This window comes from Nocardia sp. NPDC050175 (assembly GCF_044459885.1).
Classification (GTDB): domain Bacteria; phylum Actinomycetota; class Actinomycetes; order Mycobacteriales; family Mycobacteriaceae; genus Nocardia.
In genome coordinates, this window is record NZ_JBITJI010000002.1 from 811399 (window position 1) to 869069 (window position 57671).

The 57671-nt window shown below is 67.7% G+C and carries 31 protein-coding genes (2 of these 31 only partly in view); 26 read left to right on the forward strand and 5 right to left on the reverse strand.

Annotated elements, in window-relative coordinates:
- The 20 genes from ACIBK2_RS09225 to ACIBK2_RS09320 form a co-directional block, all read left to right on the forward strand.
- Positions 1–5205, forward strand: the 3' portion of a protein-coding gene (locus tag ACIBK2_RS09225; protein WP_396965291.1) for a hypothetical protein. It extends 4197 nt beyond the left edge of the window; 5205 of the gene's 9402 nt are visible here — the last part of the coding sequence; its start codon lies beyond the left edge, outside the window; the stop codon is at positions 5203–5205.
- A gap of 121 nt (positions 5206–5326) precedes the next feature.
- Positions 5327–6292 (forward strand): alpha/beta hydrolase, encoded by a 966-nt coding sequence (locus ACIBK2_RS09230; RefSeq protein ID WP_396965293.1) that lies wholly within the window; start codon positions 5327–5329, stop codon positions 6290–6292.
- Between the two features lie 110 nt (positions 6293–6402).
- Entirely contained in the window at positions 6403–6885 is a 483-nt protein-coding gene (locus ACIBK2_RS09235; RefSeq protein WP_396965295.1) for a DUF6301 family protein, read from the forward strand.
- Entirely contained in the window at positions 6882–7331 is a 450-nt protein-coding gene (locus tag ACIBK2_RS09240; protein WP_396965297.1) for a TY-Chap domain-containing protein, read from the forward strand. Before ACIBK2_RS09235 ends, ACIBK2_RS09240 begins: the two co-directional genes overlap by 4 nt.
- A 127-nt stretch (positions 7332–7458) precedes the next feature.
- Positions 7459–9099 (forward strand): hypothetical protein, encoded by a 1641-nt coding sequence (locus ACIBK2_RS09245; protein WP_396965299.1) that lies wholly within the window; start codon positions 7459–7461, stop codon positions 9097–9099.
- A 177-nt stretch (positions 9100–9276) separates the two neighbouring features.
- On the forward strand, positions 9277–9609 hold the full coding sequence (locus ACIBK2_RS09250) for a hypothetical protein (RefSeq protein ID WP_396965301.1): 333 nt from the start codon (positions 9277–9279) through the stop codon (positions 9607–9609).
- 16 nt (positions 9610–9625) lie between these two features.
- Complete coding sequence (locus ACIBK2_RS09255) at positions 9626–10144, forward strand: YbaB/EbfC family nucleoid-associated protein (protein WP_396965303.1); 519 nt, start codon at positions 9626–9628, stop codon at positions 10142–10144.
- Between the two features lie 5 nt (positions 10145–10149).
- The gene (locus ACIBK2_RS09260) at positions 10150–29103 is read left to right on the forward strand and encodes a hypothetical protein (RefSeq protein WP_396965305.1); all 18954 of its coding nucleotides are present in this window, start codon (positions 10150–10152) and stop codon (positions 29101–29103) included.
- A gap of 18 nt (positions 29104–29121) precedes the next feature.
- Positions 29122–29388, forward strand: a complete 267-nt coding sequence (locus ACIBK2_RS09265; protein WP_396965307.1) for a hypothetical protein — start codon at positions 29122–29124, stop codon at positions 29386–29388.
- Between the two features lie 321 nt (positions 29389–29709).
- A complete protein-coding gene (locus ACIBK2_RS09270; RefSeq protein ID WP_396965309.1) occupies positions 29710–31500 on the forward strand; it encodes a hypothetical protein in 1791 nt (596 codons plus the stop codon).
- Complete coding sequence (locus tag ACIBK2_RS09275) at positions 31497–32282, forward strand: ESX secretion-associated protein EspG (protein ID WP_396965311.1); 786 nt, start codon at positions 31497–31499, stop codon at positions 32280–32282. Before ACIBK2_RS09270 ends, ACIBK2_RS09275 begins: the two co-directional genes overlap by 4 nt.
- Positions 32283–32349: 67 nt before the next feature.
- A complete protein-coding gene (locus ACIBK2_RS09280; RefSeq protein WP_396965313.1) occupies positions 32350–32706 on the forward strand; it encodes a hypothetical protein in 357 nt (118 codons plus the stop codon).
- A gap of 26 nt (positions 32707–32732) precedes the next feature.
- A complete protein-coding gene (locus ACIBK2_RS09285; protein WP_396965315.1) occupies positions 32733–33035 on the forward strand; it encodes a YbaB/EbfC family nucleoid-associated protein in 303 nt (100 codons plus the stop codon).
- A 92-nt stretch (positions 33036–33127) separates the two neighbouring features.
- Positions 33128–33445, forward strand: a complete 318-nt coding sequence (locus ACIBK2_RS09290) for a type VII secretion target (RefSeq protein ID WP_396965317.1) — start codon at positions 33128–33130, stop codon at positions 33443–33445.
- Positions 33442–34830 (forward strand): hypothetical protein, encoded by a 1389-nt coding sequence (locus ACIBK2_RS09295; RefSeq protein WP_396965319.1) that lies wholly within the window; start codon positions 33442–33444, stop codon positions 34828–34830. The genes ACIBK2_RS09290 and ACIBK2_RS09295 overlap by 4 nt, the downstream gene beginning before the upstream one ends.
- A gap of 16 nt (positions 34831–34846) precedes the next feature.
- On the forward strand, positions 34847–35182 hold the full coding sequence (locus tag ACIBK2_RS09300; protein WP_396965321.1) for a PE domain-containing protein: 336 nt from the start codon (positions 34847–34849) through the stop codon (positions 35180–35182).
- A gap of 47 nt (positions 35183–35229) precedes the next feature.
- Positions 35230–36216 carry a PPE domain-containing protein gene (locus ACIBK2_RS09305; RefSeq protein WP_396965323.1) on the forward strand — a complete coding sequence of 329 codons (987 nt, stop codon included), beginning with the start codon at positions 35230–35232 and terminating at the stop codon, positions 36214–36216.
- Complete coding sequence (locus ACIBK2_RS09310; protein WP_396965325.1) at positions 36213–37004, forward strand: ESX secretion-associated protein EspG; 792 nt, start codon at positions 36213–36215, stop codon at positions 37002–37004. The genes ACIBK2_RS09305 and ACIBK2_RS09310 overlap by 4 nt, the downstream gene beginning before the upstream one ends.
- An 86-nt stretch (positions 37005–37090) precedes the next feature.
- Entirely contained in the window at positions 37091–37393 is a 303-nt protein-coding gene (locus tag ACIBK2_RS09315; RefSeq protein ID WP_396965327.1) for a WXG100 family type VII secretion target, read from the forward strand.
- A 50-nt stretch (positions 37394–37443) separates the two neighbouring features.
- Positions 37444–37737, forward strand: coding sequence for a WXG100 family type VII secretion target (locus ACIBK2_RS09320; RefSeq protein ID WP_396965329.1), 294 nt, complete (start codon positions 37444–37446; stop codon positions 37735–37737).
- Positions 37738–37840: 103 nt separating this feature from the next.
- On the opposite strand, the gene eccE is transcribed toward ACIBK2_RS09320, so the two are convergent.
- Complete coding sequence (gene eccE, locus ACIBK2_RS09325) at positions 37841–39637, reverse strand: type VII secretion protein EccE (protein WP_396965331.1); 1797 nt, start codon at positions 39635–39637, stop codon at positions 37841–37843.
- A 125-nt stretch (positions 39638–39762) separates the two neighbouring features.
- Here eccE and eccB point away from each other — a divergent pair, with 125 nt between their 5' ends.
- Positions 39763–41280 carry a type VII secretion protein EccB gene (gene eccB / locus ACIBK2_RS09330; protein ID WP_396965333.1) on the forward strand — a complete coding sequence of 506 codons (1518 nt, stop codon included), beginning with the start codon at positions 39763–39765 and terminating at the stop codon, positions 41278–41280.
- A gap of 73 nt (positions 41281–41353) precedes the next feature.
- Here the strand turns inward: eccB and eccA are convergent, their stop codons facing one another.
- A complete protein-coding gene (gene eccA, locus ACIBK2_RS09335) occupies positions 41354–43186 on the reverse strand; it encodes a type VII secretion AAA-ATPase EccA (RefSeq protein WP_396965335.1) in 1833 nt (610 codons plus the stop codon).
- 287 nt (positions 43187–43473) lie between these two features.
- On the opposite strand from eccA, the gene eccD reads away from it, so the two are divergent.
- The 3 genes from eccD to eccCa are packed head-to-tail and all read left to right on the forward strand — an operon-like array spanning position 43474 to position 50451.
- A complete protein-coding gene (gene eccD, locus ACIBK2_RS09340; RefSeq protein ID WP_396965337.1) occupies positions 43474–44904 on the forward strand; it encodes a type VII secretion integral membrane protein EccD in 1431 nt (476 codons plus the stop codon).
- Between the two features lie 12 nt (positions 44905–44916).
- Positions 44917–46326 carry a type VII secretion-associated serine protease mycosin gene (gene mycP, locus ACIBK2_RS09345; protein WP_396965339.1) on the forward strand — a complete coding sequence of 470 codons (1410 nt, stop codon included), beginning with the start codon at positions 44917–44919 and terminating at the stop codon, positions 46324–46326.
- A 48-nt stretch (positions 46327–46374) separates the two neighbouring features.
- Entirely contained in the window at positions 46375–50451 is a 4077-nt protein-coding gene (gene eccCa, locus ACIBK2_RS09350; RefSeq protein WP_396965341.1) for a type VII secretion protein EccCa, read from the forward strand.
- Between the two features lie 3 nt (positions 50452–50454).
- On the opposite strand, the gene ACIBK2_RS09355 is transcribed toward eccCa, so the two are convergent.
- The gene (locus tag ACIBK2_RS09355; protein WP_396965343.1) at positions 50455–51063 is read right to left on the reverse strand and encodes a GNAT family N-acetyltransferase; all 609 of its coding nucleotides are present in this window, start codon (positions 51061–51063) and stop codon (positions 50455–50457) included.
- Complete coding sequence (locus tag ACIBK2_RS09360) at positions 51060–51869, reverse strand: GntR family transcriptional regulator (RefSeq protein ID WP_357386293.1); 810 nt, start codon at positions 51867–51869, stop codon at positions 51060–51062. Before ACIBK2_RS09360 ends, ACIBK2_RS09355 begins: the two co-directional genes overlap by 4 nt.
- 170 nt (positions 51870–52039) lie before the next feature.
- On the opposite strand from ACIBK2_RS09360, the gene ACIBK2_RS09365 reads away from it, so the two are divergent.
- The gene (locus ACIBK2_RS09365; protein ID WP_379286808.1) at positions 52040–52540 is read left to right on the forward strand and encodes a DUF4254 domain-containing protein; all 501 of its coding nucleotides are present in this window, start codon (positions 52040–52042) and stop codon (positions 52538–52540) included.
- Positions 52541–53818: 1278 nt separating this feature from the next.
- Here ACIBK2_RS09365 and ACIBK2_RS09370 read toward each other — a convergent pair.
- A complete protein-coding gene (locus ACIBK2_RS09370) occupies positions 53819–57124 on the reverse strand; it encodes an AAA family ATPase (protein WP_396965346.1) in 3306 nt (1101 codons plus the stop codon).
- A 546-nt stretch (positions 57125–57670) separates the two neighbouring features.
- On the opposite strand from ACIBK2_RS09370, the gene infA reads away from it, so the two are divergent.
- A protein-coding gene (gene infA, locus ACIBK2_RS09375) for a translation initiation factor IF-1 (RefSeq protein ID WP_003418601.1) crosses the window boundary here: on the forward strand, position 57671 shows a 1-nt sliver of it. 221 nt of this gene lie beyond the right edge of the window; just 1 of its 222 coding nucleotides falls inside the window; the start codon is cut by the window's right edge — 1 of its three bases falls inside, at position 57671; its stop codon lies off the right edge, out of view.

Below are 57671 nucleotides of genomic sequence, written 5' to 3' on the forward strand. Positions count from 1 at the left end.
GATGTAGCAGGCCAGGATTCACGCCCCGCGCTCGATGAGGGCGAGCAGCGGAATCGGCCGCCCGGTGAAATCGAAGGGCCCGACGCGCGCAGACGCGAGGAGGCCGAGGACTTCTTACTCGACGAGGACGAGTTCGACGACGACGATTACGACCGTCGTCCCGCCCGACGCGGCGAGCCCGACCCGGCCGGAGTACCCATCCCGTACTCCGACGAGGTCAGCTTCTTCGACGAAAACCCGATGGGCCGCTTCCTCAAAGAGATCAACGCGGCCTTCGAGGGCGAACCGGGTGTGCAGCAGTACACGCCGGTCGGCAATGGCGCGGACCCGCTCAAGGAGTGGGGTGATATCGGGCCGGACGACAACGAGCTCGGTCGCGACCAGGGACCGCGCGCGTACTTCGAGCACGCGCTGCGCCGCGACCAGCTGCGTGACGAATTGTCCACCTGGGCACAGATGTTCGGGCTCGACATCGACACGGTGACCACGCAGCGCATCGATGAACTGCGGGCCGCGAATCAGGCGCGCGCCGACCGGGTCGCCGAATTCGCCGATGCCGCCGAGATCCGCGTGCATCCCGAATCCGACGATCAGCCGCCGATCGGCGAACCGTTCGGCGACCAGGTCATCCGGATCCCGGTCGGCGAGGACGTGCCGGACCGGCTCGTGGTCATCGATGGGCCGCAGGACCGCGCCGCCGCACTCGCCCGGGTGCTGGCCGACAATCCAGACCTCGCGCGAGCGGTGAACCGAGGCGAGGTCGAGGTCGACTACCACAAGGCGCGCACCGATCGGAACGGCAATATCCATCTCGAACCGGTCGAGACGCCCGACGTCTATCACCACCGCGAGACGATCGACGGCCGCGATCTGGCGGTAACGCTGTTGCGCGACAGCGACGGTCAGTGGCGGCCGGTGGTGCTCGACAACGCCGACGCGCCGCACACCGGGCCATCGGCGGCGGATGCGCCGGAAGCGCCGCCGCGACCACGCGCCGAAGTCCTCACGGACCTGGTGGATTTGGCACGGACACTGGGGTTGCAGCCGGAGGCGCTGCACCCGGACCGGCTGGCGCAGACGATCGCGGATATGAAGCTGGACAACGCCGTTCGGGCCGGACAGATCGAGGCACTCGCCGACTTCGCCCGCTCGATGAACGATATCGAGTCGTTCAACGACATCGGTGACGCACGCAGCCAACTGGCCACTCGCCTCGGCATTCCCGAGGCGGAACTGACCCCGCAGCGCATTGCCGAGGCACTGACCGACAGCTCGTTCCGAAATGCCTTGCGGGCGCAGCAGGTCGGCGACATCGTCGCGTACGCCAAGCAACTGCGCGATCTCGACCCCGACGCCTTCGCCGCCGCGCGTGATCAGCTGGCGAAGCGGCTCGGGGTCGAGCCGTCGGAGCTGTTCCCGCCGAAGTACCACAAGAACGACGCGGGCAGGCTGGTGCACGGGCTCGACTCGAAGAGCCTGGATCCCAAGAAGTTGCGTAAGTTGCTCGCGCAGATGGAACGCGGCGGCAAGCAGGACCTGGTGAAGAGCGCGCTCACCGAGTACGCGGACGCGTTGATCAAGATCGATCCGTATTCCGATGTGCCGCGCGGTGATCTGTCCGCCGACCCGCGGGTGACGGGCGAGCCGCCGATCCATGATCCCGAGGCGATCCACGCGCTGCGCGAGATCATCGCTGACGCACTGCGTTCCGGAGATGCGCTCGATTTCGGGCAGACCCTCGCGGACCACCCCGGCCGACCCGAGGGCGACGGCACCTGGGATCGCGACAGCGACGCCGGGACCGGCAGGCCGGACCCCAACCGGGACTGGGCCCGGCTGGTCGGCGTCGATCTCGCGGGAGCCGACGACGCGACCTTCCGCAAGGTGTACGAGGCCTACCGCGACGGCAAGATCGAAAAGCACGAGGGGCTGACTCCCAAGGAACTGGCGGCGGAAATCGCGAAGATGCGCGACGAGGTTCGCCAGCGGGCAGCGCAGATCCGCGACCTCGCCGACCTGGCCGAGGAGTTCTATCGGGCGCCGGAGCAGTTGCCTGCGGGCGAGCAGTCCGGACATCCCGGCGACGGTCCCACTCCGCCTAGGCTGGATGGGCCTGACGAGAACGGTCCGGCCCCCACCTCGGCCACCGACCCGCCGCCTCGGCTGCCCGGATCCGACGGTGCCGCCGAGCGCCCGGCCATCGAGGCCAACGGTGAGCAGCCGCAAGAATCTACCGATTCGTCGAATCACTCCGATACGGATGCCACTGTGCGGCAGCCGGATTCGGAACAGACACCGCATGAGGCGAGCGACCGGGCGAAGACTGCCGAGGAGCCGCCGAGCGCCGAACCGGAACTGCGCGACGATCGGTCGGGTGCGGACCCGCGCACGCGGATCGACGAGGCGCTGGCGCGCGAGTTGGCCGCCCTCGATGAGTCGTATCAGCGTCATTCGGCTGAGGCCGATGCCGATTTGCAGCGGGTGCTCGATCATCTGGAGCAGGTCGGCCGTGATCTGGCTGGGCCGCTCGAGACGCATGATGGTGTGCCGGAGTCGGATTCGGTGGCGCCGAGCACCCGGATCGACGAAGCGCTGGCGCGTGAGCTGGCCAAGGTGGACGAGGCTTACCGGCGTCACGCGGATGAAGCCGATGCCGAGCTGCGGCGGGTGCTCGATCATCTGGAGCAAGTCAGTCGTGAGTTGGCTGGGCAGCGTGACGGGCATGAGGTTGTGCCGGAGTCGGATTCGGTGGATCCGCGCTCGCGGATCGATGAGGCGCTGGCGCGTGAGCTGGCCGCCTTCGATGAGTCGTATCAACGTCATTCGGCTGAGGCCGACGCCGATTTGCAGCGGGTGCTCGATCATCTCGAGCAAGTCGGCCATGAGCTGGCTGGACAGCTCGACAGGCATGGGGTGGTGCCAGAGGCGGATTCGCCGGATCCGCGTTCCCGAATCGATGAAGCGCTAGCCCGTGAACTGGCGAAGCTGGACGAGGCATACCGGCGTCACGCCGAGTCGGCCGACGCCGAACTGCGCCGGGTACTCGACCACCTCGAACAGATCCGCAGCGACCTCGAGGCACAGCTCGAACACCAGCGACTGATGGCGGACCTGGACAACGCCCACCGCGAAATAACCGCCAAGTTCGACGAACTCGACCGCCGCTACTCCACTGGCCCGGACGAAGACCCGCCCACCACCACCGTGCTCCCACAAGGTCCGCCGTACGACCCGCCAGGGTCAACGAACCACGATCCGTCAGCACACCCCGATCCTGCCGAAGCCGAGGAACGGTCAGCCGGTACTGAGCAGCCGTCGAACCACGAGCCCGCTACGGACCCCGAACAGTCGACGCGCAGGTCTAGCGCTGAACCACTGACGAACGGAGAAGCCTCGACGGCTTCGGAACAATCACGGCCGCGCCAGCCGGGTTCAGCCGACGAGTCCGCACCGAGTCCGGACAACGCCGATGACGGCTCACACACCAGTCGAGAGCCCGGCGATGAGTCGGAATCCGAGACTGGGCTTGAACAGCCGCCGCGCAAACCCGAGTCACCAGACGAGTCCGAGCCGAGCCAGGAGGCCGGTGATGATGGCTCGCAGATCAGTCAAGAGCATGGCGATGACTCGGAATCCGAGACTGGGTCTGAACAGTTACCGCGCAGATCTGAGTCGCCAGACGAGTCCGCACCGAGCCAGGAGGCCGGTGATGGTGGCGCGCGTACGAGCCGAGAGCATGGCGGTGAGCGGGAATCCGAGGCTGGGTCTGAGCAGTCGCCGCGTAAGCCTGTGTCGCCGGATGAGTCCGCGCCGCGGCAGGAGGCCGGTGATGATGGCTCACACATCAGTCGAGAGCATGGCGGTGAGTCGGAATCCGAGGCTGGGTCTGAGCAGCCGCCGCGCAAGCCTGAGACACCGGAAGAGTCCGCGCCGCGGCAGGAACCTGGTAGCTCGCGCACGGGTCGAGGGGACGGCGGCGATCCGCCGGAAGCTGGTTCAGGCCAACGGCATTCGCGACCTCCTCAATTGCCTGGGCGGGCACTGAGGTCGCATATTCCGCATCCGCCGCGGAATTACGAGTTCGAATTCCCCAACCCGGTGGACATCACGCCGAAACCATGGCCGGTACCGGACCCGCAGCCGCCGACGGTTCCGCCGGAGCCTCCGAAGGTTCCTCCGCAGCCGCAGCCGCAGCCGCAGCCGCAGCCGCAGCCGCAGCCGCAGCCGCAGCCGCAGCCGCAGCCGCAGCCGCAGCCGCAGCCCCCGCGCCCACCGGTGTCGCCGCCGGTTCCGGTGCCGCCGAATCCGCCTTTGCCACCGCAGCCCCCGCGCCCACCGGTGCCTCCGTTCCCGCCGACTCCACCGTTCCCGCCGACTCCACCGGTGCCGCCGACTCCACCGGTGCCGCCGTTCCCGCCGAATCCTCCTGTCCCACCGCAATTGCCAGAACCGCCGCAGTTGCCGGAACCGCCGCAATTGCCAGAACCGCCGGAGCTGCCGGTCCCACCGAACTTGCCCGTGCCACCGGAACTGCCGGTGCCGCCGAACTTGCCGGTCCCGCCGCCCCTTCCGCATCCTCCGATTCCATCCCCGGGCGGACCTGTTCCCCCGGGGGTTCCCGGAATACCTGGGCTACCCGGACCATCGAATCCACTACCGGGCGGACCGATTCCGTCGGGCGATCCGGCCGGGTCACCCCTGCCTCCGTGGTCTCCCATGCCTCCACCACCCATGGGCGGCGCGCCCAAGCCGGGCGGCAACGGCGGCCGCAACGGCGGAAACGGTCACAGCCGACGGTCGTTCACCCGCGAAACCGGCAGCGACACAACAATTGTCGTGCGCCCATACGTCGGCTACGGCGTGTTCGCCGAGTTCGATCCGATGACCGGCGCGCTCCAAGCGACGCAGGCAGGCATGCATCAACTCGGCGGCGTCTACGCCGATCTCGGCGATGTCCCGGTGGTTCTCTACCGCCACAACGGCAGACTGGGTTTGCGCGCCCGCGACCATGACATCGATCTCGACGGCCCGGTCGCGGTCGACTGGTACCCCTACGATCAACGCGACACCAGATTCGTGGTCAGCGTCGCTGGCGTCCCAGCCTTCGACGTGATCTACCGTTCCCTGCCCACCGAAATGGATCTCGGCCTACTGGTCCGCGACGTCCTCGCCGATCCGTCCCGCCGCGCCGCCATCTTCGCCTGACCGAGCCAGGAAGCATCGGGTCCTGTGCCAAATAACAGCAGGTAGACAATACTTTTGTGCACTGTGCCAGGTCGATCCGCCCGTTATTGCCAGGCCGGGTTCAGTTCGGTTCAATCGGTAGATGATCAATGGTGATCCGCTGTCCCGGGCAAGTCGTGGCGTAATTTTCGCGCTGCATTCCACCCTGCGCCCACTCGGCGCACGGCTGCCCGCCAATCGGTTCGGGGTCGCCGGCGCGCGGCTCGGATTGGCCGTCGCCTGCCGGATCTGGTTCGACCGCACGCTGCCGACCACGCCGGTCGATGCCGCCGGGCCGCGTGGCCGAACCATGGGGGAGTGGGTCGGCGCGGTACCGCGACCGGGCCAGTCGCTCATCTATTACCTGCACGGCAGCGGCTACGTCGGCTGCAGCCCGGCCACCCACCGAGGCCTGGTGTCCGAACTCGCGCGGCGACTGGACCGCTCCGCATTCACCCTGCGCTACCGACGCGCCCCGGAACACCGTTTCCCCGCGGCACACGACGACGTGCTGAACGGCTACCTCTGGCTGCTCGAACAGGGCCATGCCGCGCAAGACATTGTGCTGATGGGTGATTCGGCAGGCGGCCACATGGCACTCGGGCTCTGCGTGCAGTTGCGCGAACTCGGCCTGCCCCAACCCAAGGCAGTCGTCGGCTTCTCGGCCCTGGTCGATTCGACCTGGACGTTGGCCGACGCCCGCCGCGCGGAGGTGGACGAGGCCTTCATGTCCTTCGGCCTGGCCACCCGAATGACCGGCCTCTACACCGGCACAACCCATTTCGACGACCCACGCCTGAACGTGGCCGCCCACGTCGGCCCCGATCTGCCGCCGATACTGTTGCAGGCGGGCGGCAGCGAAATGCTCAGCGCCGACGCCGAACACTACGGTGCCGCGCAACGGGCCGCGGGCGGCGAGTGCGAGGTACAGCTGTGGCCAGGCATGTTCCACGTATTCCAGGTGGGTCACCGACTCCTGCCCGAGGCCCGCGCCGCCCTCGACGGTGTCGAGCGGTTCGTCGCCGAGGTCGAGCGCGCGCAGATCGCCAGGGGTCCGCTGTCGGCATAGCGCGCACCGCCGTCGATTCGCCAGGGCGGTCTGTTGTGCATGGTTACCCGTTGTGGCACAGTCGATCGCGCGGAAAAGACGAGGTCCGACGGTAGAGCTAGGGTGATTGCATGACGGAATGGCATGCGTTGACCGACGTGGAAATCGTCGAGCTGGTCAGTCGGCTGCGGTCACTCGACTGGTCATGGCGGCTCGACGACGCGGAGCGGTTGGCGTCGGCGATGGGCTGGACCGTGGTGACGGCGCGGGGCAACTGGGTCATGCTCGACTCCGGGTTCGGGGCGGGCAGCGCCAAGCTGACCGGCCGCGACGGCCAGGTCGGCGAGATCGAGGTCCAGGTCGCCTCCGATGACGAGGCCGAACCCGGGCAGACGCGTGATGCGTTCGCGGGCATGGTCGCCGCGCTGAGCGGTGCGTTCGGCGAGCCGACCGCCCGGATCCCCGGTGCGGTACCCGAGATCCGCTGGGCGGGTGCCGAAACAACGCTCGTGCTGCGCGACCCGGGCACCACGCTGGAACTGTTTCTGATGGCCAACTCCTGGCTCGCCGACCATGACGAGACCGTCGACCTGGAGGAACAGGGGCTGCTGTGACGGGATGGGCGGAGTTTGCCGACGGGCTGGCCGAGCAACTGGCGCGGCTGCCGTCCGGCGCGGTTGTGGTCATCGGCGAGGCCCCGACCTCGTCGGACAAGAGCAGGATCGCGCAGTTCCGGCAGTTCGACGACAGTGTCTGGGCTCAGCTGTCCGGCGACCGCTGGCTCGATCCCACGGTGCAAGCGGGCGAGGCGGGGCGGCATCTGATTCGCGAAGCGGGCTGGCGGGAACCCGACGACGACCACATCGAGAATTGGTGGGTCGAGCTGCCGTGGCCGGTAGCTTCGGCGGCCTATCGAAGGGTGGCGGAGATGGTGGTGACCGGGCTGCGGGACGCCTTCCGGATCGCCGGCCCCACGGCGCTGGTCTATCAAGCGTGGAACGAAAAATCGGCGAACAGCGCGATCGAATTGCCGCTGCTCGGACTGCCCGTCGAGGCTTGACGCAGGCCGCCGCCCCGCCGCGCACCAGCACCTCGCCGCTCGGCGATCTGTGCCAGGATTGGCGGGGGCGGCTACCTCTTCGGCACGGCCGCCGTTTCGGTGCGCAGATTGAGGAGATTTCCGCGACGTGACCAGTCCAGACGACCAGGCTCCGGACCAAAGGCCGCGCGACGAGTCGGCTCCGGAACCCCTGCGATCCGGCGAGACAACCGCTGCCCAAACGGCTTTCATGCGGCGGTTCCTGGCATCGCCCGGCGCACAAGACGGTATCGCCGAGCCAGTTGATCACGAACCCGGTGCCGTCGACGACCAGGAACCCGACGTCGGCTTCACCCTCGCCGGCGCGCCGTCCACCCCGCCGCCGGTCGAGGATCCGGCCGAGCTCGCCACCGCGATCAGCCATCAGATCGTCAGGCAGTTGGCGGCCGACGGCCCGGCAGGCTGGCAGCGATTGGAGGCGGTCTTCGCGGTGACCGTCGCGGCCGAGGTGTCGCTCGCCGTTTTCACCGACGACGAGGACCGCATGGCGCGGGCATACCCGACGGAGGAAGTGCTGGCGTTGGTCCGTCAGCACCGGCACGTGTCGGCGCAACTCAGCGACGGGCCGTGGTGGCGCTACCTGATGACGTTGACCAGCAGCGGTCAGGTCGAGGTCGATTACGACTACGGCGAGGAGCCGTTCCCGGACGAGCAACTCTTCGCACCGGAGATCTATCGCGCCGACCTCGAGATGTACCCGCGGGACAACCTGCCGGTGTGGCTGGCGGCCTACATCGGCCACGCCGATCGGCAGTCGCGGACGCCGCAGGAGGCCGCGGTCCAGGCGCGGGCCGATCGGGACGCGGGCAGGCGGGGGGTGCTGGCGGCCACCGACTTTCCCGCGTTCCCGCTGCTGGCGGCCCGCTGGGCGGTGATCGCGGCGGGGTTCGTCGCGGCCGGATCGCCGCTGGGACCGCGAGTTCTGCCCGCCCTCAGCTGGTTCGAAGGTTCCAGGCGCAGCGGCTCCACGCTGTACTCGGTGCCGGGTGGCCGGGCCGTGTTGTCCGGCGGGGTATGGAACGCACCGGAATTGGACGCGGTCTACAACCGCGGCGTGCCGATGCCCGACTTCTACGCGGGCGCGCCGGAGTGGGTGGCCAATCCGGTGCTGAATTCGCGTGCGGCCAGTGGCCTGCTGTCATTCTGCTACTGGTGGGAGGGCGGCAACTGGTATCGCGGTAACTCACCGATCGCCGACGAACTGAGCGACGCGGTGCCGGGCATGTGGTCGCCGGATTCCGTGGTCGATATCGTGTCCGGCCTGATCGCGGATGCGCCGAGCCCGCGCCAGCGCCAGGCCGTCGCGAATCTGGTGTCCGCAGCGGAAATCGGTGTGGTCACCCGGTCCACCCTCGTCGATGTGTTCGGCGAAGACGGCTCCTTCGATATCGACGGCGCCCTCTACCAGCTCACCATGGCCGGTGTGACGATGACGGTGCCGGAGCCGATGCCGCAGGAGGACGCGATCGCCAGGGTGCGGCAATTCATCCTGGACAGCGAGATGGACACCTCCCGGTATCCGGTGGACGGCCTGCGTGCGGATCGGATCAGCATCGGGTGGATGGTCTACGTGCCGACCGCGCCGGGGGAGATCGCGATCGGCCGGGCGCTGTTCTACATCGCGGACGATGGTGTGCTGGAACAGTCGTCGTCCTCGGTGGCGCCGTCGCTCTACATCGCCGAGTTCGAGCAGCGCTTCCAGCGGCGACATGGCCAGGTAGACGCTTGATTGCGGGCCCGATGCCCCCAGGACTGGGGTGTTCCATTGGAGTGGTCCACCACTAGCGTTGGTGTTACGGTTTATTGACTGACGGCGGAGATCGGGTGAACTGATCATGAACTCCGCCAATGATTTCAGGTTCGAGCCGGGGGTTGGCTGCCCTCGCACTGCGGGAAAGGGTGCATTGTGGCGGACGAGAAATTCGAGTTCCACCCGGATGAATTCCGTACTGCCGCGGGCAAGACCGCCCATGTCGGTGACCGGATCACCGACGTGGTAAACAACTTGAAGACGACGATTGCCGGTCGCGGTGCCCCATGGGGCGACGACAAGATGGGCAAACAGTTCTCGGACGGCCCCGGCGGCAACGACGGTTACCAGTCGTCGAAGAAGAACCTCGTCGACGGCACCACCGGTATGGCAGTCAGCTTCAATGACGTGGCCGCCAACCAGCGCAAGGTTGCCGACCAGTTGCAGCACGACCTCGACGAGCGCAATGGCGAAAGCTTCACCAAGTGAGTAAGGGTCGGTAGCCGTGGCACACGATTTTTCTCGGGGAGACGTCGCCGACCTGATGGAAGAGGTGCAATCGCAACTCCATTCCATCGCGCGATTGCAGCAACAACGCGTTGCGCTGGTCGGCAAGGCGACGGTGCGCGGTGGCCGGGTGACCGTCGTGGTCAATGCGGACGGAGCCGTTATCGAGACCAAGTTCGGTCGCGGCATCGAGGATTTGGAATACGCGGAATTGGCGCGGGCCGTCACCCAGGCGGCGCAAGAGGCCATCGCGGATGTGCGCCGCCAATCGCAGGAACTGCTCGCGCCTTTCCAGCAGGAGCGGGCGCGCCTGCCGAAACTGTCGGATCTGGTCGAGGGCATGCCGGACCTGAGCGGCCAAATGCCCGCGCAGACGTACGCGCCGATGAGTAAACCCGATTCGCTGGAGCGGGCTATCACTGCCGGAACCGACAGCGCCGCCATGACATTCGACAATGTCGAGTCGCTCGACACTGTGAAGTCCCGGGAGCGTGGGGTCACCGATTCCGGTTGGTGATCTAGATGGACTTGTGGGACGGGCTCCTCGAGACCCTCGGGTGGGTCGCCGGTAGCGACTGGCCCGAGGGCTCGGAAACCGGCATGCGGGATCTGGCCGGTGATTGGCGCAAGGCCGCCGAAGAGCTGCGCGGCATCATGGCCGACATCAACACGGCGAAGTCCGCCGCGCTCAAGGCATACCCGTCCGGTGCGGCGCGCGATGAGATCGCGGGCGCCTTCGACAAGATGCGCGATGGCACCGGTGCCAGCGGGGACGAGGCGAACAACAACCTCCAGAAGCTCGCGGAGTTCTTCGACAAGATCGGTGAATCCGCGGATGGCGTCGGTACCGAAATCGAGTACGCCAAGTGGATGATGTGGTCCTCACTGGGCCTGCTGGCGATCGAACTCGCTGCGGCGTGGCTGTTTCCGCCCACCGCACCCGCCGTGGAACTGACCGCCATCGCCGCGACCCGGGTGACGATCCGGATGATCGCCCGGCAAGGGCTGATGGCTGTCCTCAAGCACGTCCTCAAGCTGGCCATCACCAAGGGCGTCAAGTTCCTCTTCAAGCACGTCGCGCTCGACCTGGCGCTCGGCACCATCCAGGACTTGGGCATCCAGTGGATCCAGAAGGAACAGGGCCACCGCAAGGACATCGACTGGAACCAGGTCGGGATGACCGCGCTGTCCTCGGGGGCGGGCGCACTCGGCGGCGCTGGGGCGGGCCATGGGCTCGGACACCTTTTGAAGGGTGCCCATTTGGGCCCCGGCATGAAGGGCGCGATCACCGGCCTCGGCGCGGGCTTCGCCGGGTCGATCGCCGGGTACGCACCGCAATTCGCGATGGATCTCGCGCACGGCGGCTGGGATCAAGTGGCCAAGAACTTCGACCCGCGCATGATTACCGCCGGCCTGTCGAACGGCGCGATGTCGGGCGGGAACAAGGCGCGGGCCACCAAGTTCCACTTCGACCGGATGGGCGCGCCGATCGGTGTCGGGCCGACGAACGGGGCTCGGATCGGCGGCCTCGGCCCCGAAGGCCTTGGTACGCATAGCAACGGCGGCCCGGACATGCGTCCGGCCGGCACCAATGGTGCGAGCACGACGCACGACGGTGGGGTCGGCCAGGGCGAACACGGCGGCACGGGTGGTGACCGGACCGGCGGAGACAACGTCGGCGGTGGGACCAACAATCGCAGCAATAGTTCGGGTGACGGGTCGTCCACGCGGACCGACGACACCTCGCAGGGTGGCGACTCGTCCCGCACGGGCGACTCGGAGCGGACCTACAGCACCGACAGCGACCGGCCGCAGGACGGTGGTTCGGAAAGCCGTGGTGCCGATGGTGGTCAGCAGCAGGGTGGTTCGGAAAGTCGTGGCACCGATGGTGGTCAGCAGCAGGGTGGTTCGGAGAGCCGCGGGACCGACGGCGGCCAACAGCACAACGGCGCATCCGAAAGCCGTGGCAGTTCGCCCGAGCAGCACGCGGGAGCCGAACCGAGCGGTAGCGGCGCGGATCACAGCCGGGCGGGTATTGCCGACGGTGGCACCACGCACGATGGCGACGCGGGCACCGGTGCCGATCGGTCGGTGACACCGCAGCATGCCGGTGCGGATCCGGGAAGTGCTGCGGCAACACATCATTCGGGTGATGCGGGGCGCGTCGGTGACGGTGCGACGGCGCGGCCCGGCGCTGATGGCGCGACAGCCCGGCCCGGCGGTGACGGTGCGGCACCACGGCACAGCGGTGACGGTGCGGCGCCTCGGCAGGCAGGCGATGCGGCGGCGCGGCCCGGTGGTGCGGAGCCGACGCGTGGCGGCGAGACCCGCCCGCAGTCGGGCTCCGAACCACGCGCAGGCGACTCGCGAGCCGGATCGCCGGACGCCAAGCCGAGCGCCGATCGTCCTCGGGGCGAATCGCGCGCGGGCGTCTCGGATTCGAATCCCGCTCGGGCAGGGAAGGATTCGACTCCCGGTGTCCGCGCGGAGTCGAGCGGCTCCGAGGCGCCCCGTGCGCCGGAACGTACGGCAGGCGCGGCGGACGAGCATGCACAGGTACACCCTGATTCGGAAGAAAACGCACGGCCGCACCAGGATTCGGATGAGAATGCACGGCCGCACCAGGACGCCGACGGCTCGGAAGCCAGAAGCAAGCCGGAAGCCGGTGTGCCACAACAGGATAGGCCGCACGCCGGTGGCGAGCCACACGCCAGGGACGAAGCGGGCCGCCCGCGCGCGAACGACTCTCGGCCGGTCGGCGACGCCCCGGACCGGGCGGGCGACGCCGATCCCGCGCGGCGCAGCGACCACGGTGACGACTCCCAGAGCCGTCAGCATCATGACGATGTAGGGATCGTCCCGGTCGTGGATGCGGGCGCGGGCGCCCATCCGCGGCAGTCGGGAGCCGACGGCACACCGCGTCAGCACGGCGCCGACGGCGACGCCGCGACGCCGCGACAGGACGGCGACGCCGACAGCAAGCGACCGCTCGAGCCCGACGATCCGAATCGCGGCAAGTGTGGCGAGCTCTCACTGCGGGAACTCCGCGACCAGTTCGGCGATTCGATCCGGCTGCCGGAGCGGACAATTGGTGCCGACGGCATGACCTCGCGGGAACTGGTCGGTGCCGCGGGCGGGCAGTTGCGCGAGTTCGCGGGCGGCCACGAGGCGATCGAGCGGCGGCTGCTCGAGATGGGCGACGGTGCCAGGGCGCTGGTTGTCGACACCTACAAGGGACCGCGCGACGAGCACGGCGTCGGCGCGCACGCGTACCTGATGGTGAACGAGGGCGGCAAGATCAAGGTGCACGACCCCGGCATGGGGGCCGACCACGGCTTCCCGCCGCGGACACCGAAGGAACTGCACAGCGCCAGTGCGATCATGTTCAAGCCGGACGGCACGCCGGTCGACAAGGTGCCGAGCCACATTCGGGACGAACTGCTTGCCCCGCAGCGTGACCTCGCCGATGCGGGACGGATCGGTAATCTGCCCGGCCAGCACCACGATTTCTTCCCGGCGGATCGGCCGGTGCCGCAGGGTATGCAGCGCGGCGCGGACGGACTGTTGCGCCAACCCAATGACCCGCCGCAGGTCTACCGCACGCCCGACGGCGTCTGGCATCACGTCGACGATGCGGCGGGCACGTTCCGTGACAAGGGCTTCAACCTGACCGACGGCCACCGATGGATCAAAGACCATCTTTCGGGCAAAGACCTGGCGTTCAAGGCCGAGATCGCCGAGGAAGGCGACTATCCGGTCAAAGATCCTGATGCGCTGAAAGCCTTGGCCGACGAGTCCGCAGAACGGATCAGGCTGGGCAAGCTCCGCGCTGATGCTTACGATTTGCTCAAGCCGCACATGGACGAGTTCAACGTCCGGGGCAAAGAGAACAAACTCGATGTCAATAAGCTGAGTGAGCGGAACCTCAAGGACACGGTTTCCGAGATCAAAGAGGAGATCAGGAAGCAGGCGCGACTCCCGGAAAGCGATCCCCGGCATCTGACACCCGAGCAGAAAGCCGACAAGGTCACGCGTCTGTACGAAATGGTGGACAACGCGAAAGAATACAATCTCCGCGGCAAGGAGATGGTGGCGAGTTCCAAGCGGCTCGGCGAGTTGGGTGCTACCGCATACGGTTTCGACCCGGATCTGCATCCCGGCGCGGTGCAGATCACCCCCTTCGAGGGTGCGTTCGACGGCAACAACTCCGTGGACATCGCGGTTTTCATTCCTCGCGACGGCGACACCCCGGCCAGGCTGGTGGTGATCGAGGCCAAGGGTGTCGGCTCGGACCTGGGAGCTGCGACGACTCCCGCGGGCCGAGCGCAGCAGGGCTCGCCGGAGTACCTGCGCCGCACGCTCGCCATCGACGAGAATCTCCGGACGATTCTGACCGAACCCGAAGCGGCTCTGCTCGCGCGGCCAGAAGGCCCGGCGCTGCTGGACATTCGTAAACAACTGCTGGAAGCGCACCACGACGGCACGTTGGATTTCGAATACCACAAGGTGCACGTCGACATAGACGGTAAAGCGGATTTCGCGAAGTTCAAGCTCGACCGTAATGGTGTGCGGGTGCCGATGCACGATATCGGTGGCGTCGTATCCAGAGACAGTCTGCAACCGCAGCATCAGCCCGCCGCGGCCACGCCGGATGCCGGCGCTCCCGATCCCGCAGGGAACGGCCCGACCCAGCACGCACCGGATAACCCGGTCACGCATCCGGATGATCGCCGCGGTCGCTGCGGTGAATTGTCCTTGCAAGAGTTGCGGGCGTTGTACGGCGAGGACCATGTCCGGCTGCCCGAACGCCCGATCGGCCCGGATGGCATGACCCCGGAGGAACTGCAGCTGGCCGCGGGCGGGCACCTGCAGCCGACCACCCACGCGGACACGCACCAGCGACTGCTCGACCTCGGCGACGGCTCGTCGGCGCTGATGGTCGACACGTATTCGGGTGCCCGGGACGCGTACGGCGTAGGCGCCCACGCCTATCTCCTGGTGAACCAGGGTGGCGAGATCATCGTTCGCGACCTCGGTGCCGGACTGGCCGATCACCGCTATCCGCCGCAGGTTTCGCCGAACATGAGCGGTTCGCACGCCATCGTGTTCGACGGGCAGGGGCGTCCCGAACATTCGCTGAACGCCGCGGATCGGGCGCGGTTGACCGCCGATGCCGGAGCGCCTACGAATTCCGGCGACCGATCCCGGGTCGGTCAGCCCTTCGACGGGCGGCCGCACGACGACGGCAACCTTCCGCACAACGAAGACACCGACGACCTGATCGCCCGGCCGAAACACGAGGACGCGGAGCTGCCGCCCCGCGTGCAGGTCGAGGAGGCCGAAGCACTGCGCAGGCTCTCCGACCAGTACCCGCAGGACGCGGCGCTGCGGGTGGAAGCCGATCGGGCGGCCGACCGGGTGCGCGAACTCGCCGATAAGGGCCTGATTCCCGAGGAAGATGGCTCGGGAATCAGGAAACCGCTCGATACGCCGAACACTGATGATCCGGTCACTCGGCCGATCGACCATCCCGAGTCCGAGGGTGCCCCGCGGCAACAGCCAGCCGACAGCGCCGGTCCGAACAGGACGCCGGAATCGCCGACGCATCCCGAGTCCGAACGTGCCCCGCGGCAGCAACCTTCGGACAGCGCGGGTCCGAACAGGACGCCGGAATCACCGACTCATCCGGAGTCCGAACGTGCTCCGCGGCAGCAACCTTCGGACAGCGCGGGTCCGAACAGGACGCCGGAATCACCGACTCATCCGGAGTCCGAACGCGCTCCGCACGAACGGCCCACCGATAGCGCGGGTCCGAACAAGACGCCCGAATCGCCGACCGACCCCGGCGACGGCCGTTCGCGGGATGTGCATCCGGCGGATGCCTCTCGGCCACAAGAACATCCGGCGTCCGAGCCGCGTCCACGTCCGGGCGAGCAGGACAAGCCGCTGCCCGACTCCCACCTGCCGCGCGAGCGCGAATCGGCCTCGCACATGTTGCCGCCGCGTCGTCCGGCGACGGATCCGGTCCACGCAATGGATGGCAGCGTCCCGCATGACGGTGCACAGCCGGATCCGCACATCGTCGACAAGTGGACGCCGCTGGACGCGGCACAGGTCGGCGAGGAGTTGGCCAGAGAGACCGGACTGAAGGTCTACGGGTTCGACATGCCCGGTTTCGACGCCGAGGTGGCGCGCGAGATCGCCAGGGGCGTCGTCGAAATGCGGGCCAAGTACCCGCACGTCGTCCTCGGTGGCGTCGGCGTCGGCAGGTTCCCGAGCGGGAACCTTGCGGAGTTGATTCCGGGCCGCCACCCGGAGACCGGGGTGCGGTACGCGCAGTCGATCAAGTTCAATCAGGAAATTGTCGGCAGCCTCGACCTGTTCCGGAGCAAGGTCCAGGCGGGCGTTGATCTCGGACGGTTCGATCAGTCCGCCACCACCCGTGCTATCTACAAAATGCTGCTGCACGAATTCGGCCACGCGGTGGACTTCCACGGACAGCGCACCGCGCTCCGACCGCTGCACCCGAACGATCCGCACTCGCTGACCTATACCGACAAGGTCCTGCAGGATCACTACCGGCACAAAGCCGAGCTGGACCCGGCGCTCCCCAATACCAGTGCGGGATACCGCAACTGGCTGAAGCAGCTCGGCCCGTACAGCTTCGACGAACACGGTGTCTTCCGGCCGGGCGAAGCCGTCGCCGACGCCTTCCGCGACGTAGAACTGCACGGCGACCGGGCGAGCGAGCCCGCACAGGTCCTGCACAAGATGCTGACCGACTTGGCGAAATTGGGACCCGAGGTGCTGGCCCCACGGCTGCAGGGCCTCGACGGTGTGCCGCATCCGGCGGACGAGCCCGCCAGGATGGCGGTCGACCCACCGCACGATCCCGACGCCGCCGGGAACGACAACGGCGGCCGACACGAGAGCACCGCGGACTGGGCCGACCGCATGCGCGCCGAGACCGCCGAATGGACGGCGCGGATGGCCGCCGAGCACGCCGCGGCCATGCGGCAGCTCGCGGATACCGGACCGGCGGACTGGGCCACCCAGATGCGGGCCGACCATGCCGAATGGCGGGCGCGAATGTTGGCGCTGCGGGCCGAGTTCGCCCGCGACATCGCCGACGGCGTGCTGCCGCGACCGGTGGCGGAGGTGCCGCAGGAGGAGGCGGGCAAACATCGCACTCCGGAGGGCGAAGTCTCGCATCCGGGTGATGTGAAGGTGGCTCCGCGCGAGGATTCGTCCGCGCAGCCCGAGCCTGACGGGGCAGGCGGCGGCAAGAAGCCGCCGGAATCGCCACCGCGCGTTGGTGATCCGGGTGAAGATGGCGCGAACGATCGTGATCGGCAGCCCGGTGATGGCACTCCGCCGCATGAATCCGACGGCACCCCGCCGCATGAATCCGATGGCACGCCGCCGCATGAGCCCGATGGCACGCCGCAGCATGAAACTGACGGCACGCCGCCGCATGAGTCCGATGGCACCCCGCGACCCGAGGACGTGTTCGACGCGCGTCAGCACGAGCTGAATGCCGAGCGCGACCGTGCCGTCGCCGAGCGGGACGCACTACAGCAGCAGCGCGATCAGCTGGCAGGCCGCCTGCGCGTCTCGTCGGAAAACGACTGGGCGGCACTGCATTCCGATCACCTTGCGCAAACCCTGGAAGAGTTGCGCGGACGCACCATGGAGGTGCGTACCGAGATGCCGCGCGAGCACGCGCGCATCGATGAGCTCGAGCAGCTGGCCAACCGGATCGCCGACGCGAACAACGACATCGCCAGGATCGATCGTGACCTGGCATCGCTGGACGCCGAGCGTGCGGCCGCGCGCCTCGAGACCCCCGAGGGCGAATACGCCCGCTTGCTCGAGGAACGGCGCGCGCTGGACCATGAGCGCGAATTCGCCAGGGCGCAGCGCGATGAGCTCGCCGGATACCTCGGGTTCAAGGATCTGACCGGGCCCGCGTTCGAGCGCCGCATGCTCGAGCTCTACGACGAGGCGCAAACGCGGCGGACCCGGATCCCCGGCAACCTGGACTCCCCGGAACGGATTGTCCGGGAACAGCTCAGTGGGTCGGAGCGCGATGCGCATCTGCGTGATATGCGCAAACTGGGTGAGGCCATGCGGGAATGCGAGCGTCTCGACGCGGCCATTGCCGAGAAGGACGGACGCCTCGCGCAACTGCGGGACGAGGGTGTCGTCGGCGAGCGCCCGCGCTCCGGCGATATTTCCAGCGTCCTCGATCGGATGGCCGCCGAGCACGCCGACCTGCTGCGTGAGGTCGAGGCGCGGCGGCCGGTGATGGAGGAGCTGGCCCGGCGGCTCGGGATTCCGCTCTCGGAGCTCGGCCCGCGGCCACGTGATGTGGCAACGGCGCTGGAATGGCTTCGGTCGCGGACGATGCGGGCGGACACCGGCGAGCAGGTCGAGCGCCACGCCGTGTTCGATGCGCTGGAAGCCGCCGCGGTCGACGTGGTCGTCGGCGAACACACCATGGGCAAGCTGCGCGACGAGATGGCCCGGCTCAACGATCTGTGGCGAGATCTCGTCAAGGCCGAGAGCAACGACGGCTGGATGGTCAACGACCGGGTCGGCATCATCCCTGGTGAGCGTCCGCGCATCATCGTGTTCGGTCCGCGCGCGGAATTCGAGCCGTCGCGCACCGGCCACGACGACGCGCTTGCGCACGCCATCCGCACGGAACCCGCTGTGGCACAGGCGATGATGCGGCAACCGCGGATCGAATACCGGCGGATAGTCGTCGAGCCCGACGGCACGGTGCGGCAGGTGCAGATGGGTGGTCCACCCGTCGAGCGCACTGCCACCGGATGGATCAACGGCGACCCCGGCATGTTGGTAGTGCGCTGGCAAGATTCGGACGGTCACTGGCACGCCGTCGATCCGAGCGTGCCGAACCGGCAAACCAATCGCGGTCCCAAAGCGCCCGAGAAATACGACCCGGGCAATCCGGATTGGTGGGGCGGCCTCTCCGACTACATCAACGACCTGGCAACGCCGTTCGCCGATATCCCGCCGGGACATATCGCGAAGAACATGCTCGAACTCAACCCGATGAACGTGGAGACCCGATACTTCGACAACGGCATGCCGGCCGACGACATCGTCAGCCTGCATCTCGGTGGCGATATCGCTTCTATTCAACGGAATATCCGTACCTTGTTCATGGCGATCGACCATCCGGCGGTCCGCGATTGGATCCATCGGCATCCGGCGATCGGCGACTGGGTGCTGGCGCGTCCGTGGCTGAAGCGGTTTTTCCCGGTCGGCACCATGTGGTCGTCGTTCCAGTGGCACCGGCCGCCGGAGACCAACTTTCAGCCGATGTACCGCACCTGGGAGCCGGCCGAGCATGCCAGGACCGATATTCCGGAATGGCTGCGGCCCGCGATCGATCAGGATGTCGCGAACTGGCGACGGGTCCAGGAGTGGGCAGACGGCGAATACGACAGGTTCCGCGCCGACGATCAGCTCGCCGACCGCATGGTCGAACCGCTTGCCGAGTACCGGCAGGAGCAGATGCGGGTCGGCGCACAGGATTTGGTCGATCGCATCCGCAAGGAACTGGTCGATCCGCACCGCGGTGTCGACCCGGGCCCCGGTGTCGACCGGCAGGTGCAGCGGATCAATGAAGCCATCAACCGGATCGCCGACGATTCCTTCGACCACTTCGCCACCGATGATCGGGTCGCGATCAGGCACACGGTCGCCGATATCCGGCAACGCCTGCTCGACCTCAAAAACGAGCACGGCATCACCGACGCCGACATCACCCGGATCGTCGACGAGCTGACCCCCGGTATGCGTCCGCTGCCGCCGAAGATCGCAGAACACTCGTGGCCCGATCCCTTCCCGGAACGCCCGCAACCCGACGGCGCCCCGCCGCGGGCCGAATTCCCGGCTTTCACCAGGGACCAGATTCAGCAGATCCTGAATCATCTGCTGACCGACGAGCACCCGGCCGCCGATTACGCCGATCCCTATGGCACGCCTCGGACGCGGCGGATGGATCAGCTCGCCGATGTGGCCGAGGCGCTCAACCGGATCGTGGACGGTAATCCACTGCCCGCCGACGTGGTCCTCATGCTCGACGCACTCGCCGAATCCAACTTCTTGCGTACTCCCGCGCCGCCCAACGAGCGCTGGACCTGGCATGACGCGAACGCGCACGCGGTCGCCGAGGGCTTCCACTGGGACGCGAACCGCCCGCCGCTGACCGGTGACCGCGCGGGCATTCCGTACGCGCCGGAACCGCTCGCCGCACCGGAGCCGTTCCTGCCGCGTGATCGCTTCGAGCTGCAGCTGTCCGACGCCAGACAGCGTTGGGAGGCCAGCTCGGCCGCGCTGCTCGAGGCGGTACGGCTGGCCGGGATCGATCCCGAGAGACTGTTCGGCGCAGTCGATCCCGCCGACCGGCTGGCCAATCTGTGGACGCAGCAACCGGATGCGGCCGGTCGCCAGCGGATCGATGATGTGTCGCGCGCGTTGCGTGACTTCGACGAGGCGGGCGCGGAGGTCACCCGCCTCGAACAGCGCATCGAGCAGCACGACGTCAACCTCGATCGCGCCCGTGCGGTGACGCGTGGCGAGAATCCGGAACTGCCTGCGTCGGAAAGGGATTCGACCGATCCCGCGCAGGCCGCGGAAGCCGAGCGGCAGCGAAGAGAAGCCGAAGAGCAAAGGGTTGCCGAGGAGCAACAAGAAGCCGAGCGGCAGCGAAGCTACGCCGAGGCGGATGCGCGGCATCGGAGCAACGAGATCGATCGGCTGGAGCAGGCGAAGGCCGACGCGGTGCGTGCCAGGGACGAGGCTGCGGAACAGCTGCGACAGGCGCGCGATCAGACTGAGGCCGAGGACGCGTTCGAGCGGCATCGTTACGCGGAACGTGATGCGGCCGAGCGCGATCAGCAGCTCACCGATCAACTGCGGAAAGACACGTTGCACCAAGCGGGCGCGGAACCACTCGATGGCGTGCCGCAGATCGGCATCGTTCCGGGTGACCCGCCCCAGGCGGTGGTCGTGGTGCGCGGCGAGTCGACGGACCCGACCACGCTGATCGAGCGGGCTGCGGCGCAGCACCCGGAGCTCGCCGATCTCGTCGGGCCGAACCGCGACAACGTCACCGTCTTCCGCCTCATCCCCGGCGAAGATGGTCGCACCGAGGTGCACCGGACCGATCCACCGGAAGATCCCGCGCAGTCCGCTGAAGCCTTGCAGCGCCAGCAAAGCTATGAAGAGGCGTATGCGCGGCATCGGAGCAACGAGATTGATCGCCTGGAGCGCGCGAAGGCCGAAGCCGTGCGTATCCGGGATGAGGCTGACGAGCAGCTGCGACAGGCGCGTGATCAGGCCGAGGCCGAGGATGCGTTCGAGCAGCAGAAGCATGCCGTGCGCGATGTGGCCGAGGCGGATCGACAGCTGACAGATCAGCTGCGGAAAGACACGTTGTACGACGCTGGTGCGGAGCCGCTCGACGGGGTGCCGCAGATCGGCATCGTCCCGGGTGATCCGCCGCAGGCGGTGGTTGTGGTGCGCGGTGCGTCAGCAGACCCGATCACCCTGATCGAGCGGGCCTCGGCACTGCACCCCGAGCTTGCTGATCTGGTCGGGCCGAACCACGACAACATCGTCGTATTCCGCCTTGTCCCTGGGGAAGACGGTCGCACCGAGGTGCACCGAACCGATCCGCCGGACGCGCCACCGCTGGCTGCGCCCCGTCCTGAACCCGACGCGCCCAGCGATGGTGGCGGCGCGAAGAAGCCGCCCACCGGCGAGGCCCCGGAACCGGGTGAGGTGGAGAACAGTCCGGTAGCGGATGATGCTGCGGCACAGATCAAGTCGGGCGAGGACCCGAGCGCGGCGGACAAGCCTGCGAACGAGGCGAACAAGCCTGTCACCGAGCGGAACGAGCCTGTCAACGAGGCGGACAAGCCCGCGAGCGAAGCGAATAGGACTGAGGGCGAGGCGGATAAGCCGAGCGAGCCAGCAACGCCTGTGCGCGAGCCTGCTGAGGACGGCGCAGCGAACAAGCCGGAGTCGCGCAGCGCGGGCGACGAGGGTAGTGCCGACAGCCACCGTGTGCCCGAGGGCGTAGCGGACGCCTATGCGGACGCAGTGGCCCGGCGCGATGAGCTGGGTGCGCGGCTGCGGGAACTGGGCGAGCAAATGCGGTACCAGTTCTCCGAGGGAGCGTTCGATCCGGCCAACATCGAGGCGACGACGCGCAAGCTGCGCGAGATCGCCATGATCGGCGACGATTTCGACCGTGGCGACGAGATCCTTCGTCTCGCACCGGAGCTCCTCGCTGCGGATGCGCGCGTCCGTGAACTCGATGGTGCCGCACCGGAACTGACGCCAGCCCCGCAGGGCGGTGACCCAGGTGATCCGAGCAGTCCGGGTGATCCAGGTGACCCGGGCAGTGCTCCCCGTCCACCGGCAGGCGAGCAGGCCGGGCAGTGGTCGACAGTGGGTGAGCCGCGCCCTTACGAACCATCCACCCGGACACCAGAATTCGAGGCGCTGGTCGACCAGATCGCGGCGGCCGCCGACAACGGCCAGCGCCTGCTCGACCAGGCGCGCACCACGCTGCGCGGACTCGGTGTGAATCCGGACGGCCTGAATGCCCGCGAGCTGGAGCAAGCGGCTAGAGAAGCTTCGGACACCGCCGAGGCCAGGGTCGCGGAACTCCAAGCCCAACAGCATGTTCCGTCTGAAGAGATGGTGCAGTACTTCGACGATCTGCACGCGGCGCAGCAGCACTACGGCGAGGTCGCTCGGGTGACCGGTGAGGTGACGCGGACGCTGGGTCAGTATCACGAGTCGGTGCGGACCAAGCACGAACTGCGGGCCGAGGCGGCCAGGGTGATCGCGCGCGACGTGCTCGCGTCGGAGGGGCAGCCGCTGCCCAAGGCTGAGGGTGTCGCCGTGCTGCCGGGCGAGGCACAGCGGTTGCTGGTGGCTTCACCGTTCCGGGCGCCGGACCACATCATCGAACCAGGCTTGCGCGCGCGGCTGGCCGAACAGGGTGTCGAGGTCGTCTACCGGCAGGTGCTGGTCGATGATCAGGGGCAGGTGTCCGTCGTCGATCTGGTGCCGCCCAGCGGTCCGGATCCCGCAGGTGGACCGATTCATTCGGCGACCCCACCCGCGCCCGGTGGTGGCACACCGGCACGGACGGGTTCGTCGGATGACGGTTCCGGAGCGAACAAGGCGCCGGGCGAGGAACCTCGCCAGGACAACGGATCGCGCCCCGGTGACGTGAAAGTCGAGGAGACGCCAGAAGTTTCGGCGCCCAAGCCCGAGGCAGGTGGCGACGACGGTGGTCAGAAGCCGCCGCGAACACCGACGCCGCCGATGGCAGGCGATCCCGGTGACGGTGATTCCGGTGGCGGCGGTCACCGTCCACCGGAGGGCGGCCCCGCCGACGAGCCGAGCGAAACGAACTCGGACGCTGCTGCTCTCGCGCAAGCGGTGGCTCGGGTGGAAGCGGCGCCGGAGTCCGGCGAAGTGGTCCGGGTCGAGGTGCTCAGCGAGGGCGCGCTGCTGATGGCCGAGCGGGTCGAGCTGATCACCCTCGACGACGGCACCCAGCTGATCCGCAAGACGCTCAGCAATGTCCGGCACGCCGACGCGGAAGTACTTGCGGCAGAGGTCGGTCGCGCCGTCGGTGCCGGCGTGCCGCACATCGTGCGTGCCAGCGACAACGTGATCTACATGCAGTTCATGCCAGGCGATTGGGCCAGCGCGCAGCACCCCGGCGCGTGGAGCCCGCAGCAGACCGGGTTGACCGAGACGCCGGGCGGCGTTCGCCTCGGCCTGCTGGACACGCTGATCCGGATGCCGGATCGCGGCATGACGAACTGGCTGGTCACCGCGGACGGACTCATCAGCGGCATCGATCACAGCCTCGCGTTCGGCAACGGCAAACGCCCGGATGCCGAGACCAGCAGCGGGTTCGCCCATCACTTCCTCGAGCGCGGCCCCGACGGTGCGGTGCGGTGGCGTCAGCACGAGCTGAGCGCGGCCGAGCTGGCCGAGATCCGCGGCCGGATCGAGGCGCTGGCACCGGCCTTCGCCGAGCACCCGGACTGGCATCAGTCCGTCCTCGACCGGTTGACGAAGCTCGAGGAGAACGTGCGGCCGGAGACCGATCCGCCCGCGTCGGACGGATCGCCCGGCAGGCCGGACAAGCCGGGTGACGGTGGGCCAGGACGACCGGCTGAACCACAGGTCCCCGGTGGTCCCGAGCGGCCCGGCGGCTCCGAAAACGGGAGCAGCACAACGAGATCCGAAGGTGCCCCGGAGCCCGGAGGCACGCCTCGGCCCGAGCCGACCCCGCAACCCGACCCGACGCACGAGGCGGATGACGCTCAGCGCCGAGCCGAGCTGACCGAAGCACGGGACCTCGCCATCGAAGACCACGAGGTCGCGCTCCGCAGGCGCAACGAGCTGGCCACCTTCCTCGGCGTGGATCCCTCCGACGATTTCGCGGCGCTCCGGCCGGGCGACAACCTCGCCGACACGCTGCGGGAGTTGCGGCAGCACCGCGTCGAGGGGATGGAGCGGCCGCCGCACGAGGTGCTCCGGATCAAGGAACTGGAGCGGCTGTCCAATCGGGTGCCCGAGGCCGAGGAACAGATCGGGCGGTTGAATGACGAACTGGCCCAACTGGATGCCGACCGCGGCTCCGGCCCGCTGGAAACCAGGGAGGCCGAATACGACCGCCTGCTCGACGAGCGGGCCGCGCGGGCGCGTGAGCGCGAATCCGCCCGCGCGACAAGGGATGAACTCGCCGGCCGGCTGAATGTGACCGAGCTGACCGGCGATGCGTTCGACCGGCGGGTGCTCGAGCTGTACAACGAGTCACGCTCCCGGACCGTGCGGATGCCCGGCAGCCTCGACAGCCCACCCAGGGTCGTGCACGAACCGGTGGCCGGGCCCGAGCGGGAAATGCGCGACCGGGACATCCGCCGACTGGTCCAGGCCGTCGACGAGTTCAACCGGCTCGATCAGCTGGTCGACGGGATCGACGGCAGGCTCGAGGAACTGCACCGGCAGGAGGTGGACCGGGACCGTCCGCTCGCCGATGACGTTGTCGCCGCACTGGATCGGCTGGCGCGCCAGCGGGCCGCCATCCTCCTCGACAGCAGGCCGCGCCGTACGGTGCTGGAGGAGTTGGCGGAGCATTTGGACGTGCCGCTGTCCGATCTAGGCCCCGATCCGCGACAGCTGGCCGAGACGATCGAGCACCACCTGCGGATCGACGACAGCACCAATCCTGAGCGACCACGCATGCTCCAGGAACTCGCGGACGCCGCCGCCGACGTGATCAAGGCCGACGCCGCGATGCGACGCGTGCAAGATCAGATGACGGAAGTCACCGAGCGGTGGCACGAGGTCGTCGCGTGGCGCGATGAGATCGGCGCCGAAGGTGGGCGGATGGCGACCGACCGGGTCGGCATCATCGAGGGCGGCGAGCGCCCCCGGATCGTGGTTTTCGGTCAGCAGCCGGATTCGGCGCGGCCGCGCGGCGGCCACGATGCCGCGCTCGAACATGCGATTCGCACGAATTCCGCTGTCGCGCAGGCGATGTTGCGGCACCCGCAGCTCGAATACCGGCAGACCGCGCCCGGGCAGGAGACCGTGGTCCATTCGGGTCCGCCGGTGGAGCGCACGGCGACGGGCTGGCTCAAGGGCGACCCGGGCATGCTGGTGGTCCGTTGGCGCGACAGTGCCGGGGACTGGCACGCGGTCAACCCGAGCAGGCCCGACTGGTCGACCAATGTGCGCGAGGACGGCACCCGCGCCTCGCGGCGTGAGCTGGACGGCTACAACCCCGGCGATCCGGATTGGTGGGCCGGTCTCGCCGACTACATCAATGACCTGGCAACACCTTTCGCCGATATCCCACCGGGACACATCGCGAAGAACATGCTGCCGATGAACCCGATGAGCGCGCCGGTCGAGTACTTCCAGGACGGTGTCCCGGCCGACGACATCGTCACCATCCACGTCGGTGGTGATTTCTATGCCATCCAGCGGGATATCCGGACCCTGCTCGCGGCGATCGATCACCCGATGGTGCGCGACTGGATCCAGCGACACCCGGCGATCGGCGATTGGGTCAAGGCCAGGCCGTGGCTGCAGAAGCTGCCGCCGTTCGGGACGGTGTGGGCCGGGTTCGACTGGCACAAGCCGCCGGAGACCAATATCCAGCCGATGTACCGGGATTGGGACGAGGGCGAGCACACGCGTCGCTATGACCACGTCGAGATCCCCGACTGGTTGCAGCGGCAGTTCGACCAGGAGATCGCGGACTGGCAGCGGGTCCAGGACTGGGCCGACGGTGAATACGACCGGTTCCGCGCCGATCCCCAATTGGCCGACAAGATCGCCGATCAGCTGGCGCACTACGGCGAAGATCAGCAGGCGGGCGCCGCGCGCAGGCTGATCGACCTGGTCCGCACGGAACTGGTGGACGCCCATCGCGGCATCGACCCGACCCGGCCGGACGTCGCCGAGCAGTTGGCCCGGATCGACCAGCAGATCGATGACCTGGCCGGGCGCACCGTCGGGATGTTCGAAGGCAACGATCGAATCGCGGTGCGCGACACCATCGCCGACATTCGGAACCTGCTGCTCGACGAGCGGAACACCGGTCGCATCACCGACGATCGGCTCAATCGAATGGCCGAGGAACTGGCGCCGCACATGTGGCACGACATCACGGCCGAAGGAGCCGTGCCGCCGCCGCGATTCACCAGGGAGCAGATCCAGCAGGTCATCGATCACCTGATGAACGACGAGCATCTGGTCACCGACTACACCGATCCCAACGGCCAAGTGGTGCGCCAGCGGATGGATCAGCTGGCCGATGTCGCCGAGGCGTTCAATCGTCTGGTGGCGGGCGAGCCGCTGAAGCAGGACATCGTGCTGCTGTACGACGCGCTGGCCGAATCGGAATTCCTGCGCGATCCGGAGAACTGGAAGAAGACTTGGCACGACGCGAACACACACGCGGTCGTGCTCGGCTTCCACTGGGACGCGGACCGGCCGCCACTGACCGGCTGGCGCAAGGACATTCCCTACGCCGCCGCACCGTTGGCCGAGCAGGCACCGTTCCTGCCGCGCGACCGCTACCAGCTCGAATTGTCCGAGGCGCGAGCCGCTTTGGACGCGCGCACCGACGCGCTGCTCGCGCTGGAACAGCAACTCGGTATCGACCCCGCCTGGCTGTTCGGCTCCGATGAGCCCATCGACACCCGATTGGCGGAACTGCGGTCGCAACAGACGGACGCGGACGGCCGACGCCAAGTGGACGACCTGACGCAGGCTTACCGCGACGTCGAGGACGCTGCGGAGAACGTGCTCCGCCGCGAGCAGAACATCGAGCGCCACGACATCGAGCTCGAACAAGCACGTGCGCTGGTACGCGATGGGCAGCGCGAACTCGCCAACCCGGTTGCCGAGACACCGCAGCAACCTGATGCGACGCAACACGATTCGGACGCCCAACCGGATGCTGCCGCTCGACAGGAAGTGGCGGACCTCCGGGAGCGTCTCGAATCGGAGTTGGTGCAGGCCCAGGATCGGCTCGATCGTGCCGAAGCGGCGCGCGCCGAGGCCGCCGCGAGCCTGTCCATCACGATCGAGCCACACGAGCTGCGCTCCGAGTCCGAAATCGAAGCGCGCGCAGAAGATTTGCGCGCACGAACCTTGGACATCACCCAGCAGCAGGCCCGCCTCGACAAGGTCGCCGAACTCGAGCGCGCGGCAAAGGACTACCTGGCCGCCGAAGCCGAAGTGGGTCGCATCGAAGAGGAACTGGCACACGCCGAGACCCGCGCCGAAGAACTGACGCCGCTCGACCCGAACACCAACGACCGAACCCGCCCGAACGAGGCGAACACGAACCAGCAAGAACCGCTTGGCGATTCGACCAGCACGCCGAATCGCGACAGCGACGGCTCCGATCCCGCTGAGCAGTCGGGGGATTCAGGATCGGCGCGGGATCGGACTCGTGAGTCCGATGGTGACTCGGATCGTGATGATTCCGAAGGTGATGATCTGTCCGATGATTCAGGGTCCGCGCGGGATCGGACTCGTGAGTCCGATGGCGACTCCGAGCGCGACGATTCCGAGCAGGACGACTCGTCGGACGAGTCCGACTCGGACTCCGGGACCACTGATGGCGGTTCGAATCGGGATCGCGGCTCTGACAACGGGGACGACGATGGCGGGGATGATCGGTTCCGCGGTGGTGAGCCGAACTCGCCGATGTTCCGTTCGCGCATCCCGCATCCGCCGCATGAGTACGAGTTCGAGTTCCCGCCGGAGGTAGGGCCCCCGCTCAACATTCATGTACCCATGCCGGATCTTCCGGAGCCGCCGCAGCCCCCGCACCCGCCCGTGCCCCCGCACCCGCCGGTTCCGCCGCACCCGCCGGTTCCACCACGGACTCCGGTACCGCCGACAGGGCCGCACACGCCGCGTCCGGTTCCGCCGACCACGCCGACGACTCGGCCGACGCCGCCGACCACTCCTCCGACGACGCCGCCGACGACACCTCCGACGACGCCGCCCACGACGCCGCCGACCACTCCTCCGACGACGACGCCGCCGACGACACCTCCGACGACGCCGCCGACGACGCCGCCGACGACACCTCCGACGACACCTCCAACGACGCCGCCGACGACACCTCCGACGACACCTCCAACGACGCCGCCGACAACTCCTCCAACGATGCCCCCGCCAACGCCACCGACGTTGCCGGATCCGACGCAGCCCCCATCCCCGTCGCAGACGCTTCCCCCATACCCGGGAGAGCCTGGGGCAGCACCATTCCCAGGCCGGCCATCGATTCCGGGCCAACCCGGATACCCGGGCCAGAACGGCCAGAACGGCCACCCGCCGAACCCATGGCCGTCCAACGGCGCACCAGTCGGTGACCAGCAGCAACCGCCGATGGTCCCACCGGCAATGCCGCCGATGGCGGGCCCACCGGCCGGTGCCGCGGGCCAACGCAATGGCGACCGCCGCCGCTGGAACGGCGAGACCCCCACGCCCAGTAGCGAAATCGTCATCCAGCCACTCGACGGCGGCCGCCTGGCCACCTTCGACCCGGAAACCGGCTCTTTGCGCGCGGCCACCACGGCCACCAGCCCGGTCGGCGGCGTACTCGGCTATTTCGGCGACGTCCTCGCCGTCTTCTACCGCAAGGCGGGCCGCCTGACATTGCGCCTGGGCCCCAACGAATTCGACCTCGACGCGCCCGCCGTCGACGTCGGCTGGCAGCACCTCGGTCCGCAGCAAGCCCGCTTCCAGGTGCGCGTCGGCGGCGAACCCGTCGTCGATTTCCCCTACCCGCTCGGGGGCGTCGGTACCGACCTGGGTTTGATGATCCGCGACGTCCTGGCCGACCCGCGACAATGTGCCGGAGTCTTCAACTGAGCCAGACGAGGAGGAATCATGCTCGTGGACTACCCGACCGAGGACGAACTGCGGCAAAACTTCGCCGAGGCACTCGCGTCGGTGCGCGGCGGCGGCGGTGTCTCCTCGGACAACGGTCTAGATCTGCGCACAGTGGAAGCACTCTGGCAGATAGCTGACGCGCATCCCGCCATCCCCGACGAACTGATCGCCGCCGCCAACGCCGCCTTCGCGGGCCAACTGGACGGTACCAACGCGGCCGCCAGGCAGGCCGCGATCGATCGTGCGTTCGAGCAGAACGAGTGAGGGAACTGAGCTGCGGCAACCCCGTGATTCTCGGCAAAGTCACTGGTCAAAGTGCGTTCAGTGCAAGCGTGCCACCAAGATTCGGGTCTGTACATGCGGCGTCGACGCTAGTACCCATAGAATTGGCACGCTGTAGGAACTAGCTGCGATGCCGACGTGCGCACACAACGTCAGCAGCGTCGTAGCTACGAGGAGGGCCAGTAGCGGATGAGAGATCCAGTGCACGAGCGCCGTTCGATGCCGAGGGCAGGTGGGTGGTCTGTCCCGGTCGTGTCGGTCTGCGGCCGTACTCGGAACTGTCCGCCGGCAGGAGTGTGACCAATGGGTGACCCGAAGGACGACTGGAAGGGCTTCAAACGGCCCGGCGCCCTCAAATTGAGTGATGACGTTGCGAAACAGGCAGCGACCTATTGCGCCGATATGCTCGACGTCATCGATCTTGTCGCGGCAGATGTCAGCAGAGTCGTGCCGACCCAGCCCGAAATGTTCGGCCATTTACTCTCGGGGCATCAGTTGACGGACGAGTTCGTCAAGGCCGGCAAGAGGTTTCGTGACGAGGTCCTGGACAGCCATAAGAAGGTTTTGACGGATATGGCCCAGTCGTTCCTGATCGCGGGCAACCATTACAAAAATGCGGACGAGCAATCGCAGACCGATCTGGACGCGATCAAGAACAGTCGGGAACCCCGGGAAGGCATCGTACGTGTCGGGCAGTCCTGGCAGGTCGTCCTGTGCACCACAAAAGGCGATGTATACGGTTGGGCCGACACCCCGGTCCAAGATCCGAGTAACTACCAACGGGCCACGCCGGACGACAAGGGTAACTGGCAGGTCGGCAAGTACGGGGGATTGCCTTCTGGTCTGCAAGCTACCGATAAGGGGGCTGCGATCAGTGCGGAACCTGCCGTATCGCTGATATACGAAGATTTCAACAGGTTGTTTTCCAGCCTGAATGGTGTGTACGCAGCCAGGGATGTGTCGCAGGGCTGGAATCTTATGGCCGGCAAGCTGGACGCGGGGTTCACCGACTTCAACGCGAATATCTCCGGCCTGGTGGACTCGGAGAAATGGACCGGTTACGGCGCCGATAGTGCAAAGAACGCGGTGCACGTCTATACCGCCACCGGCAAGGCCTTGGTCCAGACCATGTACAACATGGGCACGATTTCGCTGGACGCGTACAACTGGGGGAAAACAACTCAGGTCAATATGCCGAGCCAGCCGGCCGCGTCGATGTCCGATCGAAACAAGATTCTGGAATTGGGGCTGGCCCGCGCGGCCTACGGCGGCTGGTATGAGCTGGGCATAGCCGCGACCTCTGCCGCCATCCCGACGATTCCGCTTCCGCAAGGCCCCAAACCGCTGCAGAACAACAGCACGCCGGGAACTCCGGGTCCGCCGGGTCCTCCGGGTGCGCCGGGCAAGGCGAGTCCCGGCGCCCCCGGACTGCAGAACCAGCAACAGCAGCAGGATCAGCAGCGCAAGCTCCAAGAGCAAATGGATCAGCAGCGCAAGACGCTGGAAGACCAGCAGCGGCGGTCACAGGAACAGCAGGATCAGCGCGAGAAGCTGCAGCAGCAGCAAGAACAGCAGCGCGCCACCCAGCAAGCCGCGCAGCAGGCGAGTCAGCAAGCCGCGCAGCAGGCGTCGCAGATCGGGCAGCAGCTCTCGCAGGCCGCCCAGCAGATGGGGTCGCAATTGGCCGCTGCCGCACAGCAAGCCGCGCAGCAAGCGGGCTTGGCCGGACTGCCCACCCTCCCGAGCATGAAGGATCTGGAGGAGCAGGCGAAGAAGTCGCTCGGCACCGCCTCGGCGAAAGGTGCGGGCGGTCCTGGTCCTGGCAGCGCGGCGAAACCGGGCGGCATCGGTCAGACCCTGGACAAGGCCGCCAAGCTGTTCCCGCGTGCCGAGGCGACGACAAACGCCGCCGCGGCCGGCGCGCGAGCGGGCCTCGCGTCGAGTGCCGGGATGGGCATGGGGCCCGGCCCAGGCCCGGGCGCCCAGGGGCAGCAGAAGGAGCACAAGCGAGCCGACTATCTCGACTCCATCGAGCACCTCGAAGAGGCGATCGGTGAGGCGCCGGTAGTGGTCAAACCCATTGTCGAACAATGAACCGCACGTGGACATTTACCGACCTCGAACTCTTTGCCCTGTGGGAACGGGCAACGACGACGTGGCTGCCGTGGCCGTTGGTCATGACCGCTCGGGTGCGCACCCGCAGCGAATTGGATTCGCAGATGCGGCAGTCGCTGAATCAGGTGGAACGTGCGCACCCGGAGTTCATCGATACGGTGTTGGTGACACTACTCGAGCCTGATATCCAGATCGCAGTGCACGGATCCGACGGCAGCGACAACATGAAACCGGACACTCTGGTGCGCGTGTACGCCGTCCGCCGTGGCGATACCGGCTACGTGGTAAGCCAGAAACCCGGTGAAACCTATTGGCACAGTGGTGGATATACGGTCACCGAGTGCGATGCACTGAGATTGGCCGACCTGGTGGTGCAAGCAATTCCCGAGGCCGAGGCCGGTCGGGAGGCGGACTACATCCTGCCGACCGAGGACCGGGCCGAAGAGTTGGATTATTCATTCGCCAGTTCCGTTGTGCAAGATTCCTTCACAGACTCTGTGCACTCGCGCTCCGCACGGTTTGTGGCCGCTCCGGATAAATTCGTGGGCACTATCGACATCACCCAGGGCCGTTCCCGGTTCGGCCCGCGTGGAGTTACTCGCCACCGGCTCGACTGGCGCGACATCGAAGGCGACGGTCGTTACATCATTACCGAGGGGACCCCGGCGACGGCGGTCGCGGCGGACAGCAAGCGGTTCGTGCAGTTGATCAACGGCCGAATCGCCGAGGTGGTCCGTGCCATCAAAGACGAGCGCGCATAAGGAGTTGTTAAGGAGTTGACATGCGTGAGACGCTGTTATTGATCCCATGTTCGGAGAGGGAGCGGCCGTGACGGTACCCAATGGCGATACGCCACAGGAGTTTCCGACGGAATTCGTCGTGACCTCGCTGACCGGTTCGATTGCCGTGCGCACCACCGAGCAGGGGCTGCCGCTGGGCATCAAGCTGGACCAGGATCAATTGCGGCGCGACCCGGCGGCGTTGGCTGCCGAGATATTACGGCTCTGCAAGCAGTCGGCGAACCGGGCCGGGATGGCCCGCCGGACGCAACTGCGAGACGCGGGCTTCACCTCCGAGATGCTGGCGATGACCGGGCTACCCACCGAGCAGGAAGTGGCGCGGCAGGAGATCATCGAAGAGCAGGAGTACGAGACCGAGCCGCAGAGCTGGCTTCGATCAGTCTGACCAGGACGGGAATTCGGGAGGTAGTCATGGTCGACACGATGGACGAACTGATCGCGCGGGTGCAGCAGCAGATGTACCGGCTGCGCGACCTCAACGAGGCGACCACCGGCATCTTGATGACCGAGACGTCGGAGGACGGCGCGGTCACCGCCTCGGTGGACGGCAACGGCGCGCTGGTCGAGCTGAGCCTTTCCGGTGCGGTAGCGAAGCTTTCGCCTGCCGAGTTCGAGCAGACACTCGTCGGCACCGCGCGGACAGCGGCCTATCGCGCCTTCGCCGAGCGAGCCCGGCTGGTCACCGCATATAACGAGGAAAGTGCGGCGAGGTGATCGAGAAATTACGCCGTGATCAGCGCATACATGCTTCTCTAGGTAAGGTCTGACGAAACGCCTTATGGTGTTTCGGGATTGGATGTCAAGTCATGAATCACATTGAAGTTGTTCCAGATGCGGTTCGGGCCTACGGCTCCGCTTCGGCCGTGATGGCAGCGGGCGTCGCCTCGGCGGGCGCGGTGGACCAGGCCGCGACCATCGGCACGGTCGTGCCGGTGTTCGGCCTGATCGGCCAGGAGTTCCTCGCCTCGTTCGCGTTCGCGCAGGCGAACCATCTGAGCTCGGTGGCCGAACTGGCTGCGGTGCACGCGGGTACGGCCCTGACCGCGCACCAGGCCGCCAGCACCTACGAGTCCGCCGATGGCGAGTCCAGCACGGCCATCGGATCGGTCAACTCGAAGTCATGACCATCCCCGGGGCCATTCCACCGCCGGGGGCGGAGCCGCTGGATCCGAGCGTGCTGGATCTGTTGCGGGGCAGTGTCCTAGCTCCGATGCTCGACCAGCCGGTGAACCACATCCTGCAGGACATGGGGCTGCCGAACCTGCCCGAGATGCCCTCGTTCATCCACATGCCCGAGATGCCGCCGCTGCCGCCGCTGGATCTCACCGCACTGATGCGGCCGCTGACCGATCTGGCATCCGCGTTCGGCAGCGGAAAGCTCGGCGCGCCACCGGCACCGGCCCCGGTCCCGACGAACGCCGACGGCACCCAGAACGCTGCGGCGCCGCCACCGCCGATGGATCCGACCCAGCTGTTGACCGGTATCTCGACCGTCATGCAGACCGTGATGCAGGTCGGCACCTCCGCCATTCAGACGGTGATGTCGGTGTGGCAGGGCATGGCGGCGATGGAGGCGGCGAAGAAGTCGGGCGAGGCCGCGACGGACGCGGGCAAGCTGGAGACCCAAAGCGTCCAGGAGAAGGTGGGGCTCACCAACGCGGCGGGCAGCGTCTTCGTCGGCGCCGGGCTGATGTCCGCGGTGGTGGCGAAAATGTCCACCACCCTCGCCCTGGCACCGCTGTACGCGGCAACCCCGGCGGGACAGGTGTTCCTGGCGGCCTCGGCGGTCGAGTCGATGGCCGAGGCGCTCGGCATCACCGTCAAGACCAAGGGCGAACTGCTCGGCCACAGTGCCACCATGACCGCGACGGGGACCAAGGTCCCGATCACCAACGCCCCCAAGGGCGTTGCGGGCGCGGGCGGCGGCGACCAGCTGAGCCAGCTGATGAGCATGGTGACGCCGCTGATCAGCACCGCGAGCACGGCGGCGCAGTCGCTCGGTCAGCTGGCCCAGGCGAGTTCGGCGCTCAGCGCGCCGAAGCCGGTCGTCGACTCGAAAGCCCATGAGGGCGGCCAACTCTCCGATGACGAGAAGGCGAAGGCCGAAGCGGCGAGTGGGATGGGCGGTCCCGGTGCGTTCGGTGGCCCTGGCCCCGGCGCCGCGGGCGCACCCGCCGCTCCGTTGAACCCGTGGCAGGGCACGCGAGTCGCGAGCGGCTCGATGGGCTCGCTGAGCGGCGTCGGTGGGTCGAGTCCCGCCATGACAACAGCGATGTCGACCGGCGGTACCAGTACCGGCGGCATGGGCGGGATGCCGATGTCCGGTGCCGGCGGCGTGGCCGGACTCGGCAAAGACGGTGAGTCGAGCAGCGCTGCGCTGCGCGGCCAGCTGGTGACCAGCCAGCACGGCGACGAAGTGGTCGGCCGGATCGAGGGGGTCTCGTTGCCGGTGGTCGGCGCGGCCGACGCCACGTCGGAACCACCGCCGGATAAAGAACTCACGCTCTGACTTTGAGGAGGGTCTCATGAGTAGTGATAGCGCGTTCGCGAGCTTTCAGTTCGACGCAGCCGCGGCCGGGGAGGCATCGAGTGGACTCGATGTGCTCGCCGACCGGCTGGCCGCGGACCTGCAGGCCGCCGAACAGGCATTGACGATCCAGCCTGCGGGGGCCGACGAAGTCTCCGGCCGGGCCGCGCAGACCGGGAACGAGGTCGCGTCCTCGTACTTGGCGAGCGCCCAGGCCAGCGTGACCGAAATGCGAAAGCTGGCGGCCACGTTGCGGATGCACACCAACGAGTTCAGCCAGATGGAAAGCGACAGCGTCGCGGACTTCAACGCGGCAGGCGGCACGTCCGCCTGAGGCACGGGTCCGCGGAAAGGCCTGTCTTGGAAAGGCACAGCGCAGCAATGATCGAACCACCGAAGCCAGGGTTCACCGGCGTGGTGTGGGAAGCTCGCCAGCCGGATCGGCTCGCGCGAGACCTCACCACGGGGCCGGGTGCTCTGCCGATGGCCGAGGCAGCCGCCGAATGGGCGCGGCTCGCCACGGTTTTCGGTGCGGCGGTGCTCGAATACGAGCGGGTCCTTGCTTCGCTGCGCACCGCGTGGCAGTCCGGTCGCAGCGGCGAGGTCATGGAAACGGTGACCAAGCTGCGGGATTGGCTGGTGGACGCGGCCACCACCGCGACCACGAACGCCACCCGGCTGCAGACCCAGGTCGCCGCGTACGAGGTGGCCAGGCTGACCATGCCGAACACTGCTGACATCCAGCAGATCCAGCAGGTGCAGGACATGCTGAAAAGCATGGGCGCCATGCTCGGTGCGCCGATCCAGGCGATCGCCGCGGACACCGACGCGGACGCGGATATGGCGAAAGCCGTTGCGTCGCGGGTGATGCGCAGCTACGAAACGGCCGCCGAACCATTGGCGACGCCGTGGCAGCATCAGGAACCGCCGAAGATCGCGCCGGAACAGGCGTTGGCCGCCGAGCAGGCCGCCACCGCCGCGGCGGCTGAAGCACCGAAAGCGATGCCGAGCTTCAGCGGCATGCCGATCGGCTCGATCGCGATGCCGACCTTGCCACCGAGGGCGCTGTCGTCCTACCGCGCGCCAGTGTACTCGCAAGCCACCACGACCACCGAGCCGACGATCAAGGCGACCCAGGCCGGCACGACGAGCGCGACCGGCCAGACCGCGCCGATGGCGCCCGGCGCGATGGGTGGTGCAGGCGCATCCCAAGATTCGGCCCGGTTCCCGCGCGCGAGCTTGGCGGGCGAGGCGGACCAGATCGGGCTCGAAGGCGAAATTCAAGCCGCGCCAGCGGTTCTCGGTGGCACCGAGTCGGTGATCAAGGCGCCCGCCGAGACTCGGACCGAGACCGGCGGTGCGCCGTGACCACGCTGACCAACGACGCGTTGCTCGCCGTCGCCGACCGGCTCGGGGTGCAGACCCTGCCGCTGGTGCTTTCGGTTGGGCCGCAACAGGATTCGTTCGAGGAATGGCAGCGCGCGCAGGAGCACGCGATGGCCACTCTGATCGGCGACGGCCTGATCGACGCGCACGGCGAGGTGGCTTCGGAGCTGGCGGAAACGCTGTTCACGCTGGCCTTGCCGGAGCAAGAGCTGGTGGCCCGCATCTACACCGAGAATGGTCCGCGCCGAGTCTGTGTGGTGCGTCGCGGTGACGCGCACGCGGTCGCGGTCCGCTCCGGCGACGACTTCGAGGTGCGGCAGGTGTGGACCGATGGATCCGCGGCCGATTTGGTGCGGCCGCTGCTTGCCGCCATGGATCCGTGCCCGCCCGCCGAGATCCCCAATTTCAGCGTCCCTGCCGCAGAGCTGGCCGAGCGGCTCAATGCCGCCGCCACCTCGAGCGAGCTCACCGACGCTCTCTATGCCCTGGGTGCCACCGAGCGCGACGCCACCACATTGGGGCTCACGTTCGGTGCGACGCACGCTTACGCCGAGATCGTGGCGTGCGCCCATGAGGATGGCGTGACCACACGAGCACCTGGTGCCGTCGCCGTGTACGACACCGCCCGCGGGCGGATCGTCGCAGCACCGACGGTTTCCCCGGATCAGCAGGTCTGGTCGACGGTCACGCCAGGTTCAGACCACCGGGTTGCGCAAGCAGTCGCCACGTTGATCGAGGGGCTGCCCGGGGGGAGGTGGCTGCCTCAGTAGTTCTCGGGTGGCAACTTCGGTTGCTCGTAGTTCAACGAGATCGTTTGCATGAGAACGATCATCAGATATGACGAAAGGTCAATGAAATGGCACTCACCAACCTCGGTATCTCGAGCAATACGGTCGGCCTCGAGGCCAGCGGTATCGCGAACGTCAAGCAGACGCTGGAGCAAGCGATCAGTAACCTCCGCCATTCGGTCCAGGCGATCGACGACGCCGCTCAGGCAGTTGTGAAGAAAGGCTGGCAGGGCGATGCGTCCGAGGCGTTCTCCAAGGTCGCGCAGACCTGGCACGACGAAGCCGACCAGCTGAACAAGCGTTTCGACGCGTTCACGCAGGCTGTCGAGGACGGCAGCTCGCACCTCCAGAAGATGGACCACGGCGCCTGATCAGCGCGCTCCATCCTGTTTCAGAACCCATCGTTCGAAGGAATTGAACTATGACCATTGTTTACGATCCCACCGAAATGAACCACCTGCGTGACGAGCTGCAGAACAACGGTGGAAAGATGAAGGCCGAGATCGACAGTCTCGAAGACGCTGCCAAGGGATTCCACGACAACCTGACCGGTGAGTCGGCCAAGACGGGCTTCGACCAGGCGCACAAGGCTCTTCAGTCGGATCTGTCGGACACCCTGAAGAAGCTGGACGACCTCGCCACACAGGTGGAGAACGCGCTGCACCGCGCGATCGAGGCCGATGGCAAGGTCGGCGACGGTTTCGCCGCTTTCTGACATGTCCGTCACCTGACGGCCGACCGGAACATCCAGTTCCGGTCGGCCGTCTCGGTTTCAAAGCCGGCACAGTGGTTTCAAGCCAGCACAGTAGTTTTCAGGCTTACCGCGCGGCGAGCGATTCGCCGATGTAGTGCATCTCGTCCGGCGTGGTGACCATGAACACGGTTGCGCTCGCGGTCGCGGTGCGCACGGTGATCCGGTTCGGCGCGTCCGGATCCTGGACCAGCGTGACGTCGGCATCGATCGGCGCCGGCGGTTGATCCGGCGTGCGCACATGCACGATGGTGGCGCCGCCCGCGTGCGTGGTCGGGGCGATCCCGTCGAACACCACCACCGTGGTGCTCGGGTAAGGCGCGGCGGGTAGCGGCGGTGCGGCGGGTGCGTGGTAGCTGGCGCCCGCGGACCGCGGTGCGATCGAAATTACGTGCGGTGCATCGAGATTGGTGACCATGGTGTGCCAGGCGTCCGGCCTGGCGGTATGCACGATGGCGTGCGCGCCGAGCGCGGTCGCCCGCAGGATCACCTGCTGGGCGAGGTCCAGGTTGCCGATCACCTCCAGGTGCCTGGTGCCCTCGCCGACCAGCGGCACCGCGATGCCCTGGCCGATCTCGTCGGCCCCGATCAACTGCCCGCAGCCCGCGGTCGGCACCGCGATGTCGGTGAGCGCGGTCATCGTGCCGCGATATCCGGTGTCCGCGCCCCAGCGACCGCCCGACCCGATCGGCAAGGTGTCCAACAGGATTCGCAGCTGATTGCCCGGCAGTTCGCGCAGGCCGGGCAGCGGCGGCTCCTCCGGTTCGAAGGTGGTGTCGAACCGGACAACGGCATTGAGCACCACGGTGCCGGCATGGTCGGCGCGGGTGTTGTGCCGCTGCGCCCCGGGACGCAGCCGCAGGATCACTGTGGTGGACAGGCTCTGCACGGTCCAGATGTCGGCCAGCCCGCGCGGGGCGATCAGGTCCGCGCCGATCTGATAGTGCGTCATATAGCGGCCCTGGTACTCCAGGGACCGCGGCGATTCGGCGAGCTGGTCGAGCTCGAAGCCGTGGGTGAGTTCGCGGACCGCGGTGTTCATTTCGGTTGCGGTCAGCACCGAGGTGGCGATGTCGTGCGCGGCGAGCCGGTTCGCCACCCGGCGGGTGGCGATCATCGCGGTGCGCAGTGCGCCCGTGCCGCCGCCACCGCGCTTGTCCACCGCCTCGGCATTGGCCAGCGGATCCAGCCGCAGCACCAGCCACAGGGTGCGGTGGGCGATGGCGGGCAGCGGGCCGAGGATGCTGTCGTACAGGTGCGAGACGATGCCGGTGCCCGCGGTGCGCGCGCCCGTACTGACGATGTCGACACTGGCCAGGGTCAGATCGAATTGATCGAGGCAGCTGGCGATCTCGGTGAGCGGAAGCAGCTGGTCGGTGCTCAGCTCGCCGCGGCGAAGCAGCGTCAACGTGTCCGGCGGCGGATCGATCCGCAGCATGGTGAGCAGCAGCTCGCCGTCCCAGCGCACGCCGTAACCGCCGCCCTCGCTGAACGGCACGTCGAAGGCGGGCGCCTGGGTCAGCTGGTCGGCGGGCCGCCCGGGGCGCCGCCGGGCCAGCGCACCGCCGATCCGCCCGGCCGGGGTACGGCCGCGGATCGGGAGCAGGAAGATCACCGCGAAACCGATGCCCGCGCCGATCGCGCCCCACAGCGAATGCGTTGTGGCGAGCACGATCCAGGCCAGTGCGGCGGCCAGTACCACCACCGGTACGACGACCCGCAGCGGATAGACACGGAAGAGCCAGAACTCGGGATCGCGCAGGGTGTCGTAGGCCGAAGCCGGGTCGGCCGGTGGTGTCGGCACACCAGTGCCTTCCGGCTCGGTCGCCCCGTCGGGCCTGGTCTGCTGCTCAGTTGTCGTCACGCGTTGTCCCTGTCTGCCACCTGTACGACCACCGCCCATGACCATGAAATCATCGGTTCAGGGCCGTCCTGGAATTACGGTACCGTGTCGATGAAGATGGCTCTCGACAGTTCGATGGAGACCTTGTGCCGGCACAGCTGACCACCCGAGCCCAGGTCAACGGGTACCGATTCCTGTTGCGCCGACTCGATCACGCGCTGGTGCGGCGCGACGTGCGCATGCTGCACGATCCGATGCGGTCCCAGGTGCGTTCGCTCATGGTCGGTTTGGTGCTCGGGATACTCGTGATCGCCGGTGCGGCCATCCTGAGCTTTCTGAAGCCGCAGGGTGCGGTCGGCGACTCGGTGATCGTGTCGGGCAAGCAGAGTGGCGCGCTGTATGTCGTGGTGCAGGGCGAGAACGGCACCAAGACACTGCACCCGGTCCTGAACCTGGCCTCGGCCCGGCTGATCACCGGCAGCAATGCCGAGCCGAACGCGGTGAAAGACAGCAAACTCAACGACATGCCGCGCGGACCGATGGTCGGCATCCCCGGCGCGCCGAGCGCGCTGCCAGGGTCGTCGCAGGGGCCGCGGTCGGAATGGGCGCTGTGCGAGACGATCACGCTGTCGCAGGGCGGTAGCGCGGCCTCGGCCACCGGCGGCACCACGACGGTCATCGCGGGTCGTCCCGCGCTCGGCGATCGCACCCGCACGGTGGGCAAGAACGAGGCGCTGCTGGTGAAGCGCAGCGGCAAGACCTACCTGGTCTACGACGGCAAGCGGGCCGAGGTCGACCCCGGCAACTCGGTGCTGGTGCGCGCGCTGAACCTGCCTGCACACCGGCCGCGTCCGGTCGGCACCGGAATGCTCGGCGCGACAACAGAAGTCCCGCCGCTCGCGGCGCCGCAGATCCCGCAGGCCGGTCAGCCGGGCCCCGGCCCGCTGTCGAATGTTCCGGTCGGTGGCGTCATCTCCGTGCGCGATGTCGGCGACGGCAAGCCCGAGCTGTATGCCGTGCTCGCCGACGCGCTGCAGCCGGTGAGCCCGTTCACCGCGCAGCTGATCCGGTTCGCCGACTCACACGGGATGAGCGACATCCCGACCATGCCGCCGGACGTGCTCGACCGGGTGCGGGTGGTGCATGATGTGTTGCCGATCAACGACTTTCCGGTCGAGACCCCGAAGATCCTGAATGCCGAGGACGCCCCGGTCACCTGCGTGGCCTGGTCCAAGACGCCGGGCACGGCCCCGGCCAACCGCAAGGTCGACGCGGGTGACGGACCGGCCGAACGTGCGTCGGTGACCCTGCTTGCCGGTGTGCGCGTGCCGATCGCGGAATCGGCGAAGGCCGTCGACCTCGCCACCGCCGACGGCACCGGTGATCGGGTGGACGCCGTGTACGTCCCGCCGGGCAGCGGCGAGTTCGTTCAGGTGACCGGCATGGAGCCGGGCAGCCCGCGGCGCGGCAGCCTGTTCTACGTCGCCGATAACGGTGTCCGCTATGGCATTCCGGATATGGCGACCGCGGGCGTGTTAGGTCTCGGGGACACGCCGCGGCTCGCGCCGTGGGCGGTCATCGGCCAGATGGTTCCCGGTGCCACGCTGTCGCCGAAGGAAGCGCTCATCGCGCGCGATCAGCTGCCGTTGGAGCCGCAGCACTAGCCCGTGCCGCCGCCGCAACAGCGGTGTGCGGCTCGCGTCGGTAGCCGTTCAGGATTTGAACGGCTACCGAATGTCAGCCGGTGAACCCGACATTCAGTGAGGCGAGAATGCTGGAGAGCGCGGCGTGCATATCGGGCGCCTCGATGCGCATCAGCATCTTCTCGTCGATATTGGCCAGATCCAGGGTTTCGTCGTTGGCCAGCCGGAATTCGCGCTCTTCCTCGGCGGTCTCGATGACGTTGCGGATGAACCGGCCGTTGCCCGCCAGGTCGACGCCGCGGCGGGGCTGACCGCTCTGGTCGGTGCTCTGCAGTTCGTAGAGCTGGGTGCAGGCGGTGACGAGCAGCGCGAGCGCCTCGTCGGACATTTCCGAGTCCCGCTTGCGCGCGATGACGTTGCCGATCTCGCCGAGCTCCGCCGGCGTGTAGGACGGGAACTGCACGCGCTTGGAAAACCGTGATGCCAGACCATCATTGGCGGCGAGCAGGCGATCGATCTCGCCGTCGTATCCGGCGATGATCACCACCAGCCGGTCGCGGTCGTTCTCCATCCGGGCCAGCAACGTATCGATGGCCTCACGGCCGAACGAGTCGCCGCCCTGCAGGCCGGTCTGGATCAGCGTGTACGCCTCGTCGATGAACAGCACGCCGTCCATCGCGCTGTCGATCAGCGCCTCCGACTTGACCGCGGTGCCGCCGAGGTGCTGGGCGACGAAGTCGACGCGCTTGGCCTCGACCACCTTGTCGGTCTTCAAGATGCCGACGCCGCAATAGATCTTGGCGACCACCCGGGCAATGGTGGTCTTACCCGTGCCGGGCGGACCGGTGAACGCGAGGTGCTGACCGCGCGCCCCGGCGGCCAGGCCCTTCTCGGCGCGGATCTTCGCCATCTGCGCGCTCGACTGCAGCTTGGCCACCTGGGTCTTCACCGAGGTCAAACCGATCTGAGAGTCGAGCTCGGCGCGGGCGTCGGCGAGGATCTTCTTGGCCCGATCCTCGGTCTCGGCCTGCTCCATCGCCTTCATCGACGGCGCGGAGGCCGGATCCCACTTGTCGGTGCGGGCGTCGATCGTTTCGCGGGAGGTGACGCTGATCCGATAGGTGCGGTCGCGCATCGCGGCGGTATTCGCCTCGAAATCCGGGGCCTGCGAGTACACCTTCTCGAACAGTCCCTGCGCCACTTCCTCGTTGCCGGATTCGCGCAGGCACAGGCCGCGGCAGAACATGGCGGTCGATCGGGCGGCCGGGATCGGGCCCGCTTCGGCCTGTTCCATCCGGCGGATCGCCTCGCCGAACAGACCGAGCTGCGCGCAGGCGGTGCCGACCATGACGTTCGCGCCCGCCGCGAGGTACGGGTCGTCCCATTCGGCCGAACCGGCCAGCACGGTCATCACATCGGACCAGCGCTGGGTGTTGTAGTGCATGACGCCGCGGACATACGCGCAGATGCGGTTGTCGATCGCGCGATCGGGGTCGCTCAGCTGGGACCTGCGGTACGTGTCGAGTTCGTCGAGCACCCGCTCGGCCTCGTCGTATTCCTTGTCCGCGATGAGGAATGCGGCCCAGGCGAGCCAGATCTCGGTGTAGCTGGCCAGCGGGTAGTCGATATAGAGGCCGGGCAGGAACCGGCCCACCAGGTCGCGCGGCTGCAGGCCGAGCCTGCGTTGCTCCCGGTACAGCGTGCTCGCGCTGGTCTTGTGCATGTTGAACAAGACGTCCTTGGTGAGCTCGCCCGCGGCGGCGCGGCCGAGCCAGGCGTCGCACATGGTGGGGTCCCACTCGGTGGCGCGCTGGAAGGCGAGCTTCGCGTACTCGAGATCGCGCACGGACTCCTGCCCCTCGATGGACAATCCCAGCGACAGAATTCCGGCGTCGAAGGCGCGTTGTGCTTGGCGATTGCCGGTCATGGCTGTCGGACCCCGAAGTCTTCGTTCGTAGTAGCGGATGAGTTCTTTATGCCCCCCAGACTACCGATCGCGCAGTGCCTGGTCTGTCCGTTACATTAGGTTCAGCTGCCCAGAGGTTGCAACGCACGTGTTGTCTAGGTGAGAGTTCTACGGGTGTCGAAGTCGTTCACTCAGAAGACGTTCCACCCAGTGCCGTCGAGGCGTGAACAATCGTCAGTGGAGAGGCCGGGGGTCCGGGGTCGTTGATCGAGTCACCAACCAGTGGCACGCGCGCCGCTGAACCGGAGTTGAGTCGGGTTTCTGTCATCGGCGGGAACACTCAGCTCGATGTCGGGCTGCCCGCAACCGTGCCGATCGCAGGCTTCATCGGCGACCTGGTGGCCCTGATCGAATCCCGCAATCCCGACCAGTTCGACGCCGAGGACGACTCGGTGCCGCTGCAGGCCCAGCATTGGACGTTGGCGCGGGTCGGCCAGGATGCGTTCGCGCCGAGCCGCACGCTCAACGACGCCGACGTGCACGACGGTGAGTTGCTCGTGCTGCGTTCGGTCACCGCGAAGGAAGCGCCCGCCCTCTTCGACGACGTGATCGACGCGGTATCCCGGCTCACCGCGGAGGAATTCCGCAGCTGGACCGGCGGCTCCGCGCGCTGGATGGGCCTGGTCTCCTCGGTGCTGACGGTGCTCACCGTGTTGGCGCTGATGGTCAATTCGCGCGGGCACGGCGATCCGCTCGCCCCCGCGTTCGCGCTGTCGGGCGCGGGTATCGGGGCCTTCGTCGCCGCGGGCTTCGCCGCCCGCAAATACCTCGACCAGCTCTCCGCCGTCTGGTTGTCGCTGGACGGCCTGCTGCTGTTGTTCGGCGGCGCCGCGCTTTTCGTGCCGGGCCCGCTGGGCAGCGCACATCTGCTGCTGGGCTGTTCGGTGACGATCGTGGCCGCCGTGCTCGGCTTTCGGATCATCGGCGCGGGCGCGACCTTGTTCTCCGCCGCGGGTGCGCTCAGCGTCATCGCGGGTATCGCCGCCGCGGTGTATCTGGTCTGGCATCCCGCTCTGCCGAAGCTGGCCGGTGGCCTGGTGGTGGTCGGCATCGCGCTGCTGTCGATGGTGCCGCGACTGGCCGCCGGGCTGGCCCGGCTGCCGATCCCGCCGGTGCCGACCGCGGGTGGTGCGATCGACCCGGCCGATCATGAACAGCGCCCGACCATCGAGGGCATCGGCGCGATCGGCGCCACCGCGCTGCCGTCGGCGTCCGGCCTCGGCGAGCGGGCCCGCGCGGCCAACCAGTACCAATCCGGCTTGATCATCGCGTGCACGGTGACCGCGGTGATCGGCGCGTTCGGCGCGGCCGACCCGCTCGGCTCGGACCGCTGGCAGGGCATCGTTCTTGCCATCGTCACCGGGATCATCCTGTGCCTGCGTGGCCGTTCCTTCGCCGATCTCACCCAGGCCGCGACGCTGATCGGGGGTGGCTGCGTGACCTTCGTCGGGCTGGCCGCCGGTGCGGCGCTGGGCAACACGGAATTCGAACTGCTCGGCGTCGGCCTGCTCGTCGCCTTCGCTGCGGGCACGGTGGGCTTCGGCGTGATCGGACCGCATATCGAGGTCACGCCGATCACCAGGCGGATGATCGAAATCTTCGAGTACCTGCTGATCATCTCGTTGATCCCGCTGGTCTTGTGGATCATGGGCGTCTACTCGATGGCCAGGAACATATGAGTGCGGGAACCGATGGGACCTAGCGCTTTCCGTCGCAACCTGCTGCGGATGGCCGGTGCCGCCGCGGTGGTCGGCCTGGTGAGCGCACTCGCATCGCCCGCCGCCGCGATCTCGCCGCCCGGCATCGATCCGGGCGCGCTGGGTATCGCGCAGGTGTTGAGTGGTCATCCCGCGCCCTTGGAACCGACCCAGCAGGCCGACCAGTGCGCCGAACCGGCGCTCACCGGCTCGCCGCCGAATGAGCCGCCGATCTCGCAGCGGGTGCTCGATCTGCCCGCGGCCTGGCAGTTCAGCCGGGGTGCCGGGCAGAAGGTCGCGGTGATCGACACCGGGGTGCAACGGCATCCGCGGTTGGCCGCCCTCCAGCCGGGCGGCGACTACGTCTCCGATACCGACGGCACCGTCGACTGCGACGGGCACGGCACCCTCGTGGCCGGCATCATCGCGGCCCAGCCGAGTCCCGGCGACGCGTTCACGGGGGTCGCGCCCGACGCGGAGATTCTGAGTATCCGGCAGCTCAGCCTGGCCTACGAGAAAAAGGATCGCGGCGGTGAGAAGCCGCCCGGCACCATTCGTGCCGACGGCTACGGCAGCGTGCTCACCCTGGCCGCGGCCGTGGTGCGTGCGGTCGATCTCGGTGCGACCGTCATCAACATCTCCGAAGTGGCTTGCAGCCCAGCTGGATCCGATACCGCCGACTCCTCGCTCGGTGCCGCGGTGCGGTACGCCTCCGAACGCAATGTCGTCGTGGTAGCCGCCGCGGGGAACGTCGAGAACAACGGTCCGTGCCAGAAGCAGAACGACGGTTCCGGCTGGGACTCGGTCAACACTGTGGCCAGCCCCGCCTGGTTCTCGCCGTATGTACTCGCGGTGGCCTCGGTGGACGCGGACGGCAAGCCGTCGGACCTGTCGCTGCACGGCCCGTGGGTCGGCGTCGCCGCGATCGGCCGCAATATCGTGTCGCTGGACAGCAAGGGCGGCGGCGTCGGCCTGGTGAACGGCGTGCAGACCGACGAGGGCATCCGCCCGGTGGACGGCACCAGTTTCGCGGCACCCTACGTCGCCGGGCTGGCGGCGCTGGTGCGGTCCCGATTCCCGAATCTCGATGCGCGACAGGTGATCGACCGCATCATCCGCACCGCGCAGTCGCCAGGCACCGGCCGCGACGACGCGATCGGCGCAGGCCTGATCGACCCGCTCGCCGCGCTCACCGCACAGCTGCCCGACAAGTCCGTCAGCGACGGCGCCGATATCGCACGCGCGCTCGCCGCGCCCGTCATCCCGCCCGGCCCCGACCCTCGTCCGCGCCGGGTCGCGGTGATCGGCTCGCTGACCTGCCTGACCGCCTTGGCCATCGGCATCGCGGTATCGATTCCGTACCGCCGCCGACGCCGGGAGATCGACGCCGAATTCGACCCGTAGCGCAGGCTGCCCGCCGCACGCAGACAGCTCGACCGATCGAAGGACTCCATGGCTACCGAAGGTTTCGTACGACGCCCCCGGATAGCGCCGCCACGGGCACCCGGTGGTGAGGTGGCGCTGACCCCGCCGCCGGAGATTTCGCGCGCGCTGCCCGCTCCCATGATGATGAAGCTGATGCCCATCGTCATGGTGGTCGCGGTGGTCGGCATGATCGCGATGATGGCCATGATGGGTCGCAACCTGCTGGCCAATCCGATGTCCATGATGTTCCCGATGATGATGCTGATGTCGATGGTCGGCATGATGGCCGGCTTCCGTGGCGGCTCGGGCAAGCGACCGGTCGAGCTCAACGAGGAACGCAAGGACTACTTCCGCTACCTGGATCAGATCCGTAAGGACGTGCGGCGCACCGGCAACAAGCAGCTGGAGACTCTGGTCTGGAGTCATCCGGACCCGGCCGACCTGCCGTCGCTGATCGGTACCAGGCGGATGTGGGAGCGCAGGCCCAACGATCCCGACTTCGGGCACGTCCGGGTCGGCATGGGCAGCCACCGGCTGGCCACCAAGCTGGCGCGGCCGGAGACCGGTCCACTGGAGGATCTGGAGCCGGTCTCCACCGTCGCGCTGCGCCGGTTCGTGCGCACCCATTCGGTGGTGCACAGCCTGCCGACCGCGGTGTCGATGCGCGCCTTCCCGGCGATCAACATCAGCGGCACGCCCGAGGACGCGCGCATGCTGACCCGGTCCATGCTGATGGAGCTGGTCACCTTCCACGGTCCGGACCATCTCGCGGTCGCCATCGTCTGCGCGGACCCGGACGGGCCGTGGGCGTGGGCGAAATGGCTTCCGCACCTGCAACATCCGACCCTGCGCGACGGCATGGGCTCGGCCCGCATGATGTACACCTCGCTCGGCGAGCTGGAGACCGCGCTGTCGGCCGAGCTGATGGAGCGGGGGCGTTTCATGCGCAACCCGCAGCCCACCCAGGGGCGGTTGCACCTGGTGGTGATCATCGACGACGGATACGTCAACGGCAACGAACGGCTGATCAGCGAATCCGGACTGGACTCGGTGACCGTGCTCGACCTCACCGCCCCGGAGGGCGGTCTGGCGGCGCGGCGCGGGCTGCAGCTGGTCGCCGTCGACCGCGACGTGTCGGCCCGCAGCGCGGCGGGCGTGGAGAAGTTCGCCACCGCCGACGTGGTGAGTTGGGCTGAGGCCGAGGCCTTTTCGCGGACGCTGTCGCGCTACCGGCTGGCCACCGCGGCCCAGATCGTCAGCCTCGGCGAGGGCTCGACGGCCGATCCGGGGCTGATGGCCCTGCTGAAGATCCCGGATGCGGCGCAGATCGACCCGGCCCGAGTCTGGCGGCCGCGCACCGCGCGGGAACGGCTGCGCGTGCCGATCGGTATCACCCCCGACGGCACCCCGGTGGAGATCGACATCAAGGAGTCGGCCGAGAACGGCATGGGCCCGCACGGCCTGTGCATCGGCGCGACCGGCTCCGGTAAATCGGAATTCCTTCGCACCCTGGTGCTTTCGCTGGTCACCACGCACTCGCCGGACGCGCTGAACCTGGTGCTCGTCGACTTCAAAGGTGGCGCGACCTTCCTCGGACTGGATTCGCTGCCGCACGTCGCCGCGGTGATCACCAACCTGGAAGAGGAACTGTCCCTGGTAGACCGCATGAAGGACGCGCTCGCCGGTGAGATGAACCGGCGGCAGGAACTGCTGCGGTCCTCGGGCAACTACGCCAACGTCACCGATTACGAGAAGGCAAGGGCCGCAGGCGTTCCGCTCGATCCGCTGCCCGCGCTGTTCGTCGTGGTCGACGAGTTCTCCGAACTGCTGTCGCAGAAGCCGGATTTCGCCGAGTTGTTCGTGATGATCGGCAGACTCGGCCGCTCGCTGCACGTGCACCTGCTGCTCGCCTCACAGCGCCTGGAGGAGAACAAACTTCGCGGCCTCGAGTCGCACCTGTCCTACCGCATCGGCCTGCGTACCTTCTCGGCCAACGAGTCGCGCGCGGTGCTCGGCATCACCGACGCCTACCACCTGCCGAGCGTGCCCGGCGCCGGGTATCTGAAGAGCGATGCCTCGGATCCGTTGCGGTTCAACGCAAGTTACGTGTCCGGCCCGTATGTCGCGCCGGTCGGCACGGTGACCGGCGAGGACGGCGCCCCGGTCGGCGGCCAGCGGCTCGCGGTGTTCACCGCAGGGCCGGTGGAGATGCCGGAACGGGTCGAGCTCGACTCCGCGCTGGATCTGCCGCCGTCACCGACGAACCCGATGCTCGAACTCCCGCCGCCACCGCCGGCCTTCGGCGCGCCCAACTCGGAGGAGGGCATTCCGGACTCGCTGCTCGACACCGTCGTCAAGCGGCTGACCGGGCACGGCCGCCCGGCGCACGAGGTGTGGCTGCCGCCGCTCGACGAATCCCCGACGGTGGATATGCTGCTGCCCGACCCGGATTGGCGCTCGCCGGTCAACCGGCACGGTCAGCTGTGGATGCCGATCGGCGTCATCGACAAGCCGTACGAACAGCGCCGTGATGTGCTGACCATCAATCTCGGTGGCGCACAAGGCAATGTGGCGGTCGTCGGCGGTCCGCAGTCCGGTAAATCGACCACCCTGCGCACCATCATCATGGCTGCCGCCGCTACCCACACTCCGCAGCATGTGCAGTTCTACTGCCTGGACTTCGGTGGCGGCTCGATGGCGGGCCTGGTCGGGCTGCCGCACGTCGGCTCGGTGGCCGGCCGCCTCGACGGCGACCGGGTGCGCCGCACCGTCGCCGAGCTCACCTCACTGATGCGCCAGCGCGAGGAACGATTCGCCGAGCTCGGCATCGAGTCGATGGCCGAGTTTCGGCGGCGCAAGTTCGCCGCGGCGGCGCACGTGCCCGACGGCGCGGCGTCGGCCGGTAATCCGTTGGCCGACGACCGATTCGGTGACGTATTCCTGGTGATCGATGGCTGGGGCGCGATCCGCGAAGAGTTCGACGTGCTGGAACCGCAGATCACCGCCATTGCGGCACAAGGCTTGTCGTACGGCATCCACCTCGTCATCGGTGCGTCCCGGTGGGCCGAGATCCGGCCCGCGGTCAAGGATCAGATCGGCACCAGGCTCGAGTTGCGCCTAGGCGATCCGACGGACTCGGAGATGGGGCGGCGCACCGCCGTTCAGGTCCCGGTCGGTCGCCCCGGTCGTGGTCTCACCCCGGACCAGCTGCACATGCTGATCGCCCTGCCGCGACTGGACTCCGACTCCGATCCCGGCTCGCTGGCCGACGGTGTCACCCGGGCTCGGCTGGAACTCGCGGAGCTGCACGCGGGCAGGCGCGCGCCGGAGGTGCGGATGCTGCCGGCGCAGCTCGACCGCGACGGGCTGCTTGCCGCCGCGCGCGAGCTCGGCATCGAGCTCAGCCCCACCAAGGTGGTCGTCGGTCTCGGCGAATCCGAATTGCAGCCGCTGGTCCTGGATTTCGGCACCGAGCCGCATTTCATGGCCTTCGCCGACGTCGAATCCGGCAAGACGACGCTGCTGCGCAACATCGTGATGGGCGTGGTGGAGAATTCCACCCCGGACCAGGCGAAGATCATCATGATCGACTACCGCAGGACCATGCTCGGCGTGGTCCAGGGCGAGCAACTCGCCGGGTATTCCACCTCGTCGCAGACCTGCGGGCCGATGATCCAAGAGGTCGCGCAGTTCCTGTCCCAGCGGATCCCGGAATCCGACATCACGCCGCAGCAGCTGCGCGATCGCAGTTGGTGGGAGGGCCCGGAGATCTACATCGTGGTCGACGACTACGACATGGTGGCGGCCGGCAGCATCAATCCCTTTGCCCCGCTGATCGAATACCTGCCGCAGGCTCGCGATATCGGCATGCACTTCGTGGTCACCCGGCGCATGGGTGGCGTCTCGCGCGCGCTCTACGACCCGATCATCGGCGGCATGAAGAACCTGTCGGTGGAGACGCTGATCATGAACGGCTCCCGGGACGAGGGCAAGATCATCGGCGAGATCCGCCCGAGCAAGCTGCCACCGGGGCGGGGCACGCTGGCCTCGCGTAGCAGGGAGCAGGAGATGGTGCAGATCGCCTACCTGCCACCGACCATATAGGGCTCAGTTATTGGCCTGGACCGCACCGAGTTTCGGGGTGCTGCCCGCGATGCGGATGGCCGGGATCGTGACGGGCGTGTCGAAATCCCAACTGTCGGTGCGTCGTTCGAAGAGTGCACGGGAGGGCCCGGTCGCGATCGGGCCCGCGATGCGGGCGAACTGGAAGCCCTCCCTGCGGTAATAGTCGTGCAGTTCGGTGTTGGTGGTCCACGCGTCGAGGCGAACCCAGTCGCGTTCCTGTTGGCGCGCCAGCATTCCCGCGTGGGCGAGCAGATGGTGGCCGATCCGGTAGCCGGCGAATCGCAGGTCGACGATCATGTAGTGGACGACGACCGCGTCGGATAGTTCCCACGGTGACCACAACCCGGGGTCGGCGTGCCGATCGACAGTGATGGTGCCCGCGGGTTCGCCCGCCACCTCCGCGATCCAGGTCTCGCCCGCGTCCAGCGACCGGCCGACGGCTCGCGCGAAGATCTCGATCGGCTTTCCGCGGCCCGCGACCGTCCACTGATCGGAGCCGCGCGCGGTCAGCCACGCGGTGCGTTGCAGCCGTAGTCGGCAGATGAAGCCCAGATCGCCAATTGTGGCCTGGCGGAACGCGATATTACTCATGCTGACGGCACACCTGGCTCATACGGCACGCCGAGCGTGCGTCCGATAACGCCGAGACCCTCGGCATCGCCGAGCTGGTAGGCGAGCCGGTTGCTCGCGGCGATGGAGCGATGGCGAGTCGCCCTGGTGACCCGCTCGTGATTGGCGCCGATGCGCAAGTGGTCCAGCAGGATCGTGCCTGCCGCCACGCCGAGCACGGTGGCCTCTTCCGCGGAGGCGGGCCGCGCGGTCAACGTGTCGCGGTGGGCGGTCTCCGCGTGGCCGCGATCGGCCAGCCGCCGGGTGGTGCCCTCCGGAATGTCGTGCGGTGAGTCGATTCCGGTGGCCTCGGCCAAGTCTCGCGGGTAGAAGCTGACCTCCCAGGACCACGGCTCGTTATCGAGGAACTGGACGACCGTCCTGGCCAGTACCCAGGAGTCCTCCGGCACGCCGAGCCATAACGCGACCGCGGGACCGGCCGGTTCCATCTTCGCGCTGAACTCCTTGGACGGCATCCGGTGCGCGGCGCGCGCGATCTCCTCGAAGATATCGTGCGGCGATTTCGGCCGGTCCTGTCGAATATGGTCGGTGACAACCGATTCCAGGACCTCCTGGTTTCGCACGATGGTGCCGCGGGAAGTCGCTGTGTAGACGAGATTTTCGGTGACCAGCACCTGAATCGCATTGCGAGCGGTCGTAAGCGAGACCTGCATGTGCTCGGCCAGCTCCGTGTGGCTGGGCAACCGATCACCCGGTTTCCACTTGCCTGCGCGGATCTCCTCGCGGAGGAGGTCTGCGATCCGGTGGTACGTCGGACCGTCCGCCATCTTGCTCCTCGGTTGGTCGTGCAGGTAACGAAGTGTACTCTTCGTGACTTCCTACGGCCCGGTAACGCTTGACAGGTGCCTTCAGAGGTTTATTGTAATGAACGTCCTGATCCGGTGTTGTGCGGCGATGACGGCGAGGCAACGTGGCAGGTTCGGATACAACAGTCGTAATGGCTCTTCCCGGCACACTGCGGTGTACCGATTCGGTGGTGCAGTCCCACGCTCCTGGGCTGCTTCCCACCTCGGATCTACTTGTTCGGGCGTGCCGTGGACACCGCGTTGTCGGTGGTCCGCTGCTCTGGTTCGCCCGCGATCTCGCGGTGCTGCACGAGCGGCGACTGGTCGGCCGCGGCGGCTCGGTGGACACCGACCCGCTGGTCGTCCTCGAAATCGAGCGCCGCAGAGTCGAATTGGTCATGGCCATCGACGACTGGGTCGCCCGCAGCGTGCCCCAGCACCGACTCGGCGCCACCCTGCACACCGAGACCGTCGGCGCGGTCATCGACCGCCTCGCCGAATCCTCGGTCCGCGCACACCACGCGCTGATGACCCTCGACGCACACGACGAAAGACTGCACGGCGCATGGCATCACCTCGCCGAACTCGCCGACGCCTACGACGACCTCGTCCGCGACATCCTCGCAGGCAGACGCCGCCTCCCAGAGTGGTAACCCCAACCATGTAGCCCCACAACCCCTTCCCCCGCCCCCGCCGAAACGTGTGCGAGGTCGCAGGGTCGCGAGGTCTCACAGAGCATCCTTACCCCTCGCAGCGTTTGTAGTCGCTGTGAGGGGTAAGGAAGTTCTGTAGGTTCAGCTAAAAACCACCTGAGGCGTTGGCTTTTGGGTCCTAAGACCGGACCACAGCCAGTCTTCACGCTGGAACCCAGGCGTTGCCCATCAAAGGCTGCGGAAGAGAAGGTCGGGTACCCCACCTGACGTGCTCAGCACTACTCCGGTCATCCGATGAACCAGTCGAAAACCTCTGAGACAGCACACCACCGGAGATCTCTCAGCACACCAACCCGGACCGGTACGCCCAGAGACCCTCGGAATAGTGGACCTATCCGGGCAAGTGCTTCTTAGACCTCCGCACGCCGACAGTTCATAGAAGCTGAAGGCCTATCCACGTTTTCCCGTGAGTAGTGCTGGGCGCGTCGTGTGCCGTACCCGGCTTTAGGTGTGCGTCAGGTGCGCGATGTCGCGTTCTGGAGGTGGTCATCTGGCTGTGCTTGCGTGACAAGCGCTTTGGACAAGAGCGAGTAGGCGGTGGTTCGGCCTTCGCTGGATCCGGTGATGGACGCCGCGCATGAATTGTGCAGGCGCGCACGGTATTGCTGGCAATTTGGTGCGCATCTGCACAACTCGTGCGCGGGGAGGACTTGCTCGCCGTTGGTAGTGCGGATCTGCACTGGGACTCGGGATCGGCACTCGGAATAGGGCCCTATAGCCAGTGCAGGTCCCGAGTTAAGGTGCGGATTCTGCTGCCCGCGTGGCGAGTTGGTAGCCGCGCACCGCTTATGTGGGCCGCACACCCGGTATGCAGGGTGCGCGACTTCGGGGGATCAATCAGCCTGCGAAGTGAGCCCGCCAGCCGGTATGCCCGAGATCTGCACTCTGTCTCGGGATCTGCCTGGCAGTAGGGCGCCAATTCGGGTGTGCGATCCCGAGACAGGGTGCGTATTCCTCTGCCCGCGTGAGGAATTGGAAGCCGCTCGCCCTTTGTGCACCCGGCACACTCGGTATACAGGGTGTCCGGCTTACACAGGGGGTGAGCGGTTCAGCGTGGGCCGTGCTGTACCCGGGTTCACCACAGATCCGCACTCTCACTCGGGATCGGCACTCGGAATAGGGCCCTAGAGCCGGTGCTGATCCCGAGTGAGAGTGCAGATCTTGGGGGAGCGGAGGGGATGGGGCCCGTGTCACGTGACGGTGTGACATGGGGGTGTTTCAGGGTTGGTAGCGGCGGTGGTCGGTGGCGAAATCGTCGGCGATGGTGGCGGCGAGTTCGACGTAGGCGCGCTTGGTTTGTTTGTGGAGGCGGTGTAGGTCGATTTCGGCGCCTTCGGACATGTGGGCGTCGAACGGGATGATGTGTACGGCTCGGCAGCGGGAGAGGAAGTACTCGCGTAGTTGTTGGATGCCGACGTTCGGTGAACCGGCGCGTGGCGAGTTGATTACCACTACCGCGTTGCGGACCAGGTGGTCGTGGCCGTGTAGGGACAGCCAGTCCAAAGTTGCTGCGGCGCTTCGGGCTCCGTCGATTGCTGGGGAGGAGATCAGGACCAGCGAGTGGGCTAGATCTAGCACGCCCGACATCGCCGAGTGCATGAGGCCGGTGCCGCAGTCGGTGAGGATGATGTTGTAGAAGCGCTGCAGGATTCGCGCGACCGCGCGGTACTCCTCTTCGCTGAAGGCCTCCGACGCTGCCGGATCGCGTTCGCTGGCAAGCACTTCCAGACGGCTGGTGGCCTGGGAGGTGTGCCTGCGGACATCCGAGTAGCGCTGGATCGACGGGTCGAGCAGCAGGTCGCGCACGGTGGACCTGGTCTGCAGTGGAACCCGTTGCGACAGTGTGCCGAAGTCGGGGTTGGCGTCCACGGCGATCACCCGGTCGCCACGGATGGACGCGAAGATCGACCCGATACCCATTGTCGTGGTGGTCTTTCCGACGCCACCCTTCAGCGACAGCGTCGCGATCCGGTAGTCGCCGCGCACCGGTTGCCTGATCCGTGCGACCAGTTCCTGCAGCCGCATCTCCTCCGCGGACAGGCCAGGATTGATCGCGCCACCCGAGACGTGATGCACAGCCTTACGCCAGCCGCTGCCCGGCGACTTCTTGGCCCGCCGCATCGGTACGTCGTCCAGTGAAGGCGGCGGACCGGACTGATACTGCACACCCGGTTGGTACTGCCCACCGGGCGGAACCTGCCCTGGCGGGCGACCCCACTGTCCCGGCGGCGCAGGAGGTGTACCCGGCGCTTGCCCGCCCATCTGCGGTCCGGCGAATCCGCCGGGCGCCCGCGACGGCGCCTGGGGCTGCTGCGGTCCGAGCTGCTCGCTGCCCGGTGCCTGTCCGCCCACCAATGGCGGTGTCTGACCGGCGGTTTCGTCGGTTGGTGCCGGTGCTCCTTGGTTGCGCCAGGGTTCGCCGGGTGCCTGCGGGCCACGTTGTTCATTACCCGGTGCCTGTCCGCCCACGAAAGGCGGTGTCTGACCGGTGGTTTCGTCGGTTGGTGCCGGTGCTCCTTGGTTGCGCCAGGGTTCGCCGGGTGCCTGCGGGCCACGTTGTTCATTACCCGGTGCCTGTCCGCCCACCAATGGCGGTGTCCGACCGGTGGTTTCGTCGGTGGAGCCGGGTGCGCCCTGGTTGCGCCAGGGTTCGCCGGGTGCCTGCGGGCCACGTTGTTCGCTGCCCGGCGCTTGTCCGCCCACGAAAGGGGGTGTCTGACCGGCGGTTTCGCCCGTCGGTGCCGATGTTGCCTGGATGCGCCACGGCTCGCCGGGTGCCTGCGGACCAGGCCGTTCGCCACCTGGAGCTTGTCCACCAGCGGGGGACGGTGTCGGCGTGACGATTTCGTCTGCCCACACCGGGGCCGCCGCGTTGCGCCACGGCTCGGCAGGCGCCGACGGGCCTGGCTGTTCGCTGCTCGGTGCCTGGCCGCCGGCCGTGGGGGATGGGTAGCCGGTCGGGCCACCCGGTGCGTGCGGGCCGCCCGGGGCATGCGGATCGGCCGGTGGCTGTGCGAGGTTGTTCGGCTGCGGTGCTTGCTGACCGGCCTGGTCGGCAGCCCCTGGCTGTCCCTCGATCTCGGAGGGCAGGCGGTGCCGGCCACTGCTCGTCGTCCGAGACGTTCCGGCGTTGGAAGAGGCCACCCAACCGGGTGTCTGTCGACCGGAGTCACGTTGCGGCGGGCCGGATTCGGCGCTACTCGGTGTCGATTGCCCGGTCAGCCAGGCGGGCGGTTGCGACGCTGCCGTGCCGTTCGGGCCTTGCTCGGCGGCTGGGCGATCAGGCTGCGGCACACCGTGTGGGCCGGTGTTGCCGGGGGCCTGCGGTCCGCGCTCCGGTCCGGTCGGGCCCGACGGTGTCGAGCTCGCGGCGGGTGCTCGGCTCGGGAGTTCCTGATTCGGCGGTGTGCCGGAAGGCGTCGTCGCACCACGCTCGGTGCCCGGCTGTCCGCGATCCGGTGTGTGCTGCGTGCGGCCTCCGGTGACAGGTTCCGGAGTTGTTGTCGCGCTTGGTCGCTCGGCAGGCGCCACACCGTCGCCGGGGGCACGATTCGGATCCTGCGGTCGCTCTTGCGCTGCCGAAGGCGTTGCGGGGCCCGGTCGTTGGGTCGCTGCGGTGTCGCGCGATGACTGCGGTTCCCGGCTCGGGGCAGGGGGCTCTTGTCCGCGCTGCGGTGGACCAGCCACGCCACGCGTCGGTCCCTGCTCGGCGGGTGGCGCTGCCGACCGGTCGACCGGCGGATTGCCCTGCGACGGTGGGGGATCGGGCAGTGGTGGACGGCGGGGCGGTTCGATCGGACCGGTCGCAGGCTGTTCAGGCCTCGGTCCGGCCAGCCACGGCGGCGGGCCGCTGGACTCGGCGGGTGCGGAACGCTCGGCGGGTGCTTGCGACACACCGGTCGACGCCTGCGGCGGCTCGGCCGTCGGCGCTTGCTGCGGCGGATCCGGAAGTGGCGGTGGCGGCGGCAGATCGGGCCGGGCCGGCTGGTGCCGGGTGGTCAGGTCTTCCGATGCGGGCGGCTCGGCCGCGGTACGCCTGCCGAGCGGCTGGAAGGCCGGCGGCGGCGGGCCAGGGTTGCGGGTGGGCAGCCCTTGCGCGGGTGCTCCGGTGCGCTGCTGGGGTGCTTCGGTGCGCGGTGCTTCGGTGCGCGATGCGTCCGTCCGCGGCGGTCCGGCCTGCCACGGGTCATCCTGACGCGGCTGGACGTACGCGTTCAAACCCGGCTGGCGCCACGGGTCGTCGCGCGGAGACTCGGGCTGCGGCGCTTCCGGCTCCCGCGGCACCGGTTCCGGCGCACGTCCGTGCGGTGCGGGCTGCTGCTCTTCGGCGGGCTGCTCGCTGTTCTTGTCGCGACCCCAGCGTCTACCGCGCTTCTCTTGACGCCCGCGTCTGCGGCTAGGTCCCTCTTCGATCAAATCGTCGGAGGGAAGGTTCTGTACCGGCGCTTCGTAGCCGACCTGTGTGACATCGCTCTCGGACAGCCACGGCGGCAGCATGGGGAGGCCGTCATTATTACGGCTCACAACTCCACCTCGCTAGCGCTCGGCTCCGTCGTGCCCGTGGGCGCTGCGTTGATGGCGTGCTCGCTGCGCTCGCTCGCTGTCTCCACCTCGCTAGCACTCGGCTCCGTCGTGCCCGTGGGCGCTGCGTTGATGGCGTGCTCGCTGCGCTCGCTCGCTGTCTCCACCTCGCCAGCGCTCGGCTCCGTCGTGCCCGTGGGCGCTGCGTCCGGGGTTCGCTCGCTGCGCTCGCTCACGGATCCCCCTCGATCTGCTCGACCCTTTACCTGGACAGCGGTCAGTTTACGCGACGTCCGGACACGGCAGCAGGGCAGGAGGCCAGGGGCTCACAGGCCCCGATTCCGTACTCTGATCGGGCGAAAAGAGTACCGGTGGGCGGTGCTGGCACAGGCCATTTTTGCCGGAACCATCCGGTACCGGTAAGCTGGAGCGGCGGTGCACCTATGCGCCGACTGTTTGTGTGTCTACCGGTCACTTCGACCGACAGATCCATGTAAGCAGAAACAAGCCAAACAAACCAGGTTGAGCGTAACCGGGATCGCGGAGGACA

Coding starts and splice junctions, on each gene's coding strand:
- ACIBK2_RS09260 (WP_396965305.1), top strand. CDS start 10,150: ATGGACTTGTGGGACGGGCTCCTCGAGACCCTCGGGTGGGTCGCCGGT.
- ACIBK2_RS09365 (WP_379286808.1), top strand. CDS start 52,040: ATGGCTCTTCCCGGCACACTGCGGTGTACCGATTCGGTGGTGCAGTCC.
- eccA (WP_396965335.1), bottom strand. CDS start 43,186: ATGACCGGCAATCGCCAAGCACAACGCGCCTTCGACGCCGGAATTCTG.
- ACIBK2_RS09235 (WP_396965295.1), top strand. CDS start 6,403: ATGACGGAATGGCATGCGTTGACCGACGTGGAAATCGTCGAGCTGGTC.
- ACIBK2_RS09230 (WP_396965293.1), top strand. CDS start 5,327: ATGATCAATGGTGATCCGCTGTCCCGGGCAAGTCGTGGCGTAATTTTC.
- ACIBK2_RS09360 (WP_357386293.1), bottom strand. CDS start 51,869: ATGGCGGACGGTCCGACGTACCACCGGATCGCAGACCTCCTCCGCGAG.
- ACIBK2_RS09290 (WP_396965317.1), top strand. CDS start 33,128: ATGAATCACATTGAAGTTGTTCCAGATGCGGTTCGGGCCTACGGCTCC.
- ACIBK2_RS09315 (WP_396965327.1), top strand. CDS start 37,091: ATGGCACTCACCAACCTCGGTATCTCGAGCAATACGGTCGGCCTCGAG.
- ACIBK2_RS09320 (WP_396965329.1), top strand. CDS start 37,444: ATGACCATTGTTTACGATCCCACCGAAATGAACCACCTGCGTGACGAG.
- ACIBK2_RS09275 (WP_396965311.1), top strand. CDS start 31,497: ATGAACCGCACGTGGACATTTACCGACCTCGAACTCTTTGCCCTGTGG.
- ACIBK2_RS09355 (WP_396965343.1), bottom strand. CDS start 51,063: ATGAGTAATATCGCGTTCCGCCAGGCCACAATTGGCGATCTGGGCTTC.
- eccCa (WP_396965341.1), top strand. CDS start 46,375: ATGGCTACCGAAGGTTTCGTACGACGCCCCCGGATAGCGCCGCCACGG.
- ACIBK2_RS09295 (WP_396965319.1), top strand. CDS start 33,442: ATGACCATCCCCGGGGCCATTCCACCGCCGGGGGCGGAGCCGCTGGAT.
- ACIBK2_RS09265 (WP_396965307.1), top strand. CDS start 29,122: ATGCTCGTGGACTACCCGACCGAGGACGAACTGCGGCAAAACTTCGCC.
- ACIBK2_RS09270 (WP_396965309.1), top strand. CDS start 29,710: ATGGGTGACCCGAAGGACGACTGGAAGGGCTTCAAACGGCCCGGCGCC.
- ACIBK2_RS09300 (WP_396965321.1), top strand. CDS start 34,847: ATGAGTAGTGATAGCGCGTTCGCGAGCTTTCAGTTCGACGCAGCCGCG.
- ACIBK2_RS09285 (WP_396965315.1), top strand. CDS start 32,733: ATGGTCGACACGATGGACGAACTGATCGCGCGGGTGCAGCAGCAGATG.
- mycP (WP_396965339.1), top strand. CDS start 44,917: ATGGGACCTAGCGCTTTCCGTCGCAACCTGCTGCGGATGGCCGGTGCC.
- ACIBK2_RS09305 (WP_396965323.1), top strand. CDS start 35,230: ATGATCGAACCACCGAAGCCAGGGTTCACCGGCGTGGTGTGGGAAGCT.